This is a genomic window from Streptomyces sp. NBC_01537, assembly GCF_045040445.1.
GTDB lineage: Bacteria > Actinomycetota > Actinomycetes > Streptomycetales > Streptomycetaceae > Actinacidiphila.
In genome coordinates this window covers 7935001-7992671 of the sequence record NZ_CP109392.1, presented here as the reverse complement: position 1 = coordinate 7992671, position 57671 = coordinate 7935001, and the positions used below count along the sequence as shown (strand labels likewise).

Below are 57671 nucleotides of genomic sequence, written 5' to 3'. Positions count from 1 at the left end.
TGCTCGGGCCGCAGCCGCCCCGCGTCCATCCGCCGCCCCAAATGGTGGGCCAGCAGCACGCCCTTGTGCAGTTCGACCGCCATGTCGGCGAGCTTCGCCTGCGTCAGCTGGAAGCCGCCGATGGGCCGCCCGAACTGCTCCCTCGTCTTCGAGTACTCCAGCGCCGCGTCGAAACAGCTGCGCGCGGCGCCCATCGCGCCCCAGACGATCCCGTACCGGGCGTGGCTCAGGCAGCTCAGCGGCCCCTTCAGCCCGGCCACCTCGGGAAGCACGGCGTCGGCGGGCAGCCGCACCTCGTCGAGCACCAGCTCGCTGGTCACCGAGGCCCGCAGCGACCACTTGTGCTTGATCTCGGGCGCGGAGAAGCCATCGGCATCCGTCGGGACGACAAACCCGCGGATGCCGTCGTCGGTCCGGGCCCAGACGACGGCGACCCCGGCCACCGACCCGTTGGTGATCCACATCTTGCGCCCGCTGAGCACCCAGTCGGAGCCGTCGCGCTTCGCGTACGTACGCATGCCGGCCGGATCGGAGCCGTGGTCGGGCTCGGTGAGGCCGAAGCAGCCGATGACCTCGCCGGAGGCCATGCGCGGGAGCCAGGTCTGCTTTTGGTCCTCGGAGCCGAAGCGGTGGATGGCGTACATGGCGAGGGAGCCCTGGACGGAGACGAGCGAGCGGATACCGGAGTCGGCGGCCTCCAGCTCCAGGCAGGCGAGGCCGTACTGCACGGCGCTCGCGCCGGCGCAGCCGTAGCCGGTCAGGGACATGCCGAGCGCGCCGAGGGAGCCGAGTTCGCGGGCGAGTTCGCGGATGACGGGGAGCTCGCCGCGCTCGTACCAGTCGGCGACATACGGCAGGACGCGGTCGGCGGCCCAGCGGCGGACGGTGGCGCGGACCGCCAGATCCTCCTCGCCGAGGAGGTCGTCGATGCCGAGCGGGTCGTGTGGATCAAAAGCGGTCGTGGCCATGGCCAGAAGCTACGTGCGCGCCTTCTCGGCGTAAAGACCCACTGCGACCTGTGCGGGCAGGTCCACCGGGACAGCGGAGGCGGGGGCGGCGAGCGTGGCAGCGGCGCAGGCGGCCTGCGCGCCGCACTCCATGACGCGCGGCAGCCGCAGCGCGGCCAGCGCGCCGAGCAGCAGCAGCCCGGCGCTGACGATGAGCGTGACGTGCAGGCCGTGCACGAAGGCGTGCCGGGCGGCGTGCCGCAGGGCGGCGCCCGCGGAGCCGCCGAGCTGGCCGGAGACCTCGTAGGCCTCGCCGAGTGACTTGCCGGCGTCGGCGGCAGCGGCGGAGGGGACGCCGGGGACCCGGGCCACCCCCGGCCCGTACGCGGCGTTCATGACGCTGCCGAGCAGGGCGATCCCTATGCCGGCGCCGAGCTGGTACGAGGTCTCGCCGATGGCGGCGGCGCCGCCCGCCTGGGCGGCGGGGGCCTCACTGAGCATGGACTCGTAGGCGCCGAAGATCGTGGTCTCCAGGCCGAAGCCGAGCATCACGAAGCCCGTGGTGAGCAGGCAGGGCCGGTCGTGCTGGCCCATGAGGGTCAGGCCGAGGACGGCGGCGGCGGTGAGGAGGAAACCGGAGCTGACCATCCTGCGGGGCCCGAAGCGGTGCAGGAGGCGGGAGCCGAAGAGGCCGGCGGCCATCGCGGCGAAGGTGAGCGGGAGGAGCCGCAGCCCGGTCTCCACAGGGCTGAGGCCGAGGACGAGCTGCAGGTACTGGACCGCGATGAGCTCCAGGCCGACGAGCGCGAGCATCGCCAGGACGATGCAGCCCACGGAGGTGGAGAAGGCGGGACGGGAGAACATCCCGATGTCGATCAGCGGGTACTCGCGCCTGCGCTGCCGCCGTACGAACAGGACCAGCAGCGCCACGCCCACCAGGAGCGGTGCGATCGCGCCGATGTCCAGCAGCCCGGCCCCGCCGCCCAGCCGCTTGACGCCGAGGACGGCGCCCAGGACGCCGAACGCCGCCATGACCGCCCCGAGCACGTCCCAGGGGCCGTTGCGCTCGCCCTTGGACTCGGGCAGCAGCCAGCGGCTCAGCGGCAGGAGCACGGCCAGCGCGGGGAGGTTGATGAGGAAGACCGAGCCCCACCACATGTGCTCGACGAGGAAGCCGCCGAGTACCGGGCCGATGGCGGCGCCGACGGCGGCGACCGCGCTCCACACGCCGATCGCCACGGCACGCTCGCGGCGGTCGGGGAAGACCTGGCGCAGGATCGACAGCGTGGCCGGCATGATCATCGCGCCGCCGACGCCGAGCAGCGCGCGGGCCCCGATGAGGATGTGGGCGTTGGGCGCGAAGGCGGCGATCGCGGAGGCGGCGGCGAAGAGCACATAGCCCAGCAGCAGGACCCGGCGGCGGCCGACGCGGTCGCCGAGGGTGCCGAAGAGGATGAGCAGGGACGCCGCGACGAGCGGGTAGGCGTCGACGATCCACAGCAGCTCTATCGCGCCGGGGCGCAAGTCCTCGGTGAGGGCCGGAACCGCTACGTGCAGGACGGTGGCGTCGAGCGCGACGAGCAGCAGGCTGGTGCAGAGGACGACGAGCACGGTCCAGCGGTTGGCGGGCCGTGTGTGCCGTGGGACGTCCGCCGGCTTCACGCTGCCGGCCGAGGTCGTCCCTGTCATGTAGGTACCTCCCAGCGGTGCGCTCGCGGTGCTGCCGGACTGGGCGAGAGGGGGACGGTGCCGTTGTGCCCGGCGACGAAAGGCGAGTGAAGACGACAGCGTACGCGAAGCTTCTGTGCTGGTGGGTGGCACATGTCACGTTCCGTGGATGTGGCTCCGGTCACTGCGCCGCCGAGCGCCTGGCTTCCGCCGCCGTCGCGGATAATCGTGCCGGTGACCGCACTCACCGCCGACACCCGGGCCCCGGCCCCGCCACGGGCCGCCGCCACCGCGCGGGTCCGGGCCGCCCTGCGCAGGGCGGCGCCCGCCCTGCTCGCGTACGCGGGAGTACGGGCGCTCGGGCTGCTGGTCCTGGCCGTGTGGGGCGCCGCGGCGGGCAGGAGCCCGCACAAGCTGCTCGCCCTGCGCTGGGATTCCCTCTGGTACACCCGCGTCGCCGAGGGCGGTTACGGCTACACCGTCCACCTGGCCGACGGCCGGGTCCACCCCGACCTCGCCTTCTTCCCGCTGCTGCCGTGGCTGGAGCGGGCCGGCGCGGCGCTGACCCCGCTGGCCCCCGAGGACGCCGGGCTGCTGGTCGGTTCGGTCGCCTCGCTCTTCGCCGCCTGGGGCCTGTACGCGATCGGGGCCCTGCTGGGGGGCCGCCGGGCCGGGGTCCTGCTGGCCGTGCTGTGGGCGGTGCTGCCGGTCGGGATCGTCCAGTCGATGGCGTACACGGAGTCGCTCTTCACGGCGCTGGCCGCCTGGAGCCTGTACGCCGTGCTCACCGGGCGCTGGGTGTGGGCGGGGTCGCTGGCCGTGCTCGCCGGGCTGACCCGGCCGGTGGGTCTGGCGGTCGTGGCGGCGGTCTGGGCGGGTGCGGCGGTCGCGGAGCGCCGGGACCGCCGCACCCTGTTCGCGGTGCTGGTCTCGCCGCTGGGCTGGCTCGGTTACGTGGTCTGGGTCGGGGTGCGCACCGGCAGCCCCACCGGTTACCTGGACATCCAGGCCCAGTGGGGCAACGGTTTCGACGGCGGTGCGGCCTTCGGCCGTTTCATCTGGAAGAACCTGACCGGCCCGGTGTTCCTGGCCGGCGTGGGTCTGTGCGCGGCGGTGGTTCTGATCGGCTGGCTCTACGCACGCTGTGTACGCCAGGGCCAGCCGCTGCCGCTGCTGGTGTACGGCGGCGCGGTGGTGCTGCTCGCGCTGGCCGGCTCGGGTTACTTCGGCTCCAAGCCCCGGTTGCTGATGCCCGCGTTCACCCTGCTGCTGCCGGCGGCGGTGGCGCTGGCGCGGTGGCGCCCGGCCCGGGCCGTGATACTGCTGGGCCCGGTGGCGCTGGCCTCGGCGGTCTACGGGGCGTTCTGGCTGCACGGCTCAGGGCCACCGTAAGCAAACCCCATGGAACACCCGGGCAAATATCCGATAAACGCAAACGTCAATAAAAAATAAAGATCTCTCCATCGGCCGAGTTCCCCTGAACAAAAATGCGGGTGTGTGCGTTTGTGCATTGCGTCGAATCCGGGCCATCACATCGGGTTCGAGACACAGCCCACATCACATCGTCATTACAAAGAGCCTGGATCGACGAGACTTCGCCACTACACGCTGTAACGTCGATTGAGTGCGCACCGAAGAGAAGCTCGCAGAGGCAGAGGAGCGACGGCCGAGCGCACGCGTTCCGCTGCGGATGAGCCGAACGCGTGCCTGGTTGTTCGGTACGACCGTCGTGTCGTACGTGACGATCGTCGTGGCCGTCCTGACCTCTTCCAAGCTGGTCACCCTGGACTGGCAGGTCATGATGTTCCGGCCGTACAAGCAGTGGCCGCAGATCCATGCCTTCCTGGACTACTTCGTCGTGCTGGGCCAGCGCGGGCCGACCGCCGTCATGGTCGCGGCCTGGCTGATCTGGCGGTCCTACCGGCAGCGCACCCTGCGCCCGCTCCTGGTGCTCGGCGCCTCGCTGCTGCTGCTGAACCTCACCGTGGGCGCGGTGAAGGTCGGCCTCGGCCGGCTCGGACCGCACTACGCGACCACCGTGGGCTCTCCGGAGCTCTTCGCCGGCGGCGATATATTTCCCTCCGGTCACACCGCGAATGCCGTTGTGACCTGGGGTGTTCTGGCTTATCTGGCCTCCGGTCCGGTGATCCGCCGCGTCATGTCGGTGGGGGCCGCGCTGCTCGCGCTGGGCGTCGGCTTCACCACCATCTACCTCGGCACCCACTGGGTCAGCGACGTTCTGCTGGGCTGGGCGGCAGGGCTGCTGATCCTGCTGGCGCTGCCCTGGTTCGAGCCCGCCATCGCCATGGCCGAGGCCTACGTGGAGTCCGCCTGGCTGCGGTGGCGGCACCGCCCGGCGCTCGCTCCGGCTCATTCCCCGGCCTATCCGTCGCTTTCCGGGTCGCTCGCGGCCCTGGCCGACGATGCCGAGGCGCAGCCCGCCTTCGAGCCGGTGCCGGTCAGCGCGAGCGCAGGCACCCGGTCCGGCACCACCGTCACCGGGACCGGCAGCAGCAGCACGGCCGGAATACCGCACCACCCGGCCCGGCCGCACACCGCGCGTCACGAGCGCACCCCGGTCACCCCGGTCGGCAGCCGCCGGCCGCCCGCCGACCGCCCCTCCCGGCCCGCGCCGCTGGGGCAGCCGGTACGCGGCCGGGGCGCCACGAACTGACGCGCCCGTCCCGCTCTCAGCCGGACCAGCAGCGGGTCACCGTACCGTCCGTAACCGTGAAATTGAGCCTCCCCGAGCGGTACTCCATGGTGACGATCGCGCCTGGTGGAAGGGCTCGGACCGTGGTCCAGCCCTTCGCCGTGGCGCGCTGCTGCGCATCCTCCGCCGTCAGGCCCACATAGGTCTCCGGCTTGTCCTGTGGTTGCTGTCCGGGGTTCGAAATAGCTGCCATACGGCCACGGTAGGCTCATAACCGATGTGACGGAAGCCGCACTCCTGGGTGATCGTCACACTTGTGTCACAGAATCCAGGACGGCGTTTGGCCTAGCCTGTTCACTCGTTCGGGGCGGGTTTCCCAGAGTCTCAACAATTCTCATACGCCCTCTTTACGGGCCTGCTGAATCCCCCTCCGGCGGAATTCCGGTGAGGCGCCCGGAGGCCGCCGCCGGCTCACCCTCCGTCAGATATTCGGACACCAATCGAGAGGCCCCCGAACCGCCGCGCGGCCGAGCCTACCGTCGCCCTGGCCTCCCGTTCCGGCAGCCCGATGCGGAGGGCGGCGGCCACGAGGGCCTCGGCCGCGTCCTCACCGCGGCCGGTCTGGTAGGCGCGGCAGGCCGCCCAGTAGAGGCGTTCGTTGCGCTCCCCCTCGACCGAGCCGAGGACGAAGTTCACCAGCGGGGTCACCGACCCGGACGTCCGCACCGGAGCGACCCTGACCGGCGGCGGGGGTGGCGCGGGCGGCGGGGCGAGCAGGCGCAGCAGCCCGTCCGGCGCCGGGGCGGGCGGCAGATAGGCGGTGCCGGGGGCCAGCCGGTAGCGCCCGGCACGGGTGCGCGAGCCGGGGCCGACCAGATAGCCGCCGGAGCCGCGTACGTCGATACCGGGGGCTATCCGTCGTACGGAATTGGACACCACGAGGTCGGCCGGGCCGCTCAGCCAGAGGTGGCGGCCGCCGCTGGGGGTGATGACGGTGCGGGTGAGCGGCACCGTGAAGTCATGGGCGGCGGCGAGGACGGTGAGGTCCCGCAGTCCGTCGGCGGCGCCCTTGCGGTCCAGGTCGAGGCCGATCAGATGATGCGGGGGCCGTCCGCAGGCCACCCCGTATCCCCGGGCCCACGGGACCGCGGCGAACAGTTCGCGCACCCGCGCCGGGTCGGCGGAGGCGTCGTAGACCCCGTGGCCGAGGCGTCCGCACTCGCCGTGGCAGACCCCGGGGGCCGGGTTGGGGTCGTCCCGGTGCGGGGAGCGGATGGCGGGCAGCTTGGAGCGCGCCAGCGGGAAGACCGCCAGTCCCTGCGTGGCGGCCGCCAGCGCGTGTTGCAGCGCGTAGGTGTAGTCAGGATGGACCACGACCGTATCGTACCCACGTTCGATTTTGCGTACACGCGGCTTTCCGGCCGTTTTCGGCAGCGTGGCACCCTCGCGTGACGCCCTCGGCCGTGCGCATCATGAGGGCTCACCCGAAGGACCGAAGCCGCGCAGTGAAGCGAGGGGGCACGGATGGGGACCGACACCGCACAGGCGACAGCCGGGGCGGCACGGACGCGCCGTCCCGGACGGCTGCTGGTCGCGTGGCTCACCACCACCGACCACAAGAAGATCGGCCACCTCTACCTGATCACGTCATTCGCGTTCTTCCTGGCGGGCGGCGTGATGGCGCTGCTGATGCGCGCCGAACTGGCCCGCCCCGGGCTGCAGCTCATCTCGAACGACCTGTACAACCAGCTGTTCACGATGCACGGCACGATCATGCTGCTGCTCTTCGCGACCCCCACTTTCGCCGGCTTCGCCAACGAGATCATGCCGCTGCAGATCGGCTCCCCCGATGTCGCCTTCCCCCGGCTGAACATGCTGTCGTACTGGCTCTTCCTCTTCGGCGGCCTCATCGTGCTCGGCGGGCTGCTGGTCCCCGAGGGCGCGGCCAGCTTCGGCTGGACCGCGTACGCCCCGCTCAACAGCCTCACCCACTCCCCCGGCATCGGCGCCGACATGTGGATCATGGGGCTCGCGCTGACGGGCTTCGGCACCATCCTGGGCGCGGTGAACTTCCTGGTCACCATCATCGGGATGCGCGCGCCCGGCATGACGATGTTCAGGTTGCCGATCTTCACCTGGAACACGCTCTTCACCTCGGTGCTGATCCTGATGGCGTTCCCGGTACTCGCGGCCGCCCTGCTCTGCCTTGAGGCCGACCGCCGCTTCGGGTCGGTGGTCTTCGAGCCGCAGAACGGCGGCCCGCTGCTGTGGCAGCACCTGTTCTGGTTCTTCGGGCATCCCGAGGTCTACATCATCGCGCTGCCGTTCTTCGGCATCATCAGCGAGATCATCCCGGTCTTCTCCCGGAAGCCGATCTTCGGCTACGTCACGCTGATCGGCGCGACGATGGCGATCACCGGGCTGTCGGTGGTGGTGTGGGCGCACCACATGTTCGCCACCGGCGCGGTGCTGCTGCCGTTCTTCTCGCTGCTGTCGTTCCTGATCGCCGTGCCGACGGGGGTGAAGTTCTTCAACTGGATCGGCACGATGTGGAACGGGTCCCTGTCCTTCGAGACCCCGATGCTGTGGTCGGTCGGCTTCCTGGTCAGCTTTCTGTTCGGCGGCCTGACCGGGGTCATCCTGGCCTCGCCGCCGCTGGACTTCCACGTCACGGACACGTACTTCGTGGTCGCGCACTTCCACTACGTGGTCTTCGGCACCGTCGCCTTCGCGACCTTCGCCGGCTTCTACTTCTGGTGGCCCAAGTTCACCGGGAAGATGCTCGACGAACGGCTCGGCAGGATCCACTTCTGGACCCTGTTCGTGGGCTTCCACACCACCTTCCTCGTCCAGCACTGGCTGGGAGTGGAAGGCATGCCGCGCCGCTACGCCGACTACCTCGCCGCCGACGGCTTCACCACCCTCAACACCGTCTCCACCATCGGCGCCCTCCTGCTGGGCACCTCCACGCTCCCCTTCCTCTACAACGTCTGGAAGACCCACCGATACGGCGAGAAGGTCGAGGTCGACGACCCCTGGGGCTTCGGCCGCTCCCTGGAGTGGGCGACCTCCTGCCCGCCGCCCCGGCACAACTTCACGACCCTGCCGAAGATCCGTTCCGAGTCGCCGGCCTTCGGCCTGCACCACCCCGGGGCGGTGCAGGCCGAGGAGACCGTCTGACGGTCCTTACGGCCGTCAGGCGACGGTCGTCAGCCGACCTTGCCGGTGCCCGCGCCCGCCGAGACCGAGGCGGCGGTGGTGGAGTTGGACTCCGGCGTGTAGCTGTAGGTGGGCTTGTAGGACGACGTCTGCGTGATGTCCGTCGTCGAGCTGCTGTCGTAGATGTTGTTGAGCTGGTTCGCGTAGCCGTCCACGTCGCTGTCACCGGTGGTGGTGATCGCGTCCGGCACGCCGCTGAACACGTTCCGCTCTACGTAGACCTCGGCGCCCATCCTGGAGTGGATGCCGCTGTCGCCCACGTTCTGGAAGTAGTTGTTCAGGATGTGGGCCTTGCCGAAGCGGATGCTCGGCAGCCGGGAGTTCACGTTGTAGAACCAGTTGTGGCTGTACGTCACCCGCAGGTGGCCGGTGTCCTCGGAGGCGTTGGAGTCCGAGTGCCCGACGAGGCTGACCTTGTAGTGGTCGTGGAACTTGTTCCACGACACGCTCACGTAGTCCGCGGCGTGCGTGATGTCCAGCAGCCCGTCGTAGTAGTCCTTCCCGTGGGTCCGGTCGGAGGACAGGTCGTTGTGGTCCACCCACACGTAGGTGGATTTCTGGATCGTGATGGAGTCCGTCCCGACCGGCTTGCTGAACACCAGGTTGCGGATGATGACGTTGCTCTCGTTCTTCACCCGTACCCCGCCACCGGTCAGCCCGGAGCCGGAACCGACGCCGATCACCGTGGTGTTGGAGCCGATGTCGACCTGGCCGGACAGCGAGATCAGACCGGAGACCTTGACCACCTTCGCCGTGTCCCCGCTCACCGCCGAGGTGAACGCGGACAGCGTGCTCACCGTCGTCGCCGTCGCGGAACCGCCGCCGGTCGTCCCGGCGCCGTATCCCACCGGCGACGATTCGTACGACGCCGCCTGCGCGGTGCTCGCCGCCGTGCCGGTCACCGCCGTGGCCGCGGCCAGCGCCAGCACGGCCAAAAGGGCAGGGGAGATTCGCTTGTGCTTCATGATGCTGGGACCTCTCGTCCAGAGGTGATGTGGGGGGCTGCCGTGGGGGCGGCACGTCAGCACATGAAAGCGATTGCTTGTGCGAGCCCGCCGTAGAAGGCGGGGTGGAGCGGCTCTTTGCTCAGTGACGGCCATCACATGCGTTTCAAGTTAGCAAGCGCTTACGTAGCCGTCAACGCTCCGGGTCGGCACCGTCTAGCGGGCCTTGAGGGCCCGTTTCGCGCGGCGGGCAGCCGCAGTCGCAAGGTCGTTGACGAAGTAGGCGGCGCCAACTGCGTATCCGGTGACGTGGCGGCCGAGGCCGCGCCGCTCGGCGAGGAGCTGCTCGAAGAGGGCGGCGCAGAGGCGGGCGATGCGGTCGGGGTCGTAGTGCTCGGCCGTGTGGAGCGCGGCGCGGCCCATGGCATGGCGGCGGTCGTCGTCGTTGATGAGGCCGAGGAGGGCGGCGGCCATGGCGTCGGAGTCGCCCGGGGGGACGAGGAGACCGTCGACGCCGTGGGTGATGATCTCGCCGGGGCCCAGAGGGCAGTCGGTGCTGACGACGGGCAGGCCGGCGCGCATGCCCTCGACGATGGTCATCCCGAAGGACTCCATCGCGGAGGAGACGGCGAGGACGGACCCCTTGGCGAGCTCGGGCTCGATGGGGATGACCTGCCCCATCAGCCGTACGTGGCCGCCGAGGCCGAGTTCCCCGATCTGCCGCGCGAGCGCCTCCCGCTGCACACCCGCCCCGTACAGCCGCAGGCCCCAGTCGGGGCGTTCGACGACGACCTTGGCGAAGGCGCGGATCAGGTCTCCGTAGCGCTTGACGGGGACGAGCCGCCCGGCGGCGACGACCACCTTCGCGTTCAGGCCGGAGGGCGTGATGTCGAGGTCGGGCACGCTGTTGGGCACCGCCCGGACCGGCACGCCGGTCAGCCGCAGTCTGCGGCGGTACGCGGCGGCGTCGGCCTCGGTCGTGGTCGTGACGGCGTTCAGGCGCGGGTAGAGCCGGCGCAGGGTGAGGGCCAGCCGCGCGGAATGGGTCTCCAGGGTGAGGTGTTCCTGGGCGACGCGGACCAGGCCGCGCGGGGCCTGCAGGGCGAGGTGCACATTGAGGCCGGGCCGGGTGCCGATGACGACGTCGGTGTCGAGTTCGGCCAGCCAGCGGCCGATCCGCTCGTCGGTGAGCCGGCTGTACTGCCGGTAGCGGGACTCGGCGACCGGGAAGACCACCGCCGGCTGCCCGTGGAGCGGATGCCCGCCCTCGTACGACGGGCTCTTCCTGCGCAGGTCGACAAGGTGCTGGAGCGAGACGCGCGGGTCGAGCGGCAGCGCCGGCGTGTCGAGGTGCCGGAAGACGGAGGCGATCTCGACCTGGTGTCCCTGGCCGGCGAGGGCGGCGGCCAGGTTGAAGGTCGTACGGATCGTTCCGCCCAGTGCGTAGGCGTTGTGAAGCAGAAATGAAATGCGCATGCGTCCCCGTCGGTCCCGTCGATCCGTTGGCCTTGCCGGCCAAGTGTTCTCCCCGCGGACTCGCCGTCCGCGTCGCAGAGAGAAGACTGCGCCCACCTGACGCAGGTTGTCCTTCAATCGCCTCTCGGTGTCAGAACTCGCACAGGATTCTTCAGGATCGATACGGGAGTTGGGGGACGATGAAGCAGTTGTCCCGCATGTCGCGGCCCCGCGTGAGCCAGCCGCCGTGCGAGTCCCCGCCTGCCCGGTCACTCCACTGCGCCACCGACAGACAGGTGCGGGCGGTGGCGGGCGGCCTCGCCGACGGGGTGAAGCCGACGGGGAGCAGGAGTCCTCCCGCGTCATACGGTCGGCCTGTCACAAAGCGTTCCACGCATGCGCGTGACGGGTTTGTGGTCGGCGTCGCGCATGCGCGGATCGCGTCGGCCAGCCACATGGCGGCCGCCCACCCCTCCAGTTGCCACTGGGCGAGATACGCGGGCTTGCGCGCCGCCATTGCGGTGCGGAAGGCGCGTACGGCCGCATTGGAGGTGTCGTCGTAGTTGCGGCTCGCCGAGGTCGCCCAGAGCGCGTTGCGGCAGCCCGCGGCGTCCTTGTAGTCGGCGGGAACGGTGGAGGCCCAGTTCTGGACGTTGGTGACCTTGGCGGTGACGGTGACGCCGGCGCTCTGCATGGCGCGGCAGAGCTGGCCGTTGCCGTGGGTGTCCATCGCGTCGAAGAGGATGTCGACATGGCGGGCGCGCAGATCGGCGGCGACGGCACGGAAGTTGGGGAGGGCGAAGTCGACCTCCTCGCTGATGGTGCGGTACCCCTCGGCCTTGAGGCCGCGCAGGATCTGGTCGGCGTAGCGGGCGGAGGCGGACTGGTTGTAGTAGACGACCGCTGCCGTACGGGCCTTGAGCCGCTCCTTGAAGAAGCGGTACACCTCGGTGCCCGCGTAGAGGGTGCCGCCCCATCCCGGGGTCCCGTCGCGCGGGGCGCGGCTTCCGTAGATGCCGTAGAGGTGCGGATAGGTGTCGTACTCGGTGCCGATGGGGATGCCGCCGATGTCGGGGACGCCCTTGCGGCTGACGTAGGGCGCGCCCGCGTAGTCCAGGGAGCTGGTGGCGACCAGGGCGAACACCTTGGCCTGGTCGACGAGTTTGCGCACGCATTCGTTGTTGCCGACCCCGCTGCCGCCGTCGTCGCAGGTGACGGCCTCCAGGCGGTGGCCGGCCACGCCGCCCCCGGCGTTGAGGGCGGCGATGTAGGCGAGGGCGCCGTCGCGCGGGGCGGAGAAGGCGCCGCCGCCGACGGGGCTGGTGGCGCTGGTGATGATGCCGACCTTGATGGGCGCGGCAGCCGTGGTCGCCCCTTCGGTGGGGCGGCCGGTGAAGTCGCTCTCGGGCAGCCGGCTTCCGCAGGCGACCAGGGTCAGGGTCAGCGCGGCGGCGAGCAGGGCGCCGAGCCGGGCCCCGAGCCGGGCCCTCACGTCAGCAGCCCGGAACCGATCCGGCTCCGCTGCTGTCCATGGCGATCAGGCCGCACAGGCTCTTGACCGAGACCTTCCAGACCTTGTCCTGCAGGACGGAGGTGCCGGTGGCGCCCGGCAGTACGTCCTGCCCGGCCAGGGAGAGCGTGTAGGTGACGGTCGCCTCGGTCGCGGAGGTGAACTCGACCTTGGTCACCTTGGCCTTGACCTTGCCCACCCGGTCGTCTCCGGAGAAGGCCTGGAGCAGAAGCTGGAGTTGTTCACCGTTCTCCAGTAGCTTCGCCTTCTCGCTGATCGGGGTGTCCGGTGAGAAGAACTTCTCCCAGTTCGCCCGGACCTGCTTCTCCGCGGCGGTGTCCTGGCCGGTGGAGGGTGCCGAGGGGGAGGCCGATGCCGTGGCTGTGACCGTGGCGGACGGCGTGGGCGAGGTGTTCCCGTCACCCTTGTTGTCGCTGCCGCAGCCGGCCACCGCGATCAGGAGCGCTGCCGCCAGCAGCCCCCCGGCCATCTGTCGTACGCGTACGGTGCGCGCCTTCACGGTTCGGGCTTTCACGGTGCGGGCCATCTGGCTCACCATCCCCGTCTCGGACGAAGCCGACCGGGGGCCCTGGTTTGCGCATTGCCCCCGACGGCATACTGCCATCAATCGGTGGACATGCCCATACACTGGCACATCATGAGGTGGACCGCAGCCCGAACCCGGCGGGCCTTCGAGCAGTGGGGCGGGTGGGTGGCTCTCGCCGTCGGCGCGGTGCTGTGCGTGCTCGGCTGGTACGGGATCTCCGGCGAGCGGTTCGCGGAGCGGCAGCTGCCGTATCTGGCCTCGTCCACGATCCCGGGGGCCGCGCTGATCGTGGCTGGCGCGGTGCTGGCCGGGCGTGCGCCGGAGACCCGGGCCGAACAGCCGGACGAGCCGCCCGGCGACGGTGCCGACGGTGCGCCGGGGCGGCCTGTCGCCGTCTCCACGGACCCCCCGGTCGCCGTGCCCGGCGGGACCCTCTTCCACCGGCCCGACTGCCCGCTGGCGGAGGGCAAGCCGGGGCTCGTGGCCGCGGCGGCCGACGCGGATCTGCGTCCCTGCCCGGTCTGCGAACCGGAATCCTGAGATGGCGTCGCTGACGTACGACCTCACGCTGGCCGGGGTCGCCGTCGGCAGCGCGGCCGCGCTCACCGGCATCGGGCTCGTCGTCACCTACCGGGCGACCGGGGTCCTCAATCTCGCCCATGGCGCGATCGCCATGGTCGTCGCGTACGTCCTGCGCGGCCTCGTCGTCGTCCACGGCTGGCCGCTGTGGCCCGCCGCCGCGTTCAGCCTGCTGATCGTGGCCCCCGGCATCGGGCTTCTGCTCGACCGTGCCGTCTTCCGGCCGCTCGCCGTGCGCGAGGCCGGTCCCGCCGAAACCCTCGTCGCCACCCTCGGCGTCTTCGTCCTCCTGGTCGGCGCCGCCTACCTCGCCTGGGGCGGCGACGCCCGCGCCGACGCCCCCACCCTCGTCCCCGGCGACCCCTGGGCCCAGCTCGCCGCCGTACTCGCCCTGGCCGCCGCCGTCGGTGCCCTCACCCGCTGGACCCGCTTCGGCACCCGACTGCGCGCGGTCGTCGACGACCGCCGCCTCGCCGCCCTCGCCGGCATCGACGCCAACCGCCTGGCCGCCGCCGGCTGGGCCTTCGGCGCCTTCACCGCCGGCCTGGCGGGTGTGCTCCTCGCGCCCTATCTGCGCCTCGATCCCTACGGGCTCTCGCTCCTGGTCATGGAGACCATGGCCGTCGCCGTCGCCGCGCGCATGCGCAGCCTCCCGGTCGCCATCGCCGTCGCCCTGGCCATCGGCATCGCCCAGAGCCAGCTCACCCGCTTCCACCCCGGAGGCATCTGGGAGCCCCTCATCCAGGCGGTGGGCGCGAATCTGTTCGTCGTGGCGCTGCTGGTCGCGGCGCTGGCCCTGCCCGCGATCGGCGAGCACGCTGCGGCCCCGCCGGCCCGTCCGGCGCCCGAGGGCCCGGGGGCGGCCACAGCGGTGGCCGGGGGCCGCGGCCCCGCCGTCGTCTGGACCGCGACAGCCATCCTCTTCCTGCTCCCCCTCGGCTTCGCCGGCACCGACCTCACCACCTCCGTCCAGGTACCGGCGATGGGCCTGATCCTGCTGTCCCTCGTCGTCGTGACCGGCCTGGGCGGCCAGATCTCCCTTGGCCAGGCCGCGTACGCCGGGCTCGGGGCGCTGTTCACCGCACTGCTGGCAGCGGGACGCTTCCCGGGCCTGCCCGCTCTGCCCGAACTCGCCGCGCTGGCCCTCGCCGTGCTGCTGGTGGCGCCGTTGGGGCTGCTGACCGGCGGTCCGGCCGTGCGCCGCCGGGGCCTGGCGCTGGCCCTGGTGACATTCGCGGTGGGCGTGGCGGTGAGCCGGTTCGTGTTCGCGCAGCCGTACGCGACGTCGGGGCTCGGGCTGGCCCGGCCGGCGGGCTTCGTGGCCGACCGGGCGTATTACGTACTGGAGCTGGTGCTGCTCGGGGCCGCGCTGCTCTCGGTGCGCGCGCTGCGCAGGGGCCGCACCGGCCGCGCCCTGGCGGCCATGGCCGACCACGAGGCGGGCGCGGCGGCCGCCGGAGTCCGGGTGCCCGCCCTGAAGCTGTTCACCTTCGTCGTCGGCGCCGCGCTGGCCGCACTGGGCGGCGGGCTGCTGGGGATGGGTGTCCAGGCCTTCGACGCGGACGCGTTCGACCCGGTACGGGGGCTGCTGTGGTTCGCCGCGGTCATCGTCCTTGGCGCCGGGAACTCGCTGGGAGCCATGGCCGCGGCCGCGCTCCTGGTGGGCCTCGACGCCGGCACGAAGGAGGGCGTGGCCGCCGCCGTCATCGGCCTCCTCGCCGTCTGCCAGTTCTGGCTGCCGCGCGCCCGGCGCCGCCCGGCCGGGAAATCGCGCATGCGCATGCGGCACCGCCGCACGCCCCCGGAAGCGCCGCGCGGCGCGCGCATGACGGCGCGCGGCCTGCGCATGACGTACGGCGGAATCGCGGCGGTGGACGGAGTCGACCTGGTCGTGGCGCCGGGCCGGGTGACCGCGCTGGTGGGGCCGAACGGGGCGGGAAAGAGCACGCTGTTCCACTGCCTCTGCGGGACCGTGCGGCCGCAGCGCGGGCGGGTGCTGCTGGCGGGGCGGGATGTGACGCGGGTGTCGCCGTACGGGCGGGCGCGGCTGGGAGTGGCGCGTACGTTCCAGGAGTTGGCGGTGTTTCCGGGGCTGACGGTGGCGGAGAACGTACGGATCGGGGCGGAGCAGGGGCTCGTACGGGATGCGCATGCCGTGGAGCGCGTACTGCGGCTGCTGGAGCTGGACGCGGTGCGTGACGAGCCGGCGGCGGACCTGCCGACCGGGACGCTGCGCCGGGTGGAGCTGGGCCGGGCGCTCGCCGGGGGGCCGCGGGTGCTGTTGCTGGACGAGCCGGCGGCGGGGCTGGACACTGCCGAGGTGGCGGCGCTGGGCACGGTGCTGCGGGCGCTGGCGGCGGACGGGATGGCGCTGCTGCTGGTCGAGCACGACCTGGACCTGGTGGCCGGACTCGCGGACACGGTGTACCTGATGGCGGGCGGCCGGATCGTCGCGTGCGGCGGCCCCGGCGACGTACTCGACGTACCGGCCGGGGTGATGCCGTGACCGTCGAGATCGCGCTGCGCGCCGCCCGCGTCCGCTACGGACCGCTGGAGGTCCTGCACGGCGTGGACCTCGCCGTCCCCGCCGGGACCGCCACCGTGCTGCTCGGCCGCAACGGCGCGGGCCGCACCACGGTCCTGCGGGCGCTCGCCGGCAGCGTCCGGCTCACCGACGGCCAAGTCCTCTGGCGGGGCCAGGACGTGACCGCGCTGCCGGCGCACCGGCGGGCACGGCTGGGGCTGGCCTTCGTACCGGACCGGCGGCCGGTGTTCGGATCGCTGACCGTCGCGGAGAACCTGGCGCTGTTCGCCGGCGGGAACCACGCGGACGGGGCCGATGACCCGGCCCTGGAAGCCTTCCCGGCGCTCCGCCCCCTGCTGGCCCGCCGTGCGGGCACCCTCTCCGGCGGCGAGCAGCGCATGCTCGCCGTGTCCCGGGCCCTGCTCGGCCCGCCGTCGCGCCTCGTGCTGCTCGACGAGCCCGGGCTCGGCCTCTCCCCCGCCGCCGCGGCCCGTACGTACGAAGTCCTGGCCGCCCTCTGCGCTCAGGGCGCCCGGACCGTGGTCGTCGCGGAGCAGCGGCTGCCGGAGGCGCTGCGGCCCGTCACCGCCGTGGTGCACGAACTGCGGCGCGGGTCGGTCGTGTTCAGCGGCGAGCCGGGCGAGAGGGTTTCTTAGAAGTCCGGCTCAGGGCAGCCGGATCAGTGTCCCCGGGACGAGCGGGGCACCCGCGTCCGCGCCCTCAGCACCCGGGTTGAGCTGCCGCAGCTCCTCCTCGGGCACCTGGAAGCGGTCGGCGACCGACTGCAGCGTGTCACCGGGCTGCGCGGCGTGCCAGCGCCCGGAGAGCCCGAGCCGGCGGGAGCATTCGGGCCAGGCGGACCAGCCCTGGTCGCGGAGGATCTCCTCGGCGACGGTGATCTGGTCGTCGCTGGAGGCGAGGTCGGCGCGCGGGGCGTAGTCGAGGCCGCCGTGCTCGGCCCAGGTCGGCTGCCAGATCTGCAGACCGCCGTAGAAGCCGTTGCCGGTGTTGGTGTCCCAGACGCCGCTGCTCTCGCAGGCGGCGAGGTCGTTCCAGACCGGGGCGTGGACCCCCATGAGGGCGAGAGCGGCGGCGGCCAGAAAGGGGATCATGCGTCGGGACGCTAGGGCACGTGCGCACCGTCCGCCGGAGCGCCGCGCCGCCGCGCCCGGCGCGGGCGGTGTCCCACCCGGTCGGCGGACGACCGGGTGGGACCGCTGTCAGACCGTCAGCCGCTGACCGGGGTAGATCAGATTCGGATCGCCGCCGATCGCGGGCTTGTTGACGGCGTAGAGCTTCTTCCAGCTCAGACCGTGCGCCACCGCGATCCCGCTGAGGGTGTCGCCGGACCTCACGGTGTAGTTGCCGCCGGTGCCGTTCGCCTTCGTACGGCCGGTGCCGCGGGCGGTGGTGTTACCGCTCGCACGCTTCGTGACCTTCGTCGACTTCGTCGACTTCTTCGTCACCGTCGTCGACTTCGTGCCCGGCGCGCTTCCGGACGCACCGGCCCTCGCGGAGCAGGTGGGCCAGGCGCCCCAGCCCTGTGCGCGTTGCACCTTGGTCGCGATGGCGATCTGCTGGGACTTGCTGGCCCGGTCGGCGGTGGCGGCGTAGGAGGTGCCGCCGTAGGCCCGCCAGGTGCCGGCGGAGAACTGCAGTCCGCCGTAGTACCCGTTGCCGGTGTTGATCTGCCAGTTGCCGCCGCTCTCGCACTTGGCGATGCGGTCCCACACTCCGCTGTCGGCTGCGGCGGCCTCTCCCGCGGTGGCCAGGGCGGCCAGCGGGCTCAGGGCGGCGGCGATACCGACGAGAACTGCGGTCTTGCGGTACTGGGCTGAGACAGCCATGGATTCCCTCTCCACGGACCCGGGACGTCCCCCGACAACCCCTCCGTGACCGCGCGGCCGGCGCATAGGACGCCGTTGCCGTGTGGTCCCGTCGCCCGTAGCCGAGTGGTGCCGTATCGATTCACCGTCACCCTCCGTACGAGCTCTCCCGAGCGGTGCTCTTTGCACACGGCGGAGGAATCTAGGCAGTAAGCCGTCCGGATACAACCAACTCACTGTCCGTGCAGGCCAGTTGCCATTTACCGGGAGTAACGGCCAATTCAGGACACCGGATTGATGAGCTGATATCGCGTTAAATCAGCACACCGCATATGCGCACTGTGATTCACCTCATGCGCACATCCATCCGACCACAAGCCATAGTTGGACGCGGAGTGACCAATTCCGGTCCGCCGTTCACCGTGTGCACACACCACGGGTCACCGGAACGGAGAAAAGCGTGACTCCCACCACAGATCGTCCGTTGTCACTATGTGCCGGGCAAAGCCCGGCGAAGGAGTCCCAGCCGCACAGTCAAGGAGGCTTTCGTGCCGGCCATGCTCGATGTCAGCGACGAGGTACGCGCCGAGATCGGCGACCAGGAGGCCGAGCGTCTGCTGGCCGGCGATAACGCGCCGGGCACATACGACTGCACCTCCTGCCGCACCCCGGGGGACACCACGAAGGAGCGGACCAGCACCGTGCTCTTCGTCGGCGACGAGACCGCGGTCCTCGCCTTCGCCCATGCGACCTGTATCCCCTCGCAGGTCGTGCCGGTGTCCGAGCAGCAGCTCAAGGGCGCGGTGGAAAGCATTGAGTTCGAGAACGGGGGCACAGGCTCGGGTGGAGGATCCGGAATGTCGAACTTCGCCGCCGCACAGGCAGACGCCGCGCCGCGCCAGGCGGTGCTCGGCATCACCTGCGGGCTCGTCCTGGTGAAGGACCAGATCTGCCCGGCACTGGTCATCGAGCCCACCGGCCCGATCGCCCGTCCCGGCCAGGACGGCCCCGGGGACGAATTCCTGCCCATCCTGATCGAGCAGGGCTTCCTCCCCGTCAGCGACCAGGCAGTGCCCCCGCTGCCGCTCGCCGGCTGGTCCGTGCTGCTCGCCATGGGCCAGCTGCACGCCATCCTCCAGCCCGGCGCCGCCGGCGCGTGGTGGCAGGCCCACCAGCCGCTGGCGGTCAGCGACGGCTGGCGTGCCTCCGTCAACAAGTCCAACGAGGTGTACGTCTACGCGGCACCGGCCGGCTCCATCGGCCAGCAGCCCCGCGAGGACCTGCTCCAGGCCGCCCTCGCCCGGGCCGCCGAGCGCGGCGTCCTGGTCGGCGCGACGATGCCGCTCTCCGGCACCTGACCGATCGCCGGTCAGCAGGGCGCGTACGGAAAACCGTGCGCGCCCTCGTCATGTGCGGACCGCGCGTGGACGGAATTCCGTAATTCAGTCACACCACCCGCATCCAGCACGAATCGTCACTCGTTGCCCAGACGTGCACACCTTTGACGCCTCCTCCCGAGCCCCGTACCGCAGCCAGATCCCGTCCATGCGAGCCGCGTCCCAGGACGTCTCCGGAGGCTCGGGTACACCGATCTACGACGCGCTCTACTCCGAGTACCGTCGGCTCTTCCGCACCCTGCCCGGCGAGCGCACCGGCGAGGATTCGCTCCGCTTCAACGGCTTCGAGCCCCTCCACCGCTCCGGCCGCCACCGCACCGCCCTGCCCGCCGCGCTCCCCCCTGGCAGCACGACGGACAACCGCCTCCACGGCGGCCTATAAGGGGCGCGGGGAACCGCGCGAGCAACCAGCCACGGCCCGCGGCCGAGAACGAGCCGACCGGGGGCACCCCGTTACTTCTTGCGGCCGCGCTTCTCCCGCACCCGCACCGACACCTGGATCGGAGTCCCTTCGAATCCGAACTCCTCACGCAGCCGGCGCTCGATACTGCGACATTGTGGGGAGCGACCCCCCGCACCCCCACGAAAAAACCCGCCCGGCACCCGGCGAAGCCGACGCGCACCCCGTTACTTCTTGCGGCCGCGCTTCTCCCGCACCCGCACCGACACCTGGATCGGAGTCCCTTCGAATCCGAACTCCTCACGCAGCCGGCGCTCGATGAAGCGGCGGTAGCCCGCCTCGAGGAAGCCGGAGGCGAAGAGGACGAAGCGGGGGGGCTTGGTGCCGGCCTGGGTGCCGAAGAGGATGCGGGGCTGCTTGCCGCCGCGGACGGGGTGGGGGTGGGAGGCGACGATCTCGCCGAGGAAGGCGTTGAGACGGCCGGTGGGGACGCGGGTCTCCCAGCCGGCGAGGGCGGTCTCGATGGCGGGGACGAGCTTCTCCATGTGGCGGCCGGTGAGGGCGGAGACGTTCACCCGGGGCGCCCACTGGACCTGGACGAGATCCTGCTCGATCTCGCGCTCCAGGTAGTAGCGGCGCTCCTCGTCGAGCTGGTCCCACTTGTTGTACGCGATGACGACCGCGCGCCCGGCCTCGACCGCCATCGTGATGATCCGCAGGTCCTGGACGCTGATGGTCTCGTTGCCGTCGATCAGGATGACCGCGACCTCGGCCTTCTCCAGCGCGGCGGCGGTGCGCAGCGACGCGTAGTAGTCCGCGCCCTCCTGGAGGTGGACCTTGCGGCGGATGCCGGCGGTGTCGATGAACTTCCAGGTGACGCCGCCGAGTTGGATCAGCTCGTCGACCGGGTCGCGGGTGGTGCCGGCGATCTCGTTGACGACGACCCGCTCCTCGCCCGCGACCTTGTTCAGCAGGCTGGACTTGCCGACGTTGGGCCGCCCGATCAGCGCGATCCGGCGCGGGCCGCCGACCACGTCGCCGAAGGTCTGCGCGGGGGCCTCCGGCAGCGCCTCCAGGATCGCGTCCAGCAGGTCGCCGGTGCCGCGGCCGTGCAGTGAGGAGACGGGGTGCGGCTCGCCGAGCCCGAGGTTCCACAGCAGGGCGGCGTCCGCCTCACCGGAGAGGCCGTCGACCTTGTTGGCGGCCAGGACGACGGGCTTGCCGGCCCGGCGCAGCAGCTTGACGACGGCCTCGTCGGTGTCGGTCGCGCCGACGGTGGAGTCCACGACGAAGACGACCGCGTCGGCGGCCTCGATCGCGTACTCGGCCTGCGCGGCGACCGACGCGTCGATGCCGAGGACGTCCTGCTCCCAGCCGCCCGTGTCGACGATCTTGAAGCGGCGGCCGTTCCAGGTCGCCTCGTACGTCACCCGGTCCCGGGTCACGCCCGGCTTGTCCTCGACGACCGCCTCACGGCGGCCGATGATCCGGTTCACGAGAGTCGACTTGCCGACATTGGGCCGGCCGACCACCGCGAGGACGGGCAGCGGGCCGTGGCCCGCCGCCGCGAGGTCGCCGGCGACCTGGTCGAGGTCGAAGCCCTCCTCGGCGGCGAGCTCCATGAACTCGGCGTATTCGGCGTCGCCGAGCGCGCCGACTTCGCCGTACTCGTTCTCGATGTCCATGAAGCTTCGTCTCCGTCGATCGGTATCAGTCAGGGCCATTGCCGTCGATTGGCCTGGCCCCGGTGTGGTTCAGGGGCGCGAGGCGTGCCCCGTGGCACGCTTCGCGTACGCCAGGTGTGCCGTGAGGCGCTCCTGGATGCGCACCGTGGCGGCGTCCATCGCCGTACGCGTACGCCTGCCGCTGCCGTCGCCCGCGTCGAACGGGTCGCCGAAGACCACGTCGATCCGGCTGCGCAGCGGCGGCAGCGCGGATATCACCCGCCCGGAGCGGGCACTGCCCAGCACCGCGACCGGCACGACGGGCGCGCCGGAGCGCACCGCGAAGTACGCCAGCCCCGCGCGCAGCTCGGCGAAGTCGCCCTCGCCTCGGGTGCCCTCGGGGAAGATCCCCAGGACCCCGCCGCGCTCCAGGACGCCCAGCGCGGCGGTGATCGCCGTACGGTCCGCGCTCTCGCGGTCCACGGCGACATGGCCGACCGACCGCAGGAACGGGTCCAGCGGGCCGACGAACGCCTCCTTCTTGACCAGGAAGTGCACCGGCCGCGGCGACGTGCCGATGATCATCGGCCCGTCCACGTTGTGCGAGTGGTTCCCGGCCAGGATGACCGGGCCGGTCGCCGGCACCCGCCACGTGCCGAGCACGCGGGGCCGCCACAGGCCGTTCATCAGCCCGATCCCGATGCGGCGGCCGACGGCCGCGCCCCGTGGACCCGGGGAAGTCTGCGTCACGCGGCGACCCGCTTCTCCTCGATCAGCGTGACGACGCACTCGATGACCTGGTCGAGCGTGAGGTCGCTGGTGTCGACCTCCACCGCGTCGTCGGCCTTCGCCAGCGGCGAGGTCTTGCGGCCCGAGTCCGCCGCGTCCCGCCTGACCAGTGCGGCCTGGGTGGCGGCGAGGTCGGCCGCCTCCTTGCCCTTCAGCTCCCCCGCGCGGCGCGCGGCGCGCGCCTCCGCGGAGGCCGTCAGGAAGATCTTCACCGTCGCGTCCGGCAGGACGGTCGTCCCGATGTCCCGGCCCTCCACCACGATCCCGACGGGGGCCTTCTCCGCCGCCTCGCGCTGCAGCTCCACCAGGCGCGTACGCACCTCCGGCACCGCGCTCACCGCGCTCACCGCCGCGGTGACCTCCTGCGTACGGATCGGGCCCGAGGCGTCCACGCCGTCCACCGTTATCGTCGGCGCCAGCGGGTCGCTCCCCGACTCGATCACCGGCTTGGCCGCCGCGTTCGCCACGGCTGCCTGGTCGTTCACGTCCACGCCGTTGCTCAGCATCCACCACGTGATCGCCCGGTACTGGGCGCCGGTGTCCAGGTAGCTCAGGCCGAGCTTCGCCGCGACCGCCTTCGAAGTGCTGGACTTGCCAGTGCCCGAGGGGCCGTCGATCGCCACGATCACCGGATTCGACACAGTCGGGAGACCTTCCTTGCGCGCGGTGGGATTGGCAGACGCCATCCCTCAAGGTTACCGGGCGCTTCCGGGCCCCCGTACCACGGCCGTTTCTTCGGACCTCAGGCGCGGATGGACCAGCCGCGCTCCCGCAAGGCCGCCGTCAGGCCCGGCGCGGCCGCCGGCTCGACCATGAGCTGCGTGAGCCCCGCCTGCTGTCCCGTGGAGTGCTCGATCCGCACGTCCTCGATGTTGACACCGGCGCGGCCGGCGTCCGCAAAGAGCCGGGCGAGCTCGCCGGGCTGGTCGCCGATGAGGACGGCGACGATCTCGTAGGTCTTCGGGGCCGAGCCGTGCTTGCCGGGGACCTTCGCCTGGCCGGCGTTGCCGCGCCGCAGCATGTCCTCGATACCGACCGCGCCTTCGCGGCGCTTCGCCTCGTCCGCGGACTGGAGTGCCCGCAGGGCCTCCACGGTCTCGGTCAGGTCATCGGCGATGTGGGCGAGCACGTCCGCGACCGGTCCGGGGTTCGCGGAGAGGATGTCGATCCACATCCCGGGCTCGGAGGCCGCGATCCGGGTGACGTCACGGATGCCCTGCCCGCACAGCCGGACCGCCGTCTCCTCGGCGTGCTGGAGCCGCGCGGCGACCATGCTGGAGACCAGGTGCGGGGTGTGCGAGACCAGGGCGACCGCCCGGTCGTGGGCATCGGCGTCCATGACCACGGGCACGGCCCGGCACAGGGCGACCAGCTCCAGCGCGAGGTTGAGGACCTCGGTGTCGGTCTCCGGGGTCGGGGTCAGCACCCAGGGGCGGCCCTCGAAGAGATCGGCGATCGCGGCCAGCGGGCCGGAGCGCTCGCGGCCGGCCATCGGGTGCGTACCGATGTACGAGCGCAGGTCCACGCCGAGCGCCTCCATGTCGCGCCGGGGCCCGCCCTTGACGCTGGCGACGTCCAGGTAGCCCCGGGCGAGCCCGCGCCGCTGCGCGTCGGCGAGTGTGGTGGCCACGTGGGCGGGCGGCACGGCGATGATCACGAGGTCGACCGGCCCGGCCGGGGGCTCGTCCGTGCCGGCGCCGAGCGAGGAGGCGGTGCGGGCGGCGGAGGGGTCGTGGTCCTCCAGGTGCACACCGACGCCGCGTGCGGCGAGCGCGAGGGCGGCGGAGGTGCCGATGAGGCCGGTGCCGATGACGAGGGCGGTTCTCACTGGGCGATGTCCTTGCGCAGGGCGGCCGCGGCGCCGAGGTAGACGTGGGAGATCCCGCTCTTGGCGAGGCCGGTCTCGACATGCGCGAGTATCCGTACGACCCGGGGCATCGCGCCCGCGACGTCCAGCTCCTGCGCGCAGACCAGCGGAACGTCGGTGATGCCGAGCTTGCGGGCGGCGACCGCCGGGAAGTCGCTGTGCAGGTCGGGAGTGGCCGTGAAGATCACGCTGATCAGGTCGTCCACGGCGAAGCCGTTGCGCTCCAGGATGGCGGTGAGCAGCTCCGACACCTGCTCCCGCATGTGCTCCGCCTCGTCCCGCTCCAGCTGGACGGCTCCGCGGACCGCTCGTACCGCCACGTCACTGCTCCTTCGCATACCTGCCGCACGTACCTGATCAGCGTAGTCGCGGGGCCTCCCGCGCCGCCTGCCCGACCGCCCAGCGAGACGGGGCAGCGGGGCGCAGCCGCGCCCGGTAGAACTTTGGGCATGATCCTCCACCTGGTGCCGCTCGACGAGTGGCTGCGCGACCCGGACCGCCCGTACGCCCCCGCCTCCCTCGCCCAGGAAGGCTTCGTCCACTGCTCGCCCGACGAGGCGACAACCCTGGCGATCGCCAACACCTTCTACCGGGACGCCGTCCGCCCGCTGATGGCCCTGCTCATCGACGAGGCGGCACTGGACGCCGAGGTCCTCTTCGAGGCCGCCACCCCGGCGCCGCCCCCCGGCACGCCCGACGCCATGCTCTTCCCGCACGTCTACGGGCGTATCAACCGCAGCGCGGTCGCCGGGATGATGGAGGTCCAGTGGGACGACGACGGCAAGGCCGTGGGACTCGCCCTTTGGTCGTAATTCCCCCTTCGTGACGGTGCGCCCCTGGACGCGGCTTTCCGCATCCGCTTCCATTGCTCTGTGGCCACTAAGCGTTCTGGACCGCTCTACACCCTGCTGGCGGGGCTGGTGCTCGCGTTGGTCATGCTGTCGCTCAACGCGACGACAGGATCCGGCAAGTCGTCGTACGGCGGCAGCGTCCCATCTCCGACGCCGCCATCCACGACCCCAAGCGCCAGCCCCAGCCCCAGCCCCAGTCCGACTCCTACTCCCACCGCCTCCGCGCCGCCCAACGCGGACTACGCGGGCCGTACGGCGGACCGGGCCGCCAGCGTGGCGATCGCCGTACGCGACGGCAAGGCGATCGCGTACGTCTGCGACGGCCGCACCAAAGAGGCATGGCTGCGCGGTGACGTCGCGGACGACGGCACCATGCGGCTCACGAGCAGCCCGAAGGGCTCGACGCTGACCGGGACCCTGGCCGGCAGCCGCATCACCGGCTCCGTCGAACTGCCCGGCCGCACCTGGAAGTTCACCGCCGCCAAGGCCGTCAAGCCGTCCGGGCTCTACCGGGCGACCGCCCGCGTGAGCGGCGCGAAGGTGGAGGGCGGCTGGATCGTGCTCCCCGACGGCAAGCAGGTCGGGATCGTCGACCGCGACGGCAAGCCGTCCGCCGCCCCGTCCATCGACCCGCAGACCGGCGCCGTGACCGTCGACGGCGAACAGCTGACCGCCAAGCCCGTCGTTCCCTAGGACCAGGAGTTCTGGAGTCTTATGAGCGCCGACCCGAACGCCCGCACGGCCTCCTTCCCCTCCCCGCCCGGCGGCGGCGGCCGGCGCGGCTCCCGCGCCCTCGTCTACCTGCTCCCCGCCCTCCTCGCCGCCGCCGTCGCGGTCGCCCTCGGCACGTACGGCAAGGTGCACGACCCCGCCGGCACGGCCTTCAACCTCGCCGGCTTCTCCAGCACCGGCGCCGTCAAGTCCTGGCTCGCCACCTTCGCCTTCTTCTTCGCCCTCATCCAGCTCCTCTCCGCCCTCGCGATGTACGGCAGGCTCCCCGGCGTCCGCGCCCCCTCCTGGACCGGCACCCTCCACCGCTGGTCCGGCCGCATCGCCTTCCTCATCGCCGTCCCGGTCGCCGTCCACTGCCTCTACGCCCTCGGCTACCAGACGTACAGCACCCGCGTGATGTGGCACTCCTTCCTCGGCTGCTTCTTCTTCGGCGCCTTCAGCGCCAAAATGCTCCTCCTGCGCGCCGAACGGATCCCCGGCTGGCTGCTCCCGGTCATAGGCGGGCTCGTCTTCACCGTCCTCACGGCGCTGTGGCTGACCTCGGCGCTGTGGTTCTTCCGTACGACCGGAGTGACCACGTGAACCGCCGCGCACTGCTTGCCTCAACCGCACTGGCCGCCCTGGCCGGCTGCTCGAAGTACGGCGACGAGACCTCGCCGCCGGCCTCATCCGCACCGCCCGCGTCCAACGGCGGCGAGCCCCTCACCAAGACCTCCGACGTCCCCGTGGGCGGCGGCAAGATCTTCGCCGACAAGAAGGTCGTCGTCACCCAGCCCACCCAGGGCGACTTCAAGGCCTTCTCCGCCGTCTGCACCCACCAGGGCTGCACCGTCAGCACCGTCTCCGGCGGCACCATCAACTGCCCCTGCCACGGCAGCAAGTTCCGCATCGCCGACGCCTCCGTCGCCGCCGGCCCCGCCCCACGCCCGCTCCCCGCGCAGCCGATCACCGTGAAAAACGGCGAGATCCTCCTCGCCTAGGGTGCCGTTGCGGTGCCGCCAGCTATGGCCGAGGGTTCCGTCCTCAAACGCCGGACGGGCCGCGCGGACGGTGCCGCCTGCGCCGGTGCGGTTTCGGTGCCGTCGGTCGGGGTTGCTGGTTCCGTCCTCAAACGCCGGACGGGCTGGGTGCGGCCGTGGGGTCGGTGCCACCACCGGGGATCTCTCCTCGGCGCTCGCGACTCTGGCACCTTCATGTCGGACCCGGGATCCTCGCTCGTCGCGCTGCGGGAGAACCCCGGCGTGTCCCCTCCCGGCCGGACGGCAACTTCAGCCCGTCCGGCGATTGAGGACACGCCCGCAGGGCGTCCGGGGGTCCGGGGGCTTGCCCCCGGCGGGTCCGGGCGGAGCCCGCCACGCGGCGCCAGCCGCTGATCGGATGCAGCGGGAAGGGGCGGGGCGGGGGAAACCCCCTGAACCCGCGGCCGCTACTCGACGCCGTCCCAGAGCGCGCCGAGCGCAAGCAGCTCCTCGCCGTACTCGATCCGCTCGACCCACTCCCCCGGCCAGACCTCGACGCCCCCGTGGGCGCCCGCGAAGGCCCCCGCCAGGCACGCGATCGAGTCCGAGTCGCCCGATGTGCACGCGGCCCGCCGGATCGCGGTGACCGGCTCGTCCGGAAAGAGCAGGAAGCACAGCAGGGCCGTGGCCAGCGCTTCCTCGGCGATCCAGCCGGCGCCCGTGGCGAGGCAGGGGTCGGCTTCGGGGTCGGGGGCGGCGAGGGCCGCGTCGAGGCGGTCGAGGGCGGCGAGGCATTCGTCCCAGCCCCGAGTGATGAAGGGCAGGGCGCCGTGATCATGGGCGTGCTGCCAGAGGTCGCCGAGCCAGCGCTGGTGGTAGACCGCACGGTTGGCGGCGGCGTACTCGCGCAGGAGCGGGACCAGCTCGTCCGGACGCGCGCCCTGGGCGAGCAGGAAAACGGCCTGGGCGGTGAGATCGCTCGCGGCGAGGGCGGTGGGGTGCCCGTGGGTGAGCGCGGACTGCAGTTGCGCGGCGCCGGCGCGGACCTCGTCGTCGAGCCCCGGGACGAGGCCGAGCGGGGCGACCCGCATGTTCGCGCCGCAGCCTTTGGAGCCGGTCTGGCTGGCCTCCTGCCAGGGCAGGCCGTCGTGGCTGAGGCGTTCGCAGGCGACGAGGCAGGTGCGGCCGGGGGCACGGTTGTTGTCGGGCGAGCGCCACCACTCGACGTACTCCTCCCGTACGGGCCGGGTGAGCCGGAGCGGGGCGAGCGGGCCGCGGGCCAGGGCGGTGCGCAGGCCACGCCCGAGTGCGAGCGTCATCTGGGTGTCGTCGGTGACGAAGGCGGGCCGGGGCAGGTCCATGTCCCGCCAGGGGCCGCATTTGGCGAGGATGGACGGTACGTCGTTGAACTCGGTGGGGAAGCCGAGCGCGTCGCCGAGCGCCAGCCCGACGAGGGCGCCGGTGGCGGCACGCCTCACGCGGTCACCCGGGTCCGTACGACGAGGTCGTGCAGCGCGTCGTAGGCGGTCGCCTCGTCCGGGAGGCGGGAGGCTTCCTGGGCCTGGTCGAGGACGGCGTGCAGGGCGTCCACGTCGGCGCGCAGGCGCTTCGCGTCGAGGTCCTCGGCGAGGCTGTGCTCGGCGAGGGCCTTGTCCTGGATGAGCTCGCGGACATAGGACGGCGCGGGGATCCCGGTGTCGAGCAGCGTGGGGAGGTGCGCCTCGACGGAACCGGTGTGCATGAGGTGGATGCCGGTGAGGAGGACGCGGAAGGTGTAGAGCAGCGGCTTGAGTTCGCCGGTCTTCTCGTAGAGCTCCCACTGGGTGCGGGCGAAGCCGCGGTAGTGGTGGGCGTGGTGGCGGGTGATGACGCCGGGGGCCAGGTCGATGAGCCGGGCGTGGACGTCGGTGGTGTGCACCACCAGCGGGGACAGCAGCTGCTCCAGGACGTAGCCGTTGCGGCGGAGCATGAGGCGGGCGAACTTGAGCAGGTCGTGGGTGACGAGGTCGAGGTCGAGGCCGTCACGGTTCCACATGCGGGTCTGGGTCTCGTCGCCCTCGCGCAAGCCGATGATGTCGGCGAGGGGGAGGAGGTGGACGCCGCGCAGGTCCACGTCCGAGTCGCGCGAGGGGAACCCGTAGAGGTGCGCACCGGAGACGGTGACGAACAGCAGCGGGTGGCCCTGTTCGGCGAGGACCGGGCTCAGATCGGGGAGCCCGGCCTCGCGGAGGCGGTCGGCGGAGTGGATCGGGGTCATGGACGCAATCTTCCACTCATTGGTGCCCGCCGGACCATGGGATTCTGGTTAAAGATCGATGCCATTGGCCATCTCGATCACCGGCGGGCCCGTGTTCTACAGGTCGACCTCGGCCATGAGCATGCCGACCTCGGTGTTGGTGAGGCGGCGCAGCCAGCCGGACTTCTGGTCGCCGAGCGGGATCGGGCCGAAGCTGGTGCGCACCAGCCGCTCGACGGGGAAGCCTGCCTCGGCGAGCATGCGGCGGACGATGTGCTTGCGGCCCTCGTGGAGGGTGACCTCGACGAGGTAGTTCTTGCCGACGTTCTCCACGACCCGGAAGTGGTCGGCGCGGGCGTACCCGTCCTCCAGCTCGATGCCGTCCTTGAGGCGCTTGCCGAGGTCGCGGGGCAGGGGGCCCTGGATCGCGGCGAGGTAGACCTTCTTGACGCCGTAGCGGGGGTGGGTGAGGCGGTGGGCCAGCTCGCCGTGGTTGGTGAGCAGGATGATGCCCTCGGTCTCGGTGTCGAGCCGGCCGACGTGGAAGAGCCGGCTCTCCCGGTTGGTGACGTAGTCGCCGAGGCACTGGCGGCCGTCGGGGTCCTCCATGGTGGAGACGACGCCGGCCGGCTTGTTGAGGGCGAAGAAGAGGTGGGACTGGGTGGCGACGGTCAGGCCGTCGACCTTGACCTCGTCCTTGTGCACGTCCACGCGGACGCCCTGCTCGGTGACGACCTGGCCGTTGACCTCGACGCGGCGCTGCGCGATCAGCTCCTCGCACGCGCGGCGCGAGCCCATGCCGGCCCTGGCCAGCACCTTCTGCAGGCGCTCGCCTTCCTGCTCGGCGCCGGGGAAGGTCTTGGGCAGGTTCAGCTTCGGCTTGTCGTGCCGGGCGCGGACCCGCTCCTCGATCTGCGCGTCGAGCTCGCGGGGGCGGGCAGGGGCGGGCAGGGGCTTGCGGCCGCGGTTGCCGGTGGGCTTGCTGCGCGGCTTGGACGGGGCGACCCCGCCGGGCCGGTTCGCGCCGGACTGGCCGGTGTCGCCGACGTCGTAGCGGCGCTCCTCGGGACGGGGCTTGGCCGGGCGCTTCGGCCCTTCCTTGGGGGCTCCGCCGCCCGAGCCGCTGCCCTGGCCCCGGCCGCCGGCCTGACCGCCGCCCTGGCCGCCGCGCCGGGCGCCGCCGCCACTGCCGCCGCTGCCGCCCGCGCTCCGGGGTTTCCGGTCGCCGCCGCTGTTCCTGTCACTGCTTCGCATCAAGATTCCGTAATCGAGTCCGGGTCGAAGGACGGAATCCCCTCCAGGGAGTCCGCCTCGACGGCGTCCACCTCCGGTAGGAAGGGCGCGAGCTCGGGTAGCTCGTCCAGGCCGCGCAGGCCCATCCGCTCCAGGAAATAGTTCGTCGTCCTGTACAGGATCGCACCTGTCTCGGGTTCCGTCCCACCTTCCTCCACCAGACCCCGCTGCAGGAGGGTCCGCATGACCCCGTCACAATTGACGCCGCGGACCGCCGAGACCCGGGAACGGCTGACCGGCTGGCGGTACGCGACCACGGCCAGCGTCTCCAGCGCGGCCTGGGTGAGCCGGGCCTGCTGGCCGTCCAGGACGAACTTCTCGACGGCGGGCGCGAACGCGGGCCGTGTGTAGAACCGCCAGCCGCCGGCGACCAGCCGCAGGTCGAAGCCGCGCTTGTCCTGGGCGTATTCGTCGGCCAGCTCGCGCAGTGCCTTGCCGATCGCGCGGCGGGGCCGCTCCAGGACCTTCGCGAGCTGCTCCTCGGTGGCCGGCTCGTCGACGACCATCAGCACGGCTTCGAGTGCAGGCTTGAGTTCCAGCTCGCCCACCTCGGCGGAGAGCAGCCCGGTGGGTGCGGGTGCCGGTGCGGGTGCTTCGTCAGTCATCGTCCTTGTCCTTGCCGTCCTTCTTCGCGTCCGGCTTCACCGGTTCGTCGAACTCGTCCGTCACCAGCGGCCGCTCCGCATCGCTCTCCCCGCCCGTCCAGCGGACCTGGAGCGTACCGAGAGCCTCCTCCTGGTCCAGGGCCACGACCTTCTCGCGGTAGAGCTCCAGGAGGGCCAGGAAGCGCGCCACGACCGTCAGGGTGTCCGCCGCGTCGGCCGTCAGCTCCTGGAAGCTGGCCTCCCCGCGCTCCCGCAGCAGCGCGATCACATGCTCCGCCTGCTCCCGTACGCTCACCAGCGGCGCGTGAATGTGCTCCACGTAGACCTGCGGCTTCGGCTTCGGCTGCATCGCCTTCACCGCGAGCTGCGCGAACCGCTCCGGCCCGACGCTGAGCACGACCTCCGGCAGCAGCTCGGCGTGCTGCGGCTCCAGGCCGACGGTACGGGGGTGGTGGAGCGCCTCCGCCTCCAGCCGCTCCGCGAAGATCGCCGCGATCTGTTTGTACGCCCGGTACTGCAGCAGCCGCGCGAAAAGCAGGTCCCGGGCCTCCAGCAGGGCCAGGTCCTCCTCGTCCTCCACCTCGGCGGCGGGCAGCAGCCGGGCCGCCTTCAGGTCGAGGAGGGTCGCGGCGACGACCAGGAACTCCGTGGTCTGGTCGAGGTCCCAGTCCGGGCCCATCGCGCGGATGTACGCCATGAACTCGTCGGTGACCCTGGACAGCGCGATCTCGGTCACATCCAGCTTGTGCTTCGAGATCAGCTGGAGGAGCAGGTCGAACGGCCCCTCGAAGTTCGCCAGCCGCAGGGTGAACCGGCCGGTGGCCTCCTCGGCCGGCGCGGGCGCCGCGGCGGCGGGGCCAGGGTCCGGGTCGGCAACCGGAGGCTCTGGCTCCACCAGGAGCACGGCGGGGTCGGCCTCCGCCGTCTCGGTTGCCCGCGAGCGCGACGTGCCCGGCACCTGTGCCGCCACCGCCGCTTCGGGCACGGCAGCAGGGCCCAGGCCGGTCACCACGCTCTCCGGCTCCGCCGGGAGCGCGGCAGGTTCGCCGCTGCCCGACGGCGGCTTCGGGGTGCCCGGTGCCCGTTCTTCGTCGGGCGCGGGTGCAGGGGCCTCCCCAGGCACCCCCGTCACCGGCCCGTCGCCGGGCGTCGTGCCCGGGCCCCGGCCCAGCAGGCGGCGGCCGGGGGCGGGGGGTGGCGGGGAGGCGTCGGGAACGGTCATCTCGGGCAGATTACCGCGTACCGTTCGGGGTCAGCGGCCGCGGAGGCGTCGTACGAGGATGCTCGCGTCACCGCGTGATTCGAGGTCGGCGAGGACGACGGCGACGGCCTCCCGCACGATGCGGCCGCGGTCGACCGCGAGTCCGTGCTCGCCGCGCAGCACGAGGCGGGCGTGTTCGAGGTCCATGAGCTCCTCGGCGGAGACGTAGACCGTGATCTTCTCGTCGTGCCGTTCGCGGCCGCTGGGGCGGGCGCGAGCGGGCTTGCGGCGGGTCTGCTGCTGGGCCTGGGCGGGGGCCACGGAGGTCGGCTGCGGGCGCCGGGGCTGGGCGACGACAGGCGCCTGCGCCTGCTGTTCGGGCACCGGCGCGGTCGCGGTCACCGTACGGGCCGTGGCGGCGGCCTCGGCTCCCGTGTCGGCCTCACGGCCGCCGTGCTCGGCCTCCTCCTCGCCCTCGCCCGACGCCGGTGACGGCACCGACCGCAGACCCGGCGAACCCGAACCGGAGCCCGCGGCCTCGCCGTTCGCGTCCTGCCGGGGCGACGAGGACTGCAGCGCCCTCCCCCCGGTGGTACGGAACAGCTCGTCGGCCCCCGGGAGACTCACTCGGCGTGACACCGGGCGAGCACCTCCCTGGCGAGCTGACGATAGGCGGCGGCGCCGACCGAGTTGGAGGCGTACGTGGTGATCGGCTCACCGGCGACCGTGGTCTCCGGGAAGCGGACCGTGCGCCCGATGACGGTGTGGAAGACGTTGTCGTCGAAGGCCTCGACGACCCGCGCGAGCACCTCGCGGCTGTGCACGGTCCGCGAGTCGTACATCGTGGCGAGGATGCCGTCGAGTTCGAGCTCGGGGTTGAGCCGCTCGCGCACCTTCTCGATGGTCTCGGTCAGCAGCGCGACACCGCGCAGCGCGAAGAACTCGCACTCCAGCGGCACGATCACCGTGTGGGCGGCGGTCAGCGCGTTGACGGTGAGCAGACCGAGCGAGGGCTGGCAGTCGATGACGATGTAGTCGTAGTCCGACATCAGCGGCTTGAGCGCGCGCTGGAGCGTGGACTCGCGGGCGACCTCGCTGACGAGCTGGACCTCGGCCGCTGACAAATCGATGTTGCTGGGCAGCAGGTCCATCCCCGGAACCGCCGTCTTCAGCAGCACGTCGTCGGCGACGAGCCCCCGCTCCATGAGCAGGTTGTAGACGGTGATGTCCAGTTCCATCGGGTTGACGCCGAGGCCGACCGACAGCGCGCCCTGCGGGTCGAAGTCCACCAGCAGCACGCGGCGGCCGTATTCGGCCAGCGCGGCACCGAGGTTGATGGTCGAGGTGGTCTTGCCGACCCCGCCCTTCTGGTTGCACATCGCGACGATCTTGGCCGGGCCGTGCTCGGTGAGCGGTCCGGGGATCGGGAAGTACGGCAGCGGCCGGCCGGTCGGTCCGACGCGCTCACGGCGCTGCCGGGCGGCGTCGGGCGCGAGCGTGGCCGCGTATTCGGGATCCGGCTCGTATTCGGCGTCGGGGTCGTAGAGCTGACTGTCCTGCAGTTCGTCCTCGTATTGGGCCATGGCTTGCGGTGCCTGCGTCTCCGGGTTGGTGCCGGTCCGGCGAGCTTCGAAGGTACGTACGGCGACGGAGCCCACCGCTTCAAGCCGAGTGGGGCCTTCGGCCTGAACGGTCATTCCTGGTTGACCACCCCCGGGAGCAAATGTCGACTCGTTCACAAGTCGTCTTACCTCCTTGGTGACCAGGAAACTTCTCTATAGGTCAGCGTTGCAGCATGCCGACGGTTGGCGACTCTATGGCGTGTCGGTGGTTCACAGCAACACAATCCGCCGGACACGGGTCGATGTGTCGGCAACGGAACACCCCGCTGTCAAGGGCGTAACGAGCGCACCGACGATGTTTCAACGGGGTACGAAACGGCAAAACAGTAATGTTCTACGCCAATGGCCGGGTCTGAGACACAAGACCCGGCCACAGGTATCAAATTGGCGACATGTTGACGATCACGCGCGTGATCAGGCAAGCAACGTCGTGATGTCGACCGCTGCCAGGCCGTGCGCCTCGGCCACCGGACCGTAAACGACCTGGCCCTCATGGGTGTTGAGGCCCATCGCGAGCGCCGCGTCACGCCGCAGCGCCTCGCGCCAGCCGCGGTTGGCCAGCTCGACGATGTACGGGAGCGTGGCGTTGGTCAGCGCGTACGTGGACGTGTTGGGCACCGCACCGGGCATGTTGGCGACGCAGTAGAAGACCGAGTCGTGCACGGCGAAGGTCGGCTCGGCGTGCGTGGTGGGGCGGGAGTCCTCGAAGCAGCCGCCCTGGTCGATCGCGATGTCGACAAGGACGGAACCCGGCTTCATGCGCGAGACCAGCTCGTTGGTGACCAGCTTCGGCGCCTTGGCACCCGGGATCAGCACCGCGCCGATGACGAGGTCGGCGTCGAGGACGGCCTTCTCCAGCTCGTAGGCGTTGGAGACGATCGTGGTGACCTTCGTGCCGAAGATCCGGTCCGCCTCGCGCAGCTTGTTGATGTCGCGGTCGAGCAGGGTCACGTGGAAGCCCATGCCGACGGCGATCTGCGCGGCGTTCCAGCCGGAGACCCCGCCGCCGATGACGACCGCCCTGGCCGGGGCCACGCCCGGGACACCGCCCGGCAGCACACCGCGGCCGCCGGCCGAGCGCATCAGGTGGTACGCGCCGACCTGCGGGGCCAGCCGGCCGGCCACCTCGGACATCGGGGCGAGCAGCGGCAGCGCGCGGTTGGCCAGCTCGACGGTCTCGTAGGCGATGGCGGTGGTGCCGGAGTCCAGCAGGGCGTCGGTGCACTCGCGCGAGGCGGCGAGGTGCAGGTAGGTGAAGAGGGTCTGGTCCTTGCGCAGGCGGTGGTACTCCTCCGCGATCGGCTCCTTGACCTTGAGCAGCAGGTCGGCGGTGGCCCACACCTCGTCGGCGGTGCCGAGGATGACCGCTCCGGCGCCGGTGTACTCGGCGTCCGGGATGGAGGAGCCGAGGCCGGCCCCCTGCTCCACGAAGACCTGGTGGCCGTTGCGAACGAGCTCGTGCACGCCGGCGGGGGTGATGGCCACGCGGAACTCGTTGTTCTTGACCTCGCGGGGGATGCCGACCTTCACGTGGATCACAGTCCTTGACTCTGGGGATGACTGGAGATTTCTCCCGACATACCACCAGAAAGGAGGGTACGCCGGACCTGACCGCGATGTACCGCGGTGCTGCCAAGTGTAGTGAAGGGAGACTCGCTGTCCAGCCTTACAAAGTGACCAGTTTTCGCGAAGGCGTTAGCAGTTTCGTAGGTAGACGACTCGGAGGTGGCTCAAACCTCCCCGTCGTCCGGCACTTCCCCGGCGGGCAGCAGCCGCCGGGCCGCCGCCCGCTGCAGGCGTGCCCCCGCCGGGTCCCCGAGCCGCTCCAGCGTGTCCGCCATACGCAGCAGCACCGCCCCCTCCAGCCGCTTCTCCCCCGCCTCGCGGGCCCAGTACAGCGCGTCCCGGCAGGTGCGCAGGGCGTCCTCGGGATGGCCCGCGTACTCCTGCACCCGGGCCACCTCGCTCAGCGCCCGGGCCTGCGCGGGGAGGTCCTTGAGCCGCCGGTGAGCGGCCGCCGCGGCCCGCCACTCGCGCAGCGCGGGGCCGTACCGGGCCGCGTACGTGTGCAGCGAGCCGAGCCTGCTGTGCAGCCTGGCCTGGTGCGGGAGCTCGCCCCGGGTCTGCCGCAGGGCCAGCGCTCTGCCGTACCAGTCCGCGGCCCGCTGCGGGTCGTCCAGGGCCAGGTAGGTCCCGGCGATCGCCTCCAGCGCGCGGCCCTCCGCGTCCCCGTCGAACCCCTCGCGGGCGGCGACCAGCGCGGCGCGATAGCGGTCGAGCGCGTCCAGCGGACGGGCGCCCTCCGCGTCCAGATCGCCGATGTTGATCAGCGCGGCGGCCTTCTCCCGGTGCAGGCCGCGCCGCTCGGCCACCTCCAGGACGACGGTGTGCAGCTGATAGCGCTCGGCCGTGGTGTCCCCGGCGTCCCCGGCGTCCGGTTCCGCCGCCAGGGCCCGTACGAGGCCGGCCACCAGGCGGCGGGCCAGCGTGTCCAGCTCCCCGTCCGCGGCGGCGATGCGCACGGCGGCCAGCAGCAGCGGCAGCCGGCCGTGCAGCCAGGCGGACGCGGCGGCGCGGGAGGGGAAGCGCAGCGCGCGCGGGATCTCCTCGGCGGGATCGGCGCCCGTCAGTGACGCGTGGCAGGCCTGCAGCAGCCGTACGGTCCGCTCCAGCATCCGGGCCCGGGCGAGCCGCAGCTCGCCGGGGCGGTCCAGGGTCTCCAGCAGCTCGCGCAGCGCGGGCGCGAGGAATCCCGGCACGCGGTAGTGACTGCCGTCCGCCTGCATCAGCCCGCAGCCGGCCAGGTCCTCCAGCGTCGACTGCGCCGCGCTCACCGAGCACCCGGCGAGCGCCGACGCGATCTGCGCATCGGCGACTCCGGCGGGCGCAAGCGCCAGGAAACGCAGCATGCGCGCGACGGGTTGTGCCAGCGCCCCGTACACCAGCCGGAACGCCCGCCCGAGCGGATCCGGCGCCTCCGCCTCTCGCAGCAGGCGCGTCGCGTCCGTCACCGACATCCGGGGCTGCGCCGCCAGCCACGCCGCGACCAGCCGCAGCGCCGCCGGATGGCCCCCGCACTCCTGGGCCAGCGTCTCGGCGGCCCGTGGGTCATTGGTGACGCGCACCGGGCCGATCGCCTGCGCCAGCATGTCCAGGGCAGCCGGCGCGTCCAGCCCGCCCAGCGTGCACGGCCGGACATCCGCGACGCCCGGCAGCGGGCCGTCGGATGTGGCCACGACCAGGTTCCCGGTGCCGCCGGGGAGCAGGTCCAGCAGCTGCCGCGGCGTCGTCACATCGTCGAGGACCAGGATCGCCCGCCGCCGGGCGAACGCGTCCCGTACGTTGCCGTGCGGCTCCGCGCCGACGGCCCTCAGCAGCGTCCGGGCGGCCTGCTCGCCGTCCGCGCCGTCCGCGCCCAGCCGGACGTAGAACTGCCCGTCCGGATACCGCTCGCCCATCTCACGCGCCAGCCGCACCGCGAGGGCCGTGCGCCCCGAGCCCGGCCGCCCCGCCACCAACAGCACCCTGCCGCCGCTCGCCACCTGGCCGCGCAGCACGTCCAGCCCCGGCCGGTCGATATCGGCCCGCAGCGCGTCCAGCTCCCTGCGGCGCCCCACGAAATACGGCGGATCCGCCGGCAGCCCCGCCGGACCCCCAGGCGGCGGACTGGGCACGGCCTCCCGCAGCTCCTCGGCGTCCAGCACCTTATCCGCCACGGGCACACTCCCGTCCTGCCAGCACCCGACCCCGCCGCCCCTGCGTACGGGAACGGCCTGAGCCTAATTCACCGCAACCGCTCTCTTCCGGCCACCGACGCGCCCGATCCGGCCGAGTATCACCCCATCGGATCAGTGGATCGCCCGCTGATCGTTTTTGCGGTGCGGCCGGCCCCTCCGGGGACAGCCCCTACGCCCCCTACGCCGTGAACGGCCTCGCGGGCCAGGGCGCGTCGGCCGGGCGAAGGGCGTCGAGCCCGCCGTCGACCGAAAGCGCGGCCTGCAGGGCCAGCACCCCGACCACCAGGCAGTTGTTGTGCAGCTCCCCCGCCAGCACCCCACGCACCAGCTCGCCCAGCGGCACCCGCGCGTGCTCCATGTCGGCCTCTTCCTCCGACACCTCGAACCGCTCGCCCTCGACCTCGCTCACACCCCGGGCGAGAAAGATCCGGACGGCCTCGTCGCACCCGCCCGGCGTCGTGTAGACGTCGGCCAGCACCCGCCAGTCCTCGGCCTTGACGTGAGCCTCCTCGTACAGCTCGCGCTGGGCCGCGTGCAGCGGATTCTCGCCGGGGACGTCGAGGAGCCCGGCCGGGATCTCCCAGAGCTTCATCCGCACCGGATGCCGGTACTGGCGCAGAACGGTCACCCGCTCGTCGTCATCGAGGGCGAGGACGGCCACGGATCCGGGGTGGACCTGGTAGTCGCGGTGGACGACCGACCCGTCCGGCATGACCACGTCATCGGTGCGGACGCTGGTCTTGTTCCCGGTGAAGGGCGTGACGGTCGCGGTGACCTGCCACTCCTCGGGGGTGTCGTGGATCATGCGGTCCTCCGTAAGAACAGTGCCGGTGCGGACCCGCGAAGGGGCCCGCACCGACACCGTACCGATCATGCCTGTTCGGTCACGCCCTGCCGGTCACCTGCTGGCGCTCGACCGCGGCCGCGACCAGACCCGCGAACAGCGGGTGGGGGCGGGTCGGGCGGGACTTCAGCTCCGGGTGCGCCTGGGTGGCGACGAGATACGGGTGGACGTCCCTCGGGTACTCGACGAACTCCACCAGCTTGTTGTCGGGCGAGGTGCCCGAGAAGACGATGCCCGCCTTCTTCTCCAGCTCGCCGCGGTAGGCGTTGTTGACCTCGTAGCGGTGCCGGTGCCGCTCCTCGACGTACGGCTGGTCGTCGTAGACCGCCCGCACGATCGAGCCCTCGGCGAGCTTCGCCGGGTAGGTGCCGAGCCGCATCGTGCCGCCCAGGTCGCCCTGGCCCGCGACGATGTCGAGCTGCTCGGCCATGGTCGAGATCACCGGGTGGGCGGTCGCCGGGTCGAACTCGGTGGAGTTCGCGTCCGTGATGCCGGCCAGCGAGCGCGCCGCCTCGATGACGATGCACTGCAGGCCCAGGCACAGGCCGAGCAGCGGGATGCGGTTCTCACGGGCGTATGTGATGGCCGAGACCTTGCCCTCGACACCCCGGTCGCCGAAGCCGCCGGGCACGCAGACCGCGTCCACGTCGCCCAGCTCGCGCGCCGCGCCCGCCGCCGTCCGGCAGTCGTCGGAGGTGACCCACTTGATCTTGACGCGGGCCTTGTTCGCGAAACCGCCCGCGCGCAGCGCCTCGGTCACCGAAAGATACGCGTCCGGCAGGTCGATGTACTTGCCGACCAGCGCGACCGTGACCTCGTGGTCCGGCTGGTGGACCCGGGCCAGCAGGTCGTCCCACTGCGTCCAGTTCACATCGCGGAACGGCAGGTCCAGCCGGCGGACGACATACGCGTCCAGGCCCTCGGTGTGCAGCACCTTCGGGATGTCGTAGATCGACTTGGCGTCGATGGCGGCGACCACCGCGTCCTCGTCGACGTCGCACATCAGCGAGATCTTGCGCTTGATGGAGATCGGCACCTCGCGGTCCGCGCGCAGCACGATGGCGTCCGGCTGGATACCGATGTTGCGCAGCGCGGCCACCGAGTGCTGCGTCGGCTTGGTCTTCAGCTCGCCAGACGGGCCGATGTACGGCAGCAGCGAGATGTGGACGACGAAGACGTTGTCCCGGCCGACCTCGTGCCGGACCTGGCGTACGGACTCCAGGAAGGGCAGCGACTCGATGTCGCCGACGGTGCCGCCGACCTCGGTGATGACGACATCGACGTCATCGGTGGCCATGCGGCGGATCCGGGACTTGATCTCGTTGGTGATGTGCGGGATGACCTGCACGGTGTCGCCCAGGTACTCGCCACGGCGCTCCTTGGCGATGACGGTCGAGTAGACCTGGCCCGTGGTGACGTTCGCCGAGCCGTCCAGGTCGACGTCGAGGAAGCGCTCGTAGTGTCCGATGTCCAGATCGGTCTCGGCGCCGTCGTCGGTGACGAAGACCTCGCCGTGCTGGAAGGGGTTCATCGTGCCCGGGTCGACGTTCAGGTACGGGTCGAGCTTCTGCATGGTGACCCGCAGGCCACGGGCCTTGAGCAACGCCCCCAGGCTGGAGGCGGTCAGCCCCTTGCCGAGCGAGGAGGCGACACCCCCGGTGACGAAGATGTGCTTGGTGGTCGTCGAGGATGACGAGTGTCGGGGCGGCATGGCCAAGAGGGGGCTCCCGTGGTCGCGAGGTGAGGGTCGGGGCGGCGCCCTGGTCTCAGGGGAGGCGCCACCGCGGCGGTTCAGTGGTTCGGCCCACCGGCCCACGGGCTACCAGGGTATCAGCGACCGGGCGCCCCCGCTCCGGGCCGCGGGCGCGACGACGCGTGCGAGGGCTCCGCACGACGCCCGGAAAAAAATTACGGCTACCGGGAACCCCAATTTTCCGGCTACCAGGAGTCTCGTACGACAAATTGCACCCGACTGGCGCATCGGGTTCTGCCGTCGCTTCCACACCCCCCGCATCCACGTCGTATCCTGCTCGGACACATCGATTCGATGCGAGTCGGCCGGCACGGCACCACCCCGCCCGCACCCGGACAAGAGCTCATCGAAAATCCCCAGACCGCTTGATCGCCCCCCGTGGGCGACGCCGTCGTTCGACTGGAGATACACGTGGCCGGGCGTATCGAGGATTACGCACTCATTGGCGATATGCAGACCGCTGCCCTGGTCTGCCGGGACGGCACTGTCGACTGGCTGTGCCTGCCGCGCTTCGACTCCCCCGCGGTCTTCGCGGGCCTCCTCGGCACCGAAGACCACGGCTTCTGGCGCCTGGGCCCAGCCCACCCCGCCGGCGCGGAGCCGCCCGCCGCCACCCGGCGGCGCTACGTGGGCGACTCCCTCGTCCTGGAATCGGAGTGGGACACCCCGCGCGGCACCGTCCGCATCATCGACTTCATGCCCCCGCGTGACGGCGCCCCCCAGGTCATCCGCATCGTGGAGGGCGTCAGCGGCCGGGTGCCCATGCACTCCGCCCTGCGCATGCGTTTCTCGTACGGCAAGGTCACCCCCTGGGTCCACAAGGTCGGCGACCGCACGGTGGCTGTCGCCGGGCCGGACTCCGTCTGGCTCGACACCGAGGTCGACACCTACGGCAAGGACCTCACCACCTACTCCGACTTCACCGTCGCGCCGGGTGACCGCATCACCTTCACCATCAGCTGGGAGCCGTCCCACAAGCAGCCCCCCTCCCTCCCCGAGCCCGAGGCCTCTCTTGAGGCGACCCTCGACTTCTGGCGCGAGTGGGTCGACCAGTGCACCTACCACGGGCCCTACCGGGATGCCGTCGTCCGTTCCCTGATCACGCTCAAGGCCCTGACCTACGGCCCCACCGGCGGCATCGTCGCCGCCCCCACCACCTCGCTCCCCGAGGACATCGGCGGCGTGCGCAACTGGGACTACCGCTTCACCTGGCTCCGTGACGCCGCCATCACCCTGTCCTCCCTCCTGCGCACCGGCTACCGCGACGAGGCACGCGCATGGCGCGAATGGCTTCTGCGCGCCGTCGCCGGCGACCCCGAGAACCTCCAGATCATGTACGGCATCGCCGGCGAGCGCGAGCTCGGCGAAACCGAACTCGACTGGCTCCCCGGCTACGAGGCCTCCACCCCGGTCCGCGTCGGCAACGGCGCCGCCCACCAGCTCCAGCTCGACGTCTACGGCGAAGTCACCGAGGCCCTCCACCTCGCCCACATGACCGGCCTCGCGAGGAACGACTACGCGAGCCTGCTCCAGCTCAAGCTCATCCGCTACCTGGAGCAGCACTGGGACGAGCCCGACGAGGGCATCTGGGAGGTCCGGGGCCCCAGGAGGCACTTCGTCCACTCCAAGGTCATGGCCTGGGTCGCCGTGGACCGCACGGTCAAGCTCGTCGAATCGGGCGAGGCCGACGGCCCTCTGGAGCGCTGGCGCGAGCTGCGCGACGAGATCCACTGGGACGTCTGCGAAAAGGGCTACGACAAGGAGCGGAACACCTTCACGCAGTCCTACGGGTCGCGGGAGCTCGACGCCTCGCTGCTCCTCATCCCCCAGGTCGGCTTCCTGCCGCCCGACGACAAGCGCGTGATCGGGACCATCGAGGCCATCCAGCGCGAGCTGTCGACGGAGGACGGGTTCGTTCTGCGGTATCCGACCGACGGCGGCGGCGAGGGCGGCGAGAACCTCGACGGGCTTCCCGGCGACGAGGGCGCCTTCCTGGCCTGTTCCTTCTGGCTGGCGGACGACCTGGCGATGATCGGGCGCGTCGACGAGGCCCGGCGGCTCTTCGAGAAGCTGCTCTCCCTGCGCAACGACCTGGGGCTGCTCGCGGAGGAGTGGGACCCCCGGCTGCAGCGGCAGGTCGGGAACTTCCCGCAGGCGTTCAGCCATGTGCCGCTGATCGACACGGCTCTGCGGCTGACGGCGAGCGGGGCGTACGGGGGCTGACGTTCAACTACCAGCGGGGTCCAGCGGCTGAATCCATGGACCCCGCTCAGGTCAACGCCCCTCGGCCACCAGCTCGTCGTAGATGCTCAGCACCTGCGCCACCGTGTCGTCCTCAGTGGGCCACGCCGCAGCCTGTGCCCGCCCCGCCGCCGCGAGTTCGGCCCGCCGTCCCGCATCGCCCAGCAGCCCGGCGATCGCCCCGGCCAGCGCCACCGCGTCCCCGTACGCGACCAGCTCCCCCGCGTCCCCGACCAGCTCCGGCGTGCCCCCTACCGCCGTGGCGACCAGCGGCACGCCGGCATGCAACGCCTCCTGCGCGATGAGCGCCCGCGCCTCCCACCGGCTCGGCAGCACCACGACATCCGCGGCGGCGAGCAGCTCGGGAATGTCGTCCCGCCGCCCGAGGAGCCGCACCGGCAGCCGCTCGGCGTCGATGCGCCGCTGCAACGGCTCGCGCTGCGAGCCCTCGCCGGCGATCACCACCACCGGGGACGCGGGCTCCAAACCGCAGAGCCCCCGCACCGCGTCGAGCAGCACGTCGTATCCCTTGTGCGCCTCCAGCCGTCCGACCGCCAGCAGCAGGGGCCGGTCAACGGCCCCGAACTCGGCCCGGGTCTTCTGCCGGCTCCGCTCGATCTCCACTGCGGACTCCGGCGGCAGCGGAGCGCGTACGGGAGCCGGCACGGCGATGGGCGCAAGCCGCGCATCCCGTGCGCCGAGCCGCCGCGCCCGCTCGACCAGATCCGAGGAAGCGCCCAGGACCACATCGGCCACCCGGGAGACGCGCCGTTCGAGCAGGGCCAGCAGCCGCGCGCGGGTGCCCTCCGCGAGCACCGCGCTGTGCCAGGTGACGATCAGCGGCGTACGGCGCCCCCCGAGCGCGAGCGAGGCCAGAAGCCCGGCCCGCAGGCCATGCGCGTGCACGACATCCGCACCGGCGGTCGCGGTGCGCAGGGCCGCGACGGCGCCCGCGTCAGCCCGCCCCGCCCGCCGGGCGATCTCAACCGCCGTGAAGCGGGCGCCCACCCCCGCGAAGCCGTAGTCCTCGTCAGCGGCCGAGGACCCGCAGACCGTCACTGTGACGCCGCGCGCCACCAGGCCGCGGGCGAGCGAGGACACATGCCCGCCCGCCGTCTCACCCAGCACGTGGACGGCGTGGAGCTGGCCACGAAGTGGGGCCGGGGTACTGCTCACGCGAAGTCGGGCTCCTGACTCGGCCGGCTCGGCTGATTCTGCTGAATGCGCTGATTGCACTGATTGCGCTGACTCGGGTTCGTACGACAGTCGTTGGGTTCCACTCCCAAGGATGCCAGGCCGGTCGGACATCCGAGGAACCGCCGAGGGCCCTCTCTTGGCGAGGCATACGCTGGATCACCCGTACGGGTCACACATCACAGCAACGGCCTCAGGGGGCAGCTTCCACCGCCCGTATCCCCGGCGGGCGGCTGCGCGGGGCCCGGTACGCGGTCCGGGTGGCCGTCGCCGACACGAGGGTCACCGCTGTCCGTGATCTCATCCCGGTACCCTACGGGCGCCAGGGCGACGGTTCCCGCCAGCGCGGGCCCCGCCAGGCTTGCGAGGTCGAACGTCATCGCGTCCAGCGCGTTGGCGCGCGGCAGCGCGTCCGGCGGGACGACCCGCGGCAGCTGCGAGGTCCACCCGCCGGACAGAGCCGGCCCCAGCACCCCCGCGAAGACCGCGATCCCGGCCACCGCACCGAACGGGATCCGGCCGAGGCAGCCCAGGATCACGACCAGCGCCAGCGCATAGACCGCCAGCGCCCCGCCGAGCAGCCGGCCCGGCCTCGCCGATCTGTCGAGCAGCACCCCGAAGAGCGGGCCGCCGACCGCCGCCGAGACCATGATGCCCGCCAGCAGCGATGCCCCGGAGGCCGCCGACCCCGTGGCCGCGAGCGCCGCGAGCATCAAGGCCGGTCCCGACATCTCGTCGCCCGTCCGGGCCGCGGCCGCACCGGCGGCGTACCGCACCATCACGTAACCCTTCAGCATCCGGATCACGTTACGCAGGTAACTCAGAACTCCGCCAGATGCGTTACATTCCCGTCGTGCTCACCCGGAACGTCCAGGCCACGGCCCACCGCACCGTCGCCCTCATCAACGCCCTGACCGGTGACGACCCGGCCGCCGTCGCCGAAGTCCTGCGCGCGCATGGCGAGTCCGACCCCGTCACCCTCTCCGCCACCGACATCACCGAGATGCGCGCCGCCGCCCAGCAGCTCCGCGAAGTCTTCACGGCCGCTGACACGGACCTCGCAGCCGCTGCCCTCAACCGCCTCCTCGGCCGCAGCCCCGGCGCCCTGCGCCTCACCGCGCACGGCGGCAGCACCCCCTGGCACCCGCACCTCGACAGCGACGACGACGCGCCCTGGGGCGAGTGGTTCCTCGCCTCGTCGTGTCTGGCGCTGACCGTCCTCCTCTGGGACCGCCAGCGCCCGCCGGGCGGCGTCTGCGCATCACACAGCTGCCGGAACGTCTTTCTCACGCAGGGCAGCGGCCCCGAACGCCGCTACTGCTCCCGCCGCTGCGCGACACGCGAACGCGTGGCAGCCCACAGGCGGTCCCGTTAGGCCCGTCTAACGCGCCTCACGCGCAGCGGCCAGCAGTTCCTCCGCATGCGCACGCCCCAGTTCCGAGTCCTCAAGCCCCGCGAGCATCCGCGACAGCTCCCGCACGCGTTCCTCCCCCTCCAGGATCTTCACGCCACTGCGCGTCACGGACCCGTCGTTCGTCTTCTCGACCAGCAGCTGCCGGTCGGCGAACGCCGCCACCTGCGGCAGGTGCGTGACCACGACGACCTGCGCCGTTCGCGCAAGCCGCGCGAGCCGCCGCCCGACCTCGACGGCCGCCTTGCCGCCGACGCCGGCGTCGACCTCGTCGAACAGATACGTGGGCACCGGATCCGACCCCGCGAAGACGACCTCGACCGCGAGCATCACGCGCGACAGTTCACCGCCCGACGCGCCCTTGGCGATGGCTCTGGCCGGCGCACCCGGATGCGGGGCCAGCTGCAGCTCGACCTCGTCCGCGCCGAAGGGACCGGCGGCGACCAGCCGCCCGCCGACCTCGACCCCGTCGGCGTCCTCCGTCTGCCGGATGGCGACGCCGACGCGCGCATGCGGCATGGCGAGCTCGGCCAGTTCGGCGGTCACCGCCGCGCCGAAGCGCTCGGCCGCCTCCGTACGCGCGTCGGTCAGCGCCTGCGCGAGGTCGCCCAGCTCCGCGCGCAGCGCGTCGCGCTCGCCCGTGAGCTCCCCGATCCGCTCGTCGTCGCCCTCCAGTTCCCCGAGCCGGGCGGCGCTCTCCTCGGCCCAGGCAAGTACGGCATCTATGTCGGTCCCGTACTTGCGGGTGAGGTGGGCCAGTACCGCGCGCCGCTCCTCGACGGCGGCCAGCCGCCGCGGATCCGCGTCCAGGTCGTCCGCGTAGCCGGCCAGTTCGCCCGCCACGTCGCCCAGCAGGATGCCGATCTCGCCGATCCGACCGGCCAGCGCGGCCAGCGCCGGGTCGTGCGAGCGCACCGCGTCCAGCGCGCGCTGGGCGCCCGCGACGAGGGCCGCCGCGTCCACGCTCTCGGGGTCCTCCGGATTGCCCGCCAACGCCGCATGCGCAAGCGCCGCGGCAGAGGCCAGCGCCTCCGCGTGCCCGAGCCGTTCCGCTTCCTGCGCAAGCTCGGTGTCCTCGCCGGCCACCGGCTCGGCCGCCGCGACCTCGTCGAGTCCGAAGCGCAGCAGGTCGGCCTCCTGGGCCCGTTCCCGTGCGCGCGTCGTCAGCTCGTCGAGCTCCGTCGTGATCTCCCGCAGCCGCCGGTAGGCAGCCCCGTACTTCGCCAGCGGCACGGCCACCGCGTCGCCCGCGTACCGGTCCAGCGCCTCGCGCTGCCGGGCCGGGCGCAGCAGACCCTGCTGGTCGGTCTGGCCGTGCACGGCGACCAGCTCGTCGGCCAGCTCGGTCAGCAGCCCGATCGGGACGGCACGCCCGCCCACGAACGCCCGGGAGCGTCCCTCGGCCGAGACCGTACGGCTGATGAGCAGCGCGCCTTCGTCCAGTTCGGCGCCCGCCTCCTCGGCGCGTACGGCCGCCGAGGAGCCCGGTGGGAGGGTGATCCGCCCTTCCACCGAGGCCGATTTCGTGCCGATCCGCACCAAACCGGGATCGGCTCGGCCGCCGAGCAGCAGGCCGAGACTCGTGACGACCATGGTCTTGCCCGCACCGGTCTCGCCGGTCACCGCGGTGAAGCCGGGTGAAAGCTCCACCACGGCATCCTCGATGACTCCCAGCGACCGGATCCGCATCTCCTCCAACACGGATACGACCATACGAGGTTTACGACCCGCCGCGCGACGCGCACCCCGTCACAAGACGCTACCGGTCAGTGCGGCGCGCCCCGCCAGCCCGCCACCGGCAGGGCGAACTTCGCCACCAGCCGGTCCGTGAACGACGCGTGATGCAACCGCGCCAGCCGCACCGGCACCGCGCCCCGCCGCACCTCCACCCGCGCCCCGGCCGGCAGCTCGACGGTGCGCCGCCCGTCGCACCACAGCACCCCGTGGGGGGTCTGCGGCTGCACCTCCACCGCCAGCACCGATGTCGGCGACGTCACCAGCGGCTTGGCGAACAGCGCATGCGCACTGATCGGCACCATGAGCAGCGCCTCGACCTCGGGCCACACCACGGGCCCGCCCGCCGAGAACGCGTACGCCGTCGAGCCGGTCGGGGTCGCCATGACCACGCCGTCCCCGCCGAAGCGCGACACCGGCCGGCCGTCGACCTCCGTCACGACCTCCAGCATGCGCTCGCGCGCCTGCTTCTCCACCGACGCCTCGTTGAGCGCCCAGTCGCGGTGCGCGACATGCCCGTCGTTGCGCACGAGCACATCGATGGTCATCCGCTCCTCGACCTCGTACTCCTTGGTCACCACCCGGTCCACGACCTTGTCCAGGTCGTCCCGCTCAGCCTCCGCCAGGAAGCCGACCCGCCCGAGGTTCACGCCGAGCATCGGCACCCCGGACGCGCGCGACAGCTCCGCGCCGCGAAGCAGCGTCCCGTCACCACCCAGCACGATGATCAGCTCGCAGCCTTCGACGGCCACCGGCCCGATCTCCTGCACCATGGCCACATCGACCGGCAGCGACAGATCCGCCGCCTCGTCGGCCAGCACGCGCACGCCGATTCCACAGCGCGTCAGGCCGCGTACGACCCTCTCGGCGCTGCGGATCGCCGCCGGACGGCCGGTATGCGCAAGCAGGAAAACGCTGCGGTCCTCACCCAGGGCCAGGCCCGCTTCACTCATCTCGAATGTCTCGCTCAACGGGGCCCCTCCGCCACAGCACGGTCGACATCCGCCGGGTCCAGATCGGGCGCCCCGGCGCGCAGCCACAGAAAGTACTCCACATTGCCGGACGGCCCCGGCAGCGGACTCGCCGTCACTCCCAGCACCCCGAGACCCAGCCCCGCCGCCTGCCTGGCCACATTCCGCACCGCATCGGCGCGCAGTTGCGTACTCCGTACCACTCCACCACTCCCGAGCCGCTCCTTCCCGACCTCGAACTGCGGCTTGACCATGAGCACCAGGTCCGCGTCCGGCGCGGCACACCTCGCGAGGGCCGGCAGGACGAGCCCCAGCGGAATGAAGGACAGGTCGCCGACGATGATGTCCACCGGCTCGTTGTCGATCTGCTCCAAGGTCAACTCGCGCACGTTAGTACGGTCCTTGACGGTGACCCGTTCATCGCTCTGCAGGGACCACGCGAGCTGTCCGTAACCGACGTCCACGGCCACGACATGCGCGACACCGTTTCGCAGCAGTACGTCCGTGAAGCCACCCGTCGACGCCCCCGCGTCCAGCGCCCGCCGGCCCGCCACGCTCAGCCCTAGCGGCACGAACGCCGCCAGCGCCCCGGCGAGCTTGTGCCCGCCCCGCGACACGTAGTCCGGGTCCGTGGCGTCCTTGGTGACCACGAGCGCCGCGCTCGTCTCGACCTGCGTCGCCGCCTTCGTCGCCGTCGCCCCCCCGACGGTCACCCGGCCCGCCGCGATCAGCTCGCTCGCGTGCTCTCGCGACCGCGCGAGTTTCCGGCGCACCAGTTCGGCGTCGAGTCGCCTGCGCTGGCCACGAGTCACTGCCACGTGCGGTTCAGCTCCTGTTGTTGTCGAGTGCGGTGAGCGCGTCCCGCAGCCCACGATGTACATCCTCGTACACCTCGATATGGTCCTCCGTCGGCAGTATGTCCGCGTCACCCAGCCTCGCGAGCATCCCGTCCACCTCCGCGTGCCCCGTCGCCTCCAGCCTCACTCCCAGCGGCACCGGTTCCCCCGCCGAGGGCATTCCGGTTTCTCCGGCTTCCGCCAGGCGCACATCCGCCACAACCGGCTCGACCGCCTCGGTCCCCGCCGGGTCACTCACGTCCCGCCTCCGGTGCCTGCGGGCTCCGCCGGACCGCCTTCTTGGCCGGGGCCGCCTTCTTGGCCACCGCCGCCTTTTTCGCGGGGGCTGCCTTCTTCACGGGGGCTGCCTTCTTCACGGGGGCCGCCTTCTTCGCCACCGGCGTGCTCTTGGCGGGAGCGCTCTGCGCCGCTGCGGTCTTCTCGGCAGCAGGCGTCGCCGCCTTCTTGGCCGCAGGCCTCTTCGCCGCCGGAGCGGTCTTCTTCGCCGGCACGGCGGCCTTCTTGGCCGGGGCCGCCTTCTTCGCCGGAGCGGTCTTCTTGGCCGGGGCCGCCGGAGCGGCCGCCGGAGCCACGTCGTCCACCGGCACATGCTCGACCGGGGCCTCTGCGCTTGCCGCAGGCGACCCCGCAGGCGACCCGTCGTCCTCCAGGTTGCGTACGCGCCGCTCAAGCGCCTCAAGGACGACGCCGACCTTGGTGACCTCGTCCGCCAGCCGGCCGACCCGGCTCATGGTCTTGTCGACCTCTTCACGGATCAGCCCGAGCAGCAGATCGCGGTTGGCCCGCCCGGAGGCGATGAGCTCGTCCGCCAGCGTCTGGACCTCCGGGGGGATCCGGTCACCGATCCGACGCTGCAGCTCGTCAACGTCTATCCCGGTCTGGTCGAGCAGTTCCTTCGCCGCGGCGGTCGCCCGCCGCCGCGTGGCCTCCGTCAGGCCGCCCGCGATCTGCAGGCAGGTTCGCAGCGCGTCCCGCATCGTTCTCACTCCTCGCCTCACCAATGACGTATCTGGTCAAGACGCTACCGCCTACCGCGCCATCTTCGGTTGTCAGCGGCCTGCGGTACGGTCGATTCCAATCCCGGCCGCCCCGACCGAGGCACCGCCGGTACGCACACACCCGCACCACCGAACGGGAGACGCCCCACCGATGGCGACCATCGAGGAGTGCCGCAGCGCACTCGACCGGCTGTCGGAGAACCTCGCGAAGGCCGAGGGCGATGTCCGCAGCGCGGTCTCGCTCGACCGCTCCCTCAGCTGCCGCATCACCGACCTGGACATCACCTTCGTCGGCCGACTCACCGACGGCCACATCAAGGACGTGACGACCCTCCAGGGCCCACCACCCACCAAGGCCGAGATCCGCCTCACCATGGCCGGCGACGACCTGGTCGCCCTCGTCAACGGCGAGCTCCACTTCGCCCGCGCGTGGGGCAGCGGCCGGATCAAGCTGGAGGCCGGGCTCCGCGATCTCCTCCGCCTGCGCAAGCTGCTGTGAGCGACTGGCAGCTCACCCGGACCGTCCGCACCGCCTCCGGCGAGGTCCGCTGGGACCGCCTCGGGCCACCCGACGGCGACCCGGTGGTCCTGCTGCACGGCACGCCGTTCTCCTCCTACGTATGGCGTGCCGTCGCCCGTTCCCTCGCCCGTGACCGTCAGGTGTTCGTCTGGGACATGCCCGGCTACGGCACCTCGGAGAAGTCCCCCGGCCAGGATGTCTCGCTCGCCGCCCAGGGCCGCGCCTTCACCGGACTCCTGACCCACTGGGGCCTGCGCGACCGCGAACCCCTCGTCGTCGCCCACGACTTCGGCGGCGCCGTGGCGCTGCGCGCCCACCTCCTCCACGGCGCCCGCTACCGCGCCCTGGTCCTCGTCGACCCCGTGGCCCTCGCGCCCTGGGGTTCGCCCTTCTTCCGGCTCGTCGGCGAGCACCCCGACGTCTTCGAGCGCCTGCCGCCCGCCCTGCACCGAGCGCTCGTACGCGAGTACGTGAGCTCCGCCAGCAGCCGCGGCCTCCACCCCGCCGTCCTCGACCGGCTCGTCGAACCCTGGTCCGACGAGGCCGGCCAGACCGCCTTCTATCGGCAGATCGCCCAGGCCGACCAGTGCTACACCGACGAGATCCAGGCCCGCTACGGCGAGATCCGCCTCCCCACCCGCATCCTCTGGGGCGCCGACGACGCCTGGATCCCCCCGGCCAAGGGACACGAACTCGCCTCCCTCATCCCCGGAGCCCGGCTCGAACTGATCCCCGGCGCGGGCCACCTGGTCCAGGAGGACGCCCCCGCCGAACTGACGGCGGCCGTCCTGTCCTGCCTGCCCTGAAGCCCGGGTGGTGCCCACCCAACGGACAGCGGACCGCCCCCTACAGCCCCAGCCGGGCCAGCGCCTTACCCGCGTCCAGCCCGCACGACCCCTCCCCCGCCACCGTCCAAGCCACGGCACAAAGCGCCCGCAGACCGTCCAGCGCCTCCCCGTCCCCCTCGATCAGAAACTCCCGCTCCCCCGCCGAAGCCGTCCACCCCCCACAGACAAAGCCGTCCCCGGCAACCCCCACCACCGGCTGGCCCCGCAGCAGCCCCCGCAGGTCCGCGTCCACATACGTCGGCCGGTACTTCGGCTCCGCCGCCAGCAGCAGCGCGGCATCCGTGACCCCCGTCAGCACCAGCAGCGAATCCACACCGCCCGCGTTGGCACCCTCGATGTCGGTATCGAGCCGGTCCCCGACCACCAGAGCCCGCTTCGCCCCCGTACGGAGCACCGTCTCGCGGTGCATCGGCGGCAGCGGCTTGCCCGCGACCTGCGGCTCCGCCCCCGTGGCGATCCGTACGACCTCCACCAGCGCCCCGTTGCCGGGCGCCTTGCCCCGAGCCGTCGGGATCGTCAGATCCGTGTTCGACGCGAACCACGGCACCCCGCGATTCACCGCGTACGAAGCCTCCGCGAGCTGCGCCCACCCCACATGCGGGGCGTACCCCTGCACCACCGCCGCCGGGTCGTCGTCCGCCGACGACACCGGCACGAGCCCCCGCTCCCGCAGCGCCTCGACCAGCCCTTCGCCGCCCACCGCCAGCACCCGCGCGCCCTCCGGCACCTGATCGGCGATCAGCCGGGCCACCGCCTGCGCGGAGGTGATCACTTCGCCCGCCTCGGCCGGCACGCCGAGCTCGGTCAGATGCGCGGCCACCGCCTGCGGCGTGCGCGCGGCGTTGTTGGTCACGTAGGCAAGATGCATCCCATGCGCCCGCGCCGTGCCGAGCGATTCGACGGCGTGCGCGATCGCGTCACCGCCCGCGTACACGACCCCGTCGAGGTCGAGCAACGCGGTGTCGTACGCGGCGTCCAGCGGCTGCTCGCAGCCGTCGGGGCGGGTCCGAAGGGAGGTGATCATAGAATGCTCGCTCCTCATGTGGTCATGACTTGTTCACATCATCCAGGGCCGGCGCAACCCGCGTAGCATGCCCTGATGAGCACATACGGCCTGCGGCTGGCACCATTCCGGGGGCTCCGTTACGTACCCGAACGGGTCGGCAGCCTGGCCGCGGTCACCTCGCCACCGTACGACGTGGTCGTTCGGCCCGACGGACAGCGTCACCTGGAGACCGCCGACCCCCACAATGTCGTGCGGCTCATTCTCCCCAACGAGGAGGACCCCGCCGCCCGCCACCGGCAGGCCGCCTGGGCCCTCTTCCAGTGGCAGGAGGAGGGCGTCCTCGCCGCGGACCAGGAGCCCGCGCTCTACGTCTACGAGCAGCGCGACGGCGACTTCGTCCAGCGCGGCCTGATCGGCGCCCTGCGCCTCACCCGCCCCGAGGAGCGCGTCGTCCTCCCGCACGAGGACGTCATGCCGGGCCCCGTCGCCGACCGCGCCTCCCTCATGCGCGCGACCGCCGCCAACCTCGACCCTCTGCTCCTCACCTATGAGGGCGGGGCCGCCGGCGCCGCCGCCGAGATCGTCGACCGCACCGCCGACCACCGCGAGCCGCTTCTCACGACCACCACCGAGGACGGCATCCGCCACCGCCTGTGGGCGCTCACCGACCCCGCCGAAATCGCCGCCGTCGACGCCGACCTCGCCTCCCACCAGGCCCTGATCGCCGACGGCCATCACCGCTGGGCCACCTACCTGCGCCTCCAGGAGGAGCAGGACGGCCCCAGCCCCTGGGACTACGGCCTGGTCCTCCTCGTCGACAGCGCCCGCTATCCCCTCCGCGTCCGCGCCATCCACCGCGTACTGCCCCGCCTCCCCGTCGAGGACGCCGTCCGCGCCGCCACCGCCCACGGCACCTTCCGTGTCCAGGACATCCCCGGCCCCCTCGACCACGCCCTCCAGGCCCTGGAGACCGCCACCTCCTCCGGCAACGCCTTCCTCCTCACCGGCGACGGCCGCTTCCGCCTCCTCTCCCGTCCCGACCCCCGCCTCCTCGACGAGTCCGTTCCCCACGACCGCCCCGAGGCCTGGCGCCGCCTCGACGCCGCCGTCCTGCACTCCCTCCTGCTCGACCGCGTCTGGCAGGTCCCCGATGCCCCCGAGCACATCCAGTACATCCACGACGCCCGCGCCGCCGTCGCCCAGGCCGAACAACTCGGCGGCACCGCCGTCCTCATACACCCCGTACGCGAGAGCGTCGTGCGCGAGCTGGCCCAGCAAGGCGTCACCATGCCCCGCAAGTCCACCTCCTTCGGCCCAAAGCCGGCCACGGGCCTGGTCCTTCGCAGCCTCGACCTGGAATGACCCCGCCCAACGACAAAGGGGCGGCACCCGCGATGCGGATGCCGCCCCTCTGCTGTCGCTACGTCACTCGGCCTTCTTGGGCTCCTGGAACGGGTCGTCCAGGAACGTCGACGGCTCGGCCTCATCGGTGATGTCGATGTCGACCTCGTCCTCCGGGGTCTCCTCGGCCACAACCTCAGCCTCGTCGTCCTCGACGTCCTCGACGTCCTCGACGTCTTCATCGTCCTCGACGGCTTCCACGAACTCCACGCCGTCCAGCTGCGCCAGCCGGTCCGAAGCATCCGTAGTGCCGTTCTGGTCGGCCTCCAGCGCCTTCGCGAACCAGTCGCGCGCCTCGCCCTCGCGGCCGACCACCAGCAGCGCGTCCGCGTACGCGTACCGCAGCCGCGCCGTCCACGGGTGCACCGCGCTCGACGCCAGCTCCGAGCTCTGCAGCGTCACCACCGCGGCCTCCGCCTGGCCCATGTCCTGCCGGGCCCCGGCCGCCACCAGGCGCATCTCCACCTGTCCGGCCCGGTCCAGCTTCTGCACCTCCGGCGCGCCCGCCATCTCCAGCGCCCGCTCCGGACGGCCCAGACCACGCTCGCAGTCCGCCATCACCGGCCACAGATCCACGGTCCCGGTCATCCGCCGCGACGCCCGGAACTCCGCCAGCGCCTCCGCGTACCGCTCCGTCGCATACGAAGCGAAGCCGGCCGCCTCCCGCACCGCCGCCACCCTCGACGCCAGCCGCAAAGCCACCCGCGAATACGCGTAGGCCTTCTCCGGGTCCTCGTCCAGCAGCTGCGCCACCATCACCAGGTTCCGCGCCACATCCTCCGCGAGACCCTTCGGCAGACTCATCAGCTCCTGCCGCACACTCGGGTCGATCTCATGACCCGTCACCTCGTCCGGAATCGGCAGCCGCTTCACCGGCTCCCGCTCCTCCCGACGATCATCCCTCCCCCGGTTCTCGAACCGCCCCCGCCCCTGCACCGACGGCCGCCGATCCCCACCCGGACGCTCACCCCGCCGGTCGTCGCGGCGGAATCCGCCCCGGTCGTCCTCACGACGGGGACCACGCGGACGGTCGTCACGCCGGTCGTCACGCGGAGGGCCGAAGCTACGCGGACGCTCATCACGACGATCGTCACGACGGGGCCCACCCCGGTCATCACGCGGAGGCCCGAAGCTACGCGGACGCTCATCACGACGGTCATCACGCGGACGATCGTCGCGACGGAATCCGCCACGGTCATCCTCACGACGCGGACCACGCGGACGGTCATCACGCCGATCATCACGCGGAGGGCCAAAACTACGCGGACGCTCATCACGACGATCGTCACGACGGGGCCCACCCCGGTCATCACGCGGAGGCCCAAAACTACGGGGCCGCTCGTCACGCCGGTCGTCCCGGCGGAATCCGCCACGGTCATCCTCACGACGCGGACCACGCGGACGGTCATCACGCCGGTCGTCACGCGGAGGGCCGAAGCTACGCGGACGCTCATCACGACGATCGTCACGACGGGGCCCACCCCGGTCATCACGCGGAGGCCCGAAACTACGGGGCCGCTCATCACGACGGTCATCGCGCGGACGGTCGTCACGGCGGAATCCGCCACGGTCATCCTCACGACGCGGACCACGCGGACGATCGTCACGCCGATCATCACGCGGAGGCCCAAAACTACGCGGACGCTCATCACGACGGTCATCGCGCGGACGGTCGTCACGGCGGAACCCACCACGGTCATCCTCACGACGCGGACCACGCGGACGGTCATCACGCCGATCATCACGCGGAGGGCCAAAACTACGCGGACGCTCATCACGACGGTCGTCACGCGGACGGTCGTCACGGCGGAACCCACCGCCATCGTTCCGGCGGGGCGCTCCGCCGGCGGCCCGGTCGCCGTCCCTACGGGGGCCACCGCTGCGGTAGCCACCACGGTCGCCGCCACCCTGCTGGGGACGGGACTCCCTGCGCTCGGGCCGCTTCGGCCGATCCTCAGGTGAGTTGGACATAGACGGGTACTCCTGTCGATTCATGCTGCGGCTGGTACCAGTCTCTCGTACTCATTGAGAGACCGCGCACCGGCGGGAACAAATAAAAAAAGACCCTCGGTCCCAGCGCTGTGGCCGGGACCGAGGGTCCTGAAAGATTGTTCGGCGGTGTCCTACTCTCCCACAGGGTCCCCCCTGCAGTACCATCGGCGCTGAAAGGCTTAGCTTCCGGGTTCGGAATGTAACCGGGCGTTTCCCTAACGCTATGACCACCGAAACACCATCGGGTGTCTCCAAGCGAACAAGCACACTTTTTAGTTAAATTGTACTGGTTCAACCGGTGCGACTGTTCGCAACCCGGGAACCAAACAGTGGACGCGAGCAACTGAGGACAAGCCCTCGGCCTATTAGTACCGGTCAGCTCCACCCCTTACAGGGCTTCCACATCCGGCCTATCAACCCAGTCGTCTACTGGGAGCCTTAACCCCTCAAAGGGGGTGGGAATACTCATCTCGAAGCAGGCTTCCCGCTTAGATGCTTTCAGCGGTTATCCCTCCCGAACGTAGCCAACCAGCCATGCCCTTGGCAGGACAACTGGCACACCAGAGGTTCGTCCGTCCCGGTCCTCTCGTACTAGGGACAGCCCTTCTCAATATTCCTACGCGCACAGCGGATAGGGACCGAACTGTCTCACGACGTTCTAAACCCAGCTCGCGTACCGCTTTAATGGGCGAACAGCCCAACCCTTGGGACCGACTCCAGCCCCAGGATGCGACGAGCCGACATCGAGGTGCCAAACCATCCCGTCGATATGGACTCTTGGGGAAGATCAGCCTGTTATCCCCGGGGTACCTTTTATCCGTTGAGCGACGGCGCTTCCACAAGCCACCGCCGGATCACTAGTCCCGACTTTCGTCCCTGCTCGACCCGTCAGTCTCACAGTCAAGCTCCCTTGTGCACTTACACTCAACACCTGATTGCCAACCAGGCTGAGGGAACCTTTGGGCGCCTCCGTTACTCTTTAGGAGGCAACCGCCCCAGTTAAACTACCCACCAGACACTGTCCCTGATCCGGATCACGGACCGAGGTTAGACATCCAGCACGACCAGAGTGGTATTTCAACGACGACTCCACCACGGCTGGCGCCATAGCTTCACAGTCTCCCACCTATCCTACACAAGCCGAACCGAACACCAATATCAAGCTATAGTAAAGGTCCCGGGGTCTTTCCGTCCTGCTGCGCGAAACGAGCATCTTTACTCGTAGTGCAATTTCACCGGGCCTATGGTTGAGACAGTCGAGAAGTCGTTACGCCATTCGTGCAGGTCGGAACTTACCCGACAAGGAATTTCGCTACCTTAGGATGGTTATAGTTACCACCGCCGTTTACTGGCGCTTAAGTTCTCAGCTTCGCCATGACGAATCATGACTAACCGGTCCCCTTAACGTTCCAGCACCGGGCAGGCGTCAGTCCGTATACATCGCCTTACGGCTTCGCACGGACCTGTGTTTTTAGTAAACAGTCGCTTCTCGCTGGTCTCTGCGGCCACCCCCAGCTCAAGCAGCAAGTGCTATCACCAGTGATGGCCCCCTTCTCCCGAAGTTACGGGGGCATTTTGCCGAGTTCCTTAACCATAGTTCACCCGAACGCCTCGGTATTCTCTACCTGACCACCTGAGTCGGTTTAGGGTACGGGCCGCCATGAAACTCGCTAGAGGCTTTTCTCGACAGCATAGGATCATCCACTTCACCACAATCGGCTCGGCATCAGGTCTCAGCCTCAATGTGTGACGGATTTGCCTATCACACGGCCTACACCCTTACCCCGGGACAACCACCGCCCGGGCTGGACTACCTTCCTGCGTCACCCCATCGCTTACCTACTACAAGTCTGGTCCGTCGGCTCCACCACTCCCCTTTGCCCGAAGGCTCCAGGGCGGCTTCACGGACTTAGCATCGCTCGGTTCAGTACTGGGCGTTTCAAAGCGGGTACCGGAATATCAACCGGTTGTCCATCGACTACGCCTGTCGGCCTCGCCTTAGGTCCCGACTTACCCTGGGCAGATCAGCTTGACCCAGGAACCCTTAGTCAATCGGCGCACACGTTTCCCACGTGTGTATCGCTACTCATGCCTGCATTCTCACTCGTAAACCGTCCACGACTGGCTTCCACCGCCGCTTCACCCGGCATACGACGCTCCCCTACCCATCACAGCAGGCGTTGGCCCTATATGCTGCAATGACACGACTTCGGCGGTACGCTTGAGCCCCGCTACATTGTCGGCGCGGAATCACTTGACCAGTGAGCTATTACGCACTCTTTCAAGGGTGGCTGCTTCTAAGCCAACCTCCTGGTTGTCTCTGCGACTCCACATCCTTTCCCACTTAGCGTACGCTTAGGGGCCTTAGTCGATGCTCTGGGCTGTTTCCCTCTCGACCATGGAGCTTATCCCCCACAGTCTCACTGCCACGCTCTCACTTACCGGCATTCGGAGTTTGGCTAAGGTCAGTAACCCGGTAGGGCCCATCGCCTATCCAGTGCTCTACCTCCGGCAAGAAACACGTGACGCTGCACCTAAATGCATTTCGGGGAGAACCAGCTATCACGGAGTTTGATTGGCCTTTCACCCCTAACCACAGGTCATCCCCCAGGTTTTCAACCCTGGTGGGTTCGGTCCTCCACGCGGTCTTACCCACGCTTCAACCTGCCCATGGCT

Annotated in this window: 52 protein-coding genes, 2 rRNA genes and 1 pseudogene (2 of these 55 only partly in view); 17 read left to right on the top strand and 38 right to left on the bottom strand. The window is 71.2% G+C overall.

From position 1 onward, the window contains the following. Positions 1–968: the 5' portion of an acyl-CoA dehydrogenase family protein gene (locus tag OG607_RS36730; protein WP_405732979.1), read on the bottom strand. Its footprint begins 211 nt before the window's first position; 968 of the gene's 1179 nt are visible here — the first part of the coding sequence; its start codon is at positions 966–968; its stop codon lies off the left edge, out of view. A gap of 9 nt (positions 969–977) precedes the next feature. After that, complete coding sequence (locus OG607_RS36725) at positions 978–2636, bottom strand: MFS transporter (protein WP_405732976.1); 1659 nt, start codon at positions 2634–2636, stop codon at positions 978–980. A 213-nt stretch (positions 2637–2849) separates the two neighbouring features. Here OG607_RS36725 and OG607_RS36720 point away from each other — a divergent pair, with 213 nt between their 5' ends. After that, positions 2850–4007, top strand: coding sequence for a hypothetical protein (locus OG607_RS36720; RefSeq protein ID WP_405732973.1), 1158 nt, complete (start codon positions 2850–2852; stop codon positions 4005–4007). Positions 4008–4239: 232 nt separating this feature from the next. After that, the gene (locus OG607_RS36715; protein ID WP_405732970.1) at positions 4240–5289 is read left to right on the top strand and encodes a phosphatase PAP2 family protein; all 1050 of its coding nucleotides are present in this window, start codon (positions 4240–4242) and stop codon (positions 5287–5289) included. A 16-nt stretch (positions 5290–5305) separates the two neighbouring features. Here the strand turns inward: OG607_RS36715 and OG607_RS36710 are convergent, their stop codons facing one another. After that, positions 5306–5521 carry an I78 family peptidase inhibitor gene (locus OG607_RS36710; protein ID WP_405732967.1) on the bottom strand — a complete coding sequence of 72 codons (216 nt, stop codon included), beginning with the start codon at positions 5519–5521 and terminating at the stop codon, positions 5306–5308. Between the two features lie 218 nt (positions 5522–5739). Then, positions 5740–6642 (bottom strand): bifunctional DNA primase/polymerase, encoded by a 903-nt coding sequence (locus OG607_RS36705; RefSeq protein WP_405732964.1) that lies wholly within the window; start codon positions 6640–6642, stop codon positions 5740–5742. Positions 6643–6792: 150 nt separating this feature from the next. On the opposite strand from OG607_RS36705, the gene ctaD reads away from it, so the two are divergent. Continuing rightward, positions 6793–8448, top strand: coding sequence for a cytochrome c oxidase subunit I (gene ctaD, locus OG607_RS36700; protein WP_405732962.1), 1656 nt, complete (start codon positions 6793–6795; stop codon positions 8446–8448). 29 nt (positions 8449–8477) lie between these two features. Here the strand turns inward: ctaD and OG607_RS36695 are convergent, their stop codons facing one another. From OG607_RS36695 to OG607_RS36680, 4 genes are all read right to left on the bottom strand, one after another. Further along, positions 8478–9452 (bottom strand): polysaccharide lyase family 1 protein, encoded by a 975-nt coding sequence (locus OG607_RS36695; protein ID WP_405732959.1) that lies wholly within the window; start codon positions 9450–9452, stop codon positions 8478–8480. 195 nt (positions 9453–9647) lie between these two features. After that, positions 9648–10907, bottom strand: coding sequence for a glycosyltransferase family 4 protein (locus OG607_RS36690; protein ID WP_405732957.1), 1260 nt, complete (start codon positions 10905–10907; stop codon positions 9648–9650). A 151-nt stretch (positions 10908–11058) separates the two neighbouring features. Then, a complete protein-coding gene (locus OG607_RS36685) occupies positions 11059–12378 on the bottom strand; it encodes an ABC transporter substrate-binding protein (RefSeq protein ID WP_405732954.1) in 1320 nt (439 codons plus the stop codon). Between the two features lies 1 nt (position 12379). Then, positions 12380–12943: a hypothetical protein gene (locus OG607_RS36680; protein ID WP_405732952.1), complete on the bottom strand. Its 564-nt coding sequence runs from the start codon at positions 12941–12943 to the stop codon at positions 12380–12382. 111 nt (positions 12944–13054) lie between these two features. Between OG607_RS36680 and OG607_RS36675 the strand changes: the two genes are divergently transcribed. Genes OG607_RS36675 through OG607_RS36665 form a run of 3 tightly spaced genes read left to right on the top strand, consistent with a single transcriptional unit; the run spans position 13055 to position 16702 of the window. Next, entirely contained in the window at positions 13055–13483 is a 429-nt protein-coding gene (locus OG607_RS36675; protein ID WP_405732949.1) for a hypothetical protein, read from the top strand. 1 nt (position 13484) lies between these two features. After that, on the top strand, positions 13485–16028 hold the full coding sequence (locus tag OG607_RS36670) for an ABC transporter permease subunit (RefSeq protein ID WP_405732946.1): 2544 nt from the start codon (positions 13485–13487) through the stop codon (positions 16026–16028). After that, positions 16025–16702, top strand: a complete 678-nt coding sequence (locus OG607_RS36665) for an ABC transporter ATP-binding protein (RefSeq protein ID WP_405732944.1) — start codon at positions 16025–16027, stop codon at positions 16700–16702. The genes OG607_RS36670 and OG607_RS36665 overlap by 4 nt, the downstream gene beginning before the upstream one ends. Positions 16703–16711: 9 nt before the next feature. On the opposite strand, the gene OG607_RS36660 is transcribed toward OG607_RS36665, so the two are convergent. Both OG607_RS36660 and OG607_RS36655 read right to left on the bottom strand, forming a co-directional pair. Next, positions 16712–17158: a transglycosylase family protein gene (locus tag OG607_RS36660; RefSeq protein WP_405732941.1), complete on the bottom strand. Its 447-nt coding sequence runs from the start codon at positions 17156–17158 to the stop codon at positions 16712–16714. Between the two features lie 108 nt (positions 17159–17266). Then, positions 17267–17893, bottom strand: a complete 627-nt coding sequence (locus OG607_RS36655) for a transglycosylase family protein (protein ID WP_405732938.1) — start codon at positions 17891–17893, stop codon at positions 17267–17269. Between the two features lie 536 nt (positions 17894–18429). Here OG607_RS36655 and OG607_RS36650 point away from each other — a divergent pair. Both OG607_RS36650 and OG607_RS36645 read left to right on the top strand, forming a co-directional pair. Next, on the top strand, positions 18430–19230 hold the full coding sequence (locus OG607_RS36650) for a hypothetical protein (RefSeq protein ID WP_405737285.1): 801 nt from the start codon (positions 18430–18432) through the stop codon (positions 19228–19230). Positions 19231–19417: 187 nt separating this feature from the next. Then, on the top strand, positions 19418–19651 hold the full coding sequence (locus OG607_RS36645) for a hypothetical protein (protein WP_405732935.1): 234 nt from the start codon (positions 19418–19420) through the stop codon (positions 19649–19651). 245 nt (positions 19652–19896) lie between these two features. Here OG607_RS36645 and der read toward each other — a convergent pair whose 3' ends face one another. The 5 genes from der to aroH form a co-directional block, all read right to left on the bottom strand. Continuing rightward, positions 19897–21354, bottom strand: a complete 1458-nt coding sequence (gene der, locus OG607_RS36640; protein WP_405732932.1) for a ribosome biogenesis GTPase Der — start codon at positions 21352–21354, stop codon at positions 19897–19899. Between the two features lie 69 nt (positions 21355–21423). Further along, a complete protein-coding gene (locus OG607_RS36635; protein ID WP_405732929.1) occupies positions 21424–22122 on the bottom strand; it encodes a lysophospholipid acyltransferase family protein in 699 nt (232 codons plus the stop codon). Next, a complete protein-coding gene (cmk, locus tag OG607_RS36630) occupies positions 22080–22808 on the bottom strand; it encodes a (d)CMP kinase (RefSeq protein ID WP_405732926.1) in 729 nt (242 codons plus the stop codon). Before cmk ends, OG607_RS36635 begins: the two co-directional genes overlap by 43 nt. A gap of 56 nt (positions 22809–22864) precedes the next feature. Beyond that, entirely contained in the window at positions 22865–23950 is a 1086-nt protein-coding gene (locus OG607_RS36625; protein WP_405732923.1) for a prephenate dehydrogenase, read from the bottom strand. Then, positions 23947–24309: a chorismate mutase gene (gene aroH, locus OG607_RS36620; protein WP_405732920.1), complete on the bottom strand. Its 363-nt coding sequence runs from the start codon at positions 24307–24309 to the stop codon at positions 23947–23949. Before aroH ends, OG607_RS36625 begins: the two co-directional genes overlap by 4 nt. 129 nt (positions 24310–24438) lie before the next feature. Here aroH and OG607_RS36615 point away from each other — a divergent pair, with 129 nt between their 5' ends. The 4 genes from OG607_RS36615 to OG607_RS36600 all read left to right on the top strand — a co-directional run bounded on the left by OG607_RS36615 (position 24439) and on the right by OG607_RS36600 (position 26552). Further along, positions 24439–24801: a DUF952 domain-containing protein gene (locus OG607_RS36615; protein WP_405732917.1), complete on the top strand. Its 363-nt coding sequence runs from the start codon at positions 24439–24441 to the stop codon at positions 24799–24801. Between the two features lie 123 nt (positions 24802–24924). After that, entirely contained in the window at positions 24925–25533 is a 609-nt protein-coding gene (locus OG607_RS36610) for a hypothetical protein (RefSeq protein ID WP_405737282.1), read from the top strand. Positions 25534–25554: 21 nt separating this feature from the next. Next, on the top strand, positions 25555–26154 hold the full coding sequence (locus tag OG607_RS36605; protein WP_405732914.1) for a DUF6529 family protein: 600 nt from the start codon (positions 25555–25557) through the stop codon (positions 26152–26154). After that, positions 26151–26552, top strand: coding sequence for a Rieske (2Fe-2S) protein (locus OG607_RS36600; protein ID WP_405732911.1), 402 nt, complete (start codon positions 26151–26153; stop codon positions 26550–26552). Before OG607_RS36605 ends, OG607_RS36600 begins: the two co-directional genes overlap by 4 nt. 446 nt (positions 26553–26998) lie before the next feature. On the opposite strand, the gene OG607_RS36595 is transcribed toward OG607_RS36600, so the two are convergent. The 11 genes from OG607_RS36595 to OG607_RS36545 all read right to left on the bottom strand — a co-directional run bounded on the left by OG607_RS36595 (position 26999) and on the right by OG607_RS36545 (position 39780). After that, positions 26999–28009 (bottom strand): ADP-ribosylglycohydrolase family protein, encoded by a 1011-nt coding sequence (locus OG607_RS36595; RefSeq protein WP_405732908.1) that lies wholly within the window; start codon positions 28007–28009, stop codon positions 26999–27001. Beyond that, the gene (locus tag OG607_RS36590) at positions 28006–28788 is read right to left on the bottom strand and encodes a DNA polymerase beta superfamily protein (RefSeq protein ID WP_405732905.1); all 783 of its coding nucleotides are present in this window, start codon (positions 28786–28788) and stop codon (positions 28006–28008) included. The genes OG607_RS36595 and OG607_RS36590 overlap by 4 nt, the downstream gene beginning before the upstream one ends. Before the next feature lie 96 nt (positions 28789–28884). Continuing rightward, positions 28885–30021 carry a pseudouridine synthase gene (locus OG607_RS36585; protein WP_405732902.1) on the bottom strand — a complete coding sequence of 379 codons (1137 nt, stop codon included), beginning with the start codon at positions 30019–30021 and terminating at the stop codon, positions 28885–28887. Next, entirely contained in the window at positions 30021–30665 is a 645-nt protein-coding gene (scpB, locus tag OG607_RS36580; protein WP_405732899.1) for an SMC-Scp complex subunit ScpB, read from the bottom strand. Before scpB ends, OG607_RS36585 begins: the two co-directional genes overlap by 1 nt. After that, positions 30658–31887, bottom strand: a complete 1230-nt coding sequence (locus OG607_RS36575) for a segregation/condensation protein A (RefSeq protein WP_405732896.1) — start codon at positions 31885–31887, stop codon at positions 30658–30660. Before OG607_RS36575 ends, scpB begins: the two co-directional genes overlap by 8 nt. A 30-nt stretch (positions 31888–31917) precedes the next feature. Next, positions 31918–32505, bottom strand: coding sequence for a hypothetical protein (locus OG607_RS36570; protein ID WP_405732893.1), 588 nt, complete (start codon positions 32503–32505; stop codon positions 31918–31920). Beyond that, positions 32490–33449: a ParA family protein gene (locus tag OG607_RS36565; protein WP_405737279.1), complete on the bottom strand. Its 960-nt coding sequence runs from the start codon at positions 33447–33449 to the stop codon at positions 32490–32492. The genes OG607_RS36570 and OG607_RS36565 overlap by 16 nt, the downstream gene beginning before the upstream one ends. A gap of 453 nt (positions 33450–33902) precedes the next feature. Further along, positions 33903–35018, bottom strand: a complete 1116-nt coding sequence (gene ald / locus OG607_RS36560; protein WP_405732890.1) for an alanine dehydrogenase — start codon at positions 35016–35018, stop codon at positions 33903–33905. A gap of 200 nt (positions 35019–35218) precedes the next feature. Then, the gene (locus OG607_RS36555; protein WP_405732887.1) at positions 35219–37204 is read right to left on the bottom strand and encodes a hypothetical protein; all 1986 of its coding nucleotides are present in this window, start codon (positions 37202–37204) and stop codon (positions 35219–35221) included. Between the two features lie 199 nt (positions 37205–37403). Then, positions 37404–38030 carry an NUDIX domain-containing protein gene (locus tag OG607_RS36550; RefSeq protein ID WP_405732884.1) on the bottom strand — a complete coding sequence of 209 codons (627 nt, stop codon included), beginning with the start codon at positions 38028–38030 and terminating at the stop codon, positions 37404–37406. A gap of 79 nt (positions 38031–38109) precedes the next feature. Next, the gene (locus OG607_RS36545; protein ID WP_405732882.1) at positions 38110–39780 is read right to left on the bottom strand and encodes a CTP synthase; all 1671 of its coding nucleotides are present in this window, start codon (positions 39778–39780) and stop codon (positions 38110–38112) included. A gap of 453 nt (positions 39781–40233) precedes the next feature. Here OG607_RS36545 and OG607_RS36540 point away from each other — a divergent pair, with 453 nt between their 5' ends. Continuing rightward, positions 40234–42045 carry a glycoside hydrolase family 15 protein gene (locus tag OG607_RS36540; RefSeq protein WP_405732879.1) on the top strand — a complete coding sequence of 604 codons (1812 nt, stop codon included), beginning with the start codon at positions 40234–40236 and terminating at the stop codon, positions 42043–42045. 51 nt (positions 42046–42096) lie between these two features. Here the strand turns inward: OG607_RS36540 and OG607_RS36535 are convergent, their stop codons facing one another. Both OG607_RS36535 and OG607_RS36530 read right to left on the bottom strand, forming a co-directional pair. Further along, positions 42097–43239: a glycosyltransferase family 4 protein gene (locus OG607_RS36535; RefSeq protein WP_405732877.1), complete on the bottom strand. Its 1143-nt coding sequence runs from the start codon at positions 43237–43239 to the stop codon at positions 42097–42099. 344 nt (positions 43240–43583) lie between these two features. Then, a pseudogene (locus OG607_RS36530) lies at positions 43584–44054 on the bottom strand (MFS transporter); the annotation flags it as partial. Positions 44055–44092: 38 nt separating this feature from the next. Between OG607_RS36530 and OG607_RS36525 the strand changes: the two are divergent. Next, positions 44093–44632 (top strand): CGNR zinc finger domain-containing protein, encoded by a 540-nt coding sequence (locus OG607_RS36525; RefSeq protein ID WP_405732874.1) that lies wholly within the window; start codon positions 44093–44095, stop codon positions 44630–44632. Positions 44633–44638: 6 nt separating this feature from the next. Here OG607_RS36525 and recN read toward each other — a convergent pair whose 3' ends face one another. Genes recN through OG607_RS36500 form a run of 5 tightly spaced genes read right to left on the bottom strand, consistent with a single transcriptional unit; the run spans position 44639 to position 49207 of the window. Beyond that, a complete protein-coding gene (gene recN, locus OG607_RS36520) occupies positions 44639–46381 on the bottom strand; it encodes a DNA repair protein RecN (protein WP_405732871.1) in 1743 nt (580 codons plus the stop codon). Positions 46382–46434: 53 nt separating this feature from the next. Next, on the bottom strand, positions 46435–47355 hold the full coding sequence (locus OG607_RS36515; protein WP_405737276.1) for an NAD kinase: 921 nt from the start codon (positions 47353–47355) through the stop codon (positions 46435–46437). A 14-nt stretch (positions 47356–47369) separates the two neighbouring features. Beyond that, a complete protein-coding gene (locus tag OG607_RS36510; RefSeq protein ID WP_405732868.1) occupies positions 47370–48191 on the bottom strand; it encodes a TlyA family RNA methyltransferase in 822 nt (273 codons plus the stop codon). Positions 48192–48198: 7 nt separating this feature from the next. Continuing rightward, on the bottom strand, positions 48199–48468 hold the full coding sequence (locus tag OG607_RS36505) for a hypothetical protein (protein WP_405732865.1): 270 nt from the start codon (positions 48466–48468) through the stop codon (positions 48199–48201). After that, positions 48461–49207 (bottom strand): histone, encoded by a 747-nt coding sequence (locus OG607_RS36500; RefSeq protein WP_405732862.1) that lies wholly within the window; start codon positions 49205–49207, stop codon positions 48461–48463. The genes OG607_RS36505 and OG607_RS36500 overlap by 8 nt, the downstream gene beginning before the upstream one ends. A gap of 172 nt (positions 49208–49379) precedes the next feature. On the opposite strand from OG607_RS36500, the gene OG607_RS36495 reads away from it, so the two are divergent. Further along, on the top strand, positions 49380–49727 hold the full coding sequence (locus tag OG607_RS36495; RefSeq protein ID WP_405732860.1) for a sterol-binding protein: 348 nt from the start codon (positions 49380–49382) through the stop codon (positions 49725–49727). Then, the gene (locus tag OG607_RS36490; RefSeq protein ID WP_405732858.1) at positions 49724–50554 is read left to right on the top strand and encodes an alpha/beta fold hydrolase; all 831 of its coding nucleotides are present in this window, start codon (positions 49724–49726) and stop codon (positions 50552–50554) included. The genes OG607_RS36495 and OG607_RS36490 overlap by 4 nt, the downstream gene beginning before the upstream one ends. Before the next feature lie 40 nt (positions 50555–50594). On the opposite strand, the gene OG607_RS36485 is transcribed toward OG607_RS36490, so the two are convergent. Continuing rightward, positions 50595–51620 carry an HAD-IIA family hydrolase gene (locus OG607_RS36485; RefSeq protein ID WP_405732855.1) on the bottom strand — a complete coding sequence of 342 codons (1026 nt, stop codon included), beginning with the start codon at positions 51618–51620 and terminating at the stop codon, positions 50595–50597. 75 nt (positions 51621–51695) lie between these two features. On the opposite strand from OG607_RS36485, the gene OG607_RS36480 reads away from it, so the two are divergent. Next, on the top strand, positions 51696–52964 hold the full coding sequence (locus tag OG607_RS36480) for a DUF1015 family protein (protein ID WP_405732852.1): 1269 nt from the start codon (positions 51696–51698) through the stop codon (positions 52962–52964). Positions 52965–53027: 63 nt separating this feature from the next. Here OG607_RS36480 and OG607_RS36475 read toward each other — a convergent pair whose 3' ends face one another. The 4 genes from OG607_RS36475 to OG607_RS36460 all read right to left on the bottom strand — a co-directional run. After that, entirely contained in the window at positions 53028–53867 is an 840-nt protein-coding gene (locus OG607_RS36475) for a hypothetical protein (protein WP_405737273.1), read from the bottom strand. A 5-nt stretch (positions 53868–53872) separates the two neighbouring features. Continuing rightward, positions 53873–54793 (bottom strand): hypothetical protein, encoded by a 921-nt coding sequence (locus OG607_RS36470; protein ID WP_405732849.1) that lies wholly within the window; start codon positions 54791–54793, stop codon positions 53873–53875. A 320-nt stretch (positions 54794–55113) separates the two neighbouring features. Next, positions 55114–55230, bottom strand: a 5S ribosomal RNA gene (rrf, locus tag OG607_RS36465). A gap of 110 nt (positions 55231–55340) precedes the next feature. Continuing rightward, positions 55341–57671: ribosomal RNA gene (locus tag OG607_RS36460) — 23S ribosomal RNA — on the bottom strand; it runs 791 nt beyond the window's last position.

Excerpts from the sequence above, each read along its gene's own strand:
- OG607_RS36495 (WP_405732860.1), top strand. The coding sequence starts at position 49,380 with ATGGCGACCATCGAGGAGTGCCGCAGCGCACTCGACCGGCTGTCGGAG.
- OG607_RS36585 (WP_405732902.1), bottom strand. The coding sequence starts at position 30,021 with ATGCGAAGCAGTGACAGGAACAGCGGCGGCGACCGGAAACCCCGGAGC.
- OG607_RS36675 (WP_405732949.1), top strand. The coding sequence starts at position 13,055 with ATGAGGTGGACCGCAGCCCGAACCCGGCGGGCCTTCGAGCAGTGGGGC.
- OG607_RS36575 (WP_405732896.1), bottom strand. The coding sequence starts at position 31,887 with ATGACCGTTCCCGACGCCTCCCCGCCACCCCCCGCCCCCGGCCGCCGC.
- ctaD (WP_405732962.1), top strand. The coding sequence starts at position 6,793 with ATGGGGACCGACACCGCACAGGCGACAGCCGGGGCGGCACGGACGCGC.
- OG607_RS36690 (WP_405732957.1), bottom strand. The coding sequence starts at position 10,907 with ATGCGCATTTCATTTCTGCTTCACAACGCCTACGCACTGGGCGGAACG.
- cmk (WP_405732926.1), bottom strand. The coding sequence starts at position 22,808 with ATGGCGTCTGCCAATCCCACCGCGCGCAAGGAAGGTCTCCCGACTGTG.
- OG607_RS36550 (WP_405732884.1), bottom strand. The coding sequence starts at position 38,030 with ATGATCCACGACACCCCCGAGGAGTGGCAGGTCACCGCGACCGTCACG.
- OG607_RS36485 (WP_405732855.1), bottom strand. The coding sequence starts at position 51,620 with ATGATCACCTCCCTTCGGACCCGCCCCGACGGCTGCGAGCAGCCGCTG.
- der (WP_405732932.1), bottom strand. The coding sequence starts at position 21,354 with ATGGACATCGAGAACGAGTACGGCGAAGTCGGCGCGCTCGGCGACGCC.
- OG607_RS36615 (WP_405732917.1), top strand. The coding sequence starts at position 24,439 with ATGATCCTCCACCTGGTGCCGCTCGACGAGTGGCTGCGCGACCCGGAC.
- OG607_RS36725 (WP_405732976.1), bottom strand. The coding sequence starts at position 2,636 with ATGACAGGGACGACCTCGGCCGGCAGCGTGAAGCCGGCGGACGTCCCA.
- OG607_RS36565 (WP_405737279.1), bottom strand. The coding sequence starts at position 33,449 with ATGGCCCAATACGAGGACGAACTGCAGGACAGTCAGCTCTACGACCCC.
- scpB (WP_405732899.1), bottom strand. The coding sequence starts at position 30,665 with ATGACTGACGAAGCACCCGCACCGGCACCCGCACCCACCGGGCTGCTC.
- OG607_RS36610 (WP_405737282.1), top strand. The coding sequence starts at position 24,925 with ATGCTGTCGCTCAACGCGACGACAGGATCCGGCAAGTCGTCGTACGGC.
- OG607_RS36650 (WP_405737285.1), top strand. The coding sequence starts at position 18,430 with ATGCTCGATGTCAGCGACGAGGTACGCGCCGAGATCGGCGACCAGGAG.
- OG607_RS36710 (WP_405732967.1), bottom strand. The coding sequence starts at position 5,521 with ATGGCAGCTATTTCGAACCCCGGACAGCAACCACAGGACAAGCCGGAG.
- OG607_RS36515 (WP_405737276.1), bottom strand. The coding sequence starts at position 47,355 with ATGAGTGAAGCGGGCCTGGCCCTGGGTGAGGACCGCAGCGTTTTCCTG.
- OG607_RS36545 (WP_405732882.1), bottom strand. The coding sequence starts at position 39,780 with ATGCCGCCCCGACACTCGTCATCCTCGACGACCACCAAGCACATCTTC.
- OG607_RS36655 (WP_405732938.1), bottom strand. The coding sequence starts at position 17,893 with ATGGCTGTCTCAGCCCAGTACCGCAAGACCGCAGTTCTCGTCGGTATC.
- OG607_RS36605 (WP_405732914.1), top strand. The coding sequence starts at position 25,555 with ATGAGCGCCGACCCGAACGCCCGCACGGCCTCCTTCCCCTCCCCGCCC.
- OG607_RS36670 (WP_405732946.1), top strand. The coding sequence starts at position 13,485 with ATGGCGTCGCTGACGTACGACCTCACGCTGGCCGGGGTCGCCGTCGGC.
- OG607_RS36680 (WP_405732952.1), bottom strand. The coding sequence starts at position 12,943 with ATGGCCCGCACCGTGAAAGCCCGAACCGTGAAGGCGCGCACCGTACGC.
- OG607_RS36645 (WP_405732935.1), top strand. The coding sequence starts at position 19,418 with ATGCGAGCCGCGTCCCAGGACGTCTCCGGAGGCTCGGGTACACCGATC.
- OG607_RS36660 (WP_405732941.1), bottom strand. The coding sequence starts at position 17,158 with ATGATCCCCTTTCTGGCCGCCGCCGCTCTCGCCCTCATGGGGGTCCAC.
- OG607_RS36525 (WP_405732874.1), top strand. The coding sequence starts at position 44,093 with ATGCGTTACATTCCCGTCGTGCTCACCCGGAACGTCCAGGCCACGGCC.
- recN (WP_405732871.1), bottom strand. The coding sequence starts at position 46,381 with ATGGTCGTATCCGTGTTGGAGGAGATGCGGATCCGGTCGCTGGGAGTC.
- OG607_RS36480 (WP_405732852.1), top strand. The coding sequence starts at position 51,696 with ATGAGCACATACGGCCTGCGGCTGGCACCATTCCGGGGGCTCCGTTAC.
- OG607_RS36590 (WP_405732905.1), bottom strand. The coding sequence starts at position 28,788 with ATGACCCCGATCCACTCCGCCGACCGCCTCCGCGAGGCCGGGCTCCCC.
- OG607_RS36695 (WP_405732959.1), bottom strand. The coding sequence starts at position 9,452 with ATGAAGCACAAGCGAATCTCCCCTGCCCTTTTGGCCGTGCTGGCGCTG.
- OG607_RS36500 (WP_405732862.1), bottom strand. The coding sequence starts at position 49,207 with ATGCGGGACGCGCTGCGAACCTGCCTGCAGATCGCGGGCGGCCTGACG.